The following is a 55558-nucleotide window of genomic DNA, read 5'->3' as shown; positions in this document are numbered from 1 at the left end:
GGCGCTCGTCCTGCTCCTCCGCAACCGCCGGACCGACTGATCCACCCGGCGGCCCGGCGTCCCGACGTCCGGCCGTCACCTCTGAGGGGCCCCGGTCACCACGGTGACCGGGGCCCCGTCACATCCCGTCCGGGGCGCCCAACGCCCCGTCTCAGGCCCCCGGCTGCGCGATCCGGACCGTACGGGACTCGGCCGCCGACCGCTTCGCCGCCTCCAGCACCCGCAGCGCCGCCGCTGCCTCCGCCGCCGTCACCGGCGGGCGGCCTCCCTCGCGCAGCGCCCGCGCCACCGCCGAGTAGTACGCCGGATAGGCACCGGGCAGCGTCGGCACCGGCGTACCGCCGCCGGTCACCGGGGACTCCCCGGCGCCCAGACGGCCCCACGCGGACTCCGGCTCCACGCCCCAGGACGCGTCCGCCGCGCCGGGCCGGTCGCCCGCGCGCAGCGCCGCCTCCTGCGGGTCGAGGCCGTACTTCACATAACCGGCCGCGCTGCCCAGCACCCGGAAGCGGGGGCCCAGTTGGGCGGCGGCCGCGCCCGCCCACAGATGGGAGCGGACCCCGTTCGCATGGGTGAGCGCGAAGAAGGTGTCGTCGTCGGCCTCCGCGCCGGGCCGCCGGACGTCCGACTCGGCGTAGACCGAGGTGACGGGCCCGAAGAGGGTCAGCGCCTGGTCGACGAGGTGGCTGCCGAGGTCGTAGAGGAGGCCGCCGATCTCCGCCGGGTCGCCGGACTCGCGCCAGCCGCCCTTCGGGAGCGGCCGCCACCGCTCGAAACGCGACTCGAAGCGCCGGACCTCGCCGAACGCCCCCTCGTCCAGCAGCTTGCGTACGGTGCGGAAGTCGTTGTCCCAGCGGCGGTTCTGGAAGACGGAGAGCAGCAGCCCGCGGTCGGCGGCGAGCCGGTCGAGGCGGTCGGCCTCGGCGGCGGTCGCGGCGAGCGGCTTGTCGACCACCACCGGCAGCCCCGCCTCCAGCGCGGCGGTGGCCAGCGCCGCATGCGTTTTGTTGGGCGTCGCCAGGACGATCAGATCCAGCTCAGCGGCGCGCGCGAGGACCTCCTCGGGGCCCGCTACGGTCCGCACCCCGGGATGCTCGGCATGGGCCTGCGCCTGCCGCTCGGCGCTGCGGGTCGCGACGGTGTCCAGCACCAGGTCCGGGGCGGCGGCGATCAGCGGCGCATGGAACACCGAGCCCGCCAGTCCGTAGCCGATCAGCCCGACGCGGAGCGGGGCGCCGTCGCGGGCCGGGGGAGCGGGGGTGCCGGGGAGAGTGCGCATGGAGCCACTTAAGCAACAGCGGGGGCGGCGGAGGCGGGCGGGGTGCGGCCGGGGGCGGCCGACCGGCGCCGGGCCGGTGCGCGGAAAGTCATCTGATCAGGCGGTATCCCGCGGCCGGTCGGGTGCACCGGTGCCCGGCCTCCCGGCGGGGGCCGTCGGCCGTGGCAGGGTCCGGCACGTGCGGTACGCGGTGGGCCGGGGGCCGCGGCGCCGCGCGCCCCGGCCAGCGAGCAGCAAAGGACCGCCATGGCGACGCACCCGCCCCAGCCCCTGACCACGGGGACGCCCCGGCCCCCGGCCCCCGCCGCCGCCCCGGCCCGACCGACCGGGCCCGCGGGGCGGACCGGGCCCGCGGCACTGGCCGCGCCCGCGCTGGCCGGGCCCGGAGACACGGCCGCCGCCACCGCCCGCCCCGCGCTCTCCCGGCTCCCCGGAGGCGGAACGGACGCCGCCCGGTGGACCTCCGGCCCGACCTTCCGCGTGATCTTCGCCGGTTCCCTGCTGGCCTGCGCCTGCGGCGTCGCCCCGGGCGGCGCCACCGCGCACGCGGCCGAGGCGCCACCCGGCGGCGTACCGGCGCACACGGCACCGGCCGACCGGGCTCCCGCCGACCGGCCCCCGGCCGCCGCCCCCGGGGAGCGGGACCCGCACACCGCGCCCCGGACCGTCACCGCCGGGCACCCCGGACCGGCCGGTGCGCAGCGGCCCGCCGCCGGTGCGCCGTCCGCGCCGTCCGCCCCGCCCCGGGCCCGTCCCGCCCGGCCGCAGGCGCTGGCCGACGCCGGGCAGGGGCCGATGCCGACGCTCGCCCTCGCCGCCGTGGTCCTCCTCGTGGGCGGCGCCGGGCTGGTGACCGCGGCCCGGCGGCTGCGCGGCTGAACTGCCGCCCGGACCGGCCGCGTTCGGAACCGACCGGCCCGGGCGGACGGGTCCCGCGCCCCGGTCACCGGCCCCGCCCGCCGTGCCGCGGCCCGCCGCCTCCCCGTGCGAGACTCACGCCGTGAACACCCCCCACGTCCAGCACCCTGGCGCGCCCGTCCGGTCCGGTATCCCCGAGCACGGCCGTATACCGAAGTACTACGCGGCGAAGGTCGACATCGCGGCGCTGCTCGACACGTTGGGGGAGGGGGAGCCGCTGCCCGCCGAGCGGGATCTGGCGCAGCGGTTCGAGGTGTCGCGGGAGACGCTGCGGCAGGCGCTGCGGGAGCTGATCCTGGAGGGACGGCTGCGGCGGCTGGGGCGCGGCACCGTCGTCGCCGGTCCCAAGCTGGCGCAGCCGCTCTCGCTGGCCAGCTACACCGAGGGCGTCCGCGACCAGGGGCGGCGCCCGGGGCGGCAGCTCATCGGGCTGGACCGCTTCCCGTGCCCGCCGGTGCTCGCCGTCGATCTCGGGCTGACCGCCGGGGACCCGGTCTGGCACATGGAGCGGGTGCTCCTCGCCGACGACGAGCGGGTCGGGCTGGAGAGCACCTACGTGGCGGTGGCGCGGGTCCCGGACCTGGACACCGCGTTCGTCCCCGACTCGTCGTTCTACGCCTACCTCCACGACGAGGTGGGCATCGGGTTCGGGGACGCCGACGAGCGGCTGGAGACGGTGCTCGCCACGCCGCGGGAGGCGCTGCTCATCGGGACGCCGGGGGCGCTGCCGATGCTGCTGATCCACCGTTTCTCGCGGGACACCGCGGGCCGCCCCCTGGAGCGGGTGCGCTCCCTCTACCGCGGCGACCGCTTCTCCTTCACCACCCATCTCAACCCCCGCGCGGGTGGCTGACACCCGCCCGCCGCGGCCCGGCTTGCCGGGTTCCGTCCCCCTCGTAGATCACGAGAAGGTAACGGGTCTAGGCCAAGATTGCGGCCTCGTTCACGTAGCCGTCGCCGGAGCGACCGCTCGGGGTCACCCGCCGCCGCGAGCGTCAGCGGCATGCGAGTCATAGTCGTCGGAGCCGGTGTGCTGGGAACCATGCACGCCTGGCACGCAGTCGAACGGGGCCACGAGGTCCTCCACATCGAGCGGGAGGCCGAGGCCCGCGGCGCCTCGGTCCGTAACTTCGGGCAGGTCTGGGTCAGCGGCCGGGCGGGGGGCGAGGAGCTGACCACCGCGCTCCGCGCCCGCGAACTGTGGGAGGAGATCGGCGCCCGCGTCCCCGGCATCGGCTTCCGCGCCACCGGCTCGCTCAGCGTCGTCATGAACGAGGCCGAACGCGCCGTCGCCGAGGCCGCCACCCGCCGCCCGGACGCCGCCGACCGCGGCTACGCCCTCCTCGACGCGGCCGCCGCCCGCGAGATCAACCCCGCCCTGCGCGGCGACTTCCTCGGCGCCCTGTGGTGCGAGCGCGACGCCGCCGTCGAACCCCGCGTCGCCCAACGCGCCCTCAAGGACGCCCTGCTCGCCTCCGGCCGCTACACCTTCCTCGGCGGTCGCGAGGTCCGTGACATCACCGACGGCGGCGCCGTCCGCGACGACCACGGCGACCTCCACCACGGCGACGCCGTCCTCCTCTGCACCGGCGCCTGGCTCGGCGGACTCGTCCGCGAACTCGCCCCCGACCTGCCGGTCCGCCGCGTCCGCCTGCAGATGATGCAGACCGACCCGCTCGGCGAGAAGCTCACCACCTCCGTCGCCGACGCCGACAGCTTCCGCTACTACCCCGCCTACGCGAGCGAGGAGTTGGACGCGCTCGCCGCCGTCCAGCGGCAGCCGCCGACCGCCGCCGCGCACAAGATGCAGCTGCTGATGGTCCAGCGCGCCGACGGCGGACTGACCATCGGCGACACCCACGAGTACGAGACGCCGTTCGGCTTCGACGTCGTCGAGGACCCGTACACGCACCTCACCGGCGTCGTCGAGAAGATCCTCGGCCGCCCGCTGCCGACCGTCCGCCGCCGCTGGGCCGGTGTCTACGCCCAGTGCACCGACACCTCCCGCGTCGTCCACCGACAGCAGGTGCGCGACGGCGTCTGGCTGGTGACCGGGCCGGGCGGGCGCGGCATGACCTGCTCCCCGGCCATCGCCGAGCGGACCGCGAACGAACTGGACTGGTGACCACCATGACCGCCACACCCACCCCGCACGCCACCGAGCTGGTCGTCCTCGACATGGCCGGTACCACCGTCGCCGACGACGGTCTCGTCGAGCGCGCCTTCGACGCCGCCGCCCGCCACCTCGGCGTCGCCCCCGGCAGCGACGAACACGCCGCCATGCTCGACCACGTCCGCGCCACCATGGGCGAGTCGAAGATCTCCGTCTTCCGCCACCTCTTCGGCGACGAGGACGCCGCCCGGCGTGCCAACGCCGCCTTCGAGGGCGCCTACGGCGACCTGGTCGGCGAGGGCCTGATCGCCCCGGTGCCCGGCGCCCGCGAGGCGATCGAGACGTTCACCGCCGCCGGGCTGACCACCGTCCTGACCACCGGCTTCGCCCGCGTCACCCAGGACGCCATCCTCGACGCGCTCGGCTGGCACGACCTCGCCGCCCTCACCCTCTGCCCGGCCGACGCCGGACGCGGGCGCCCCTACCCGGACATGGTCCTCACCGCCCTGCTGCGCACCCGCGCCACCCACGACGTGGCCCGGATCGCGGTCGCCGGGGACACCTCGTACGACATGCTCAGCGGTCGCCGCGCCGGAGCCTCGGTCGTCGCCGGGGTGCTGACCGGCGCCCACGACGCGGCGCGGCTGACTCAGGCGGGCGCCACCCACGTCCTCGGCTCGGTCGCCGAACTGCCCGCGCTCCTCGGGGTGGTGTGACATGACGGCACCGCTGACGGCGCCCCCCTCGGGGATCCGCTTCGACGGCGTACAGGTCGCGTACGGCGACACCGTCGTCCTCGACGGTCTCGACCTGACCGTCGAGCCGGGTGAGTTCATGGCGCTGCTCGGGCCCTCCGGCTCCGGCAAGACCACCGCGCTGCGCGCCGTCGGCGGTTTCGTCACCCCGCGGCGCGGCCGGATCCTGATCGGCGGCCGCGACGTCACCGACCTGCCGCCGTACCGGCGCGGCATCGGCACCGTCGTCCAGAACTACGCGCTCTTCCCGCACATGAAGGTCGCCGACAACGTCGCCTTCGGCCTCAAGGCGCAGAAGGCGCCGCGCGAGGAGATCGCACCCCGGGTGCGCGAGGCGCTGGAGATGACCGGCATGGCCGGGTACGCCGACCGCCACCCCCGCGAACTCTCCGGCGGCCAGCAGCAGCGCGTCGCCCTCGCCCGCGCCCTCGCCATCCGCCCCGGCGTCCTCCTCCTCGACGAGCCGCTCTCCGCCCTCGACGCCACCCTCCGCTCCGACATGATGGGCGAACTGGCCCGCCTCCACCGCGAACTGCCGGACGTCACGATCCTCTACGTCACCCACGACCAGGTCGAGGCGCTGACGCTGGCCGACCGGATCGCCGTGATGGACGCCGCCCGGCTCCAGGACTGCGGCACCCCGCAGGAGCTGTACCGCCGCCCGCGCACCGCGTTCACCGCGTCGTTCGTCGGCACCGCCAACCTGCTGCCGGTCACCGTCGCCGACGGCGGCGTCGACCTCGCCGGACAGCGGCTCACCGTCCCCACGGGCGACGCGGTCCCCGGCGCCACCGCCACCCTCTGCGTCCGCCCGCACCTCGTCGGCGTCGGCGCGGTCCCGGCGGCGGACGGCAACACCCTGCGCGGCACCCTCACCGGCATCCAGTGGCGCGGCGCCACCCACCGCCTCACCGCCGAGATCTCCGGCCACCGCGTCCTCGCCGACGTCCGCGAACTGCGCGAACCCCCGGCCCTCGGCGCCGGTATCGACCTGCACTTCGCCCCCGGCGACGCGGTCCTCGTCCCGGCGCAGCTCGCCGGAGGCGCCGATGTCTAGCGCCACCACCACCCGCCCGGCGACGGCGGCGCCGCACCCCGAGGCGGTCCGCGCCCCCGGGAAGCGCCCGGCCCGCCGCCCCGGCGCCGCACTCTGGGCGCTGCCGCCGGTCGCCGCCCTCGCGCTGGTCTTCCTCTACCCGCTGGCCCTGGTGGTGTGGCAGTCCTTCTCACCGGAGGACGGCGGCCACTCCACCGCGCCGTACGCCCAGGTGCTGGCGGAGACGTCGTTCCGCGACGCGCTGGTGACGACGGTGGGGATCGCGGCGGGCGCCACCGCCGGGGCGGTCGTCCTCGGCTCGCTCCTCGCGCTGATCATCGCGTTCGTGCCGTTCCCCGGCGGCCGGGCCTTCGCCCGCTTCATCGACGTCTTCCTCTCCTTCCCCTCCTTCCTCATCACCCTCGCCCTCCTCTTCCTCTACGGCACCGTCGGCATCGCCAACGGCCTGTGGAGCGACGTCACCGGCGCGGCGAGCGGCCCCTTCGACTTCCTGCACACGCCCTGGGGCGTGCTGCTCGCCGAGGTCACCTACTTCACGCCGTTCGTGATGCGCCCGCTGCTCGCCGCCTTCGCCCAGCTGGAGACCGGCCAGCTGGAGGCGGCCGCCTCCCTCGGCGCCCGCCCGGCGCGGATCGTGCGGACGGTGATCCTCCCGGAGGCGCTGCCGCAGCTCGCCGCGGGCGGCGCGCTGGTCCTGGTGATGTGCCTCAACGAGTTCGGCATCGTCCTCTTCACCGGCGCCAAGGGCGTCGTCACCCTGCCGGTCCTCGTCTACACCAAGGCGATCCTCGACGGCGACTACACCGGCGCCTGCGTCGTCGCCGTCGTCAACATCGCCCTCTCCGTCGCCCTGTACGCCCTCTACCGGTACGTCATGGCGCGTACCGCAGCCGGAGGTCACCGCCGTGCTGCTGCATAGCAAGGCCGCCCGCCGGAGCGCGCACGCCGTGTTCTGGCTGCTCTTCCTGCCGCTGTTCGCCCTGCCGCTGCTGGTCATCGTCGCCGCGTCGTTCGCCACCGGCTGGAGCGGCGCCCTGCCCTCCGGCGTCACCCTGGCCCACTACCGCGACGCGGTCCACGGCGACTCCCTGGACGCGCTGCTGACCAGCGCCGCCACCGCGCTCGCCGCGAGCGTGCTGGCGCTGACCGCCGGTACCTGGGCCGCGCTCGCCGCCCAGAAGCTGCCCCGGCGCGCCCGCCGCGTCCTCGACGGACTCTTCCTGCTGCCCCTCGCGGTGCCGTCCGTCGTCGTCGGGCTCTCCCTGCTGGTCGCCTTCTCGCAGCCCCCGCTGCTCCTCAACGGCACCCCGCAGATCGTGATCATCGCCCACACGGTGCTGGTCACCGCCTTCGCCCACCAGTCCGTCGGCGCCGCCCTCACCCGCCTCGACCCGGCGTACGAACAGAGCGCCGCCGGTCTCGGCGCCCGCCCCGCGTACGTCCTGTGGCGGGTCAAGCTGCCGCTGCTGCTGCCGTCGCTGAGCGCCGCCGCCGGGCTCTGCATCGCCCTGTCCATGGGCGAGCTGAGCGCCACGATGATGCTCTACCCGCCCGACTGGATGCCGCTGCCGGTCCAGATCTTCGCCACCACCGACCGCGGCTCCCTCTTCGCCGGTGCCGCCCTCGCCGTCGTCCTGATGGCCGCCACCTTGCTCGCCCTGCTCGCCGTCTCCCGCCTCCGCACCCGCGCCGCCTACCGCTGACCGGCCCGGACCCGTCCCCCTCCTGGAGATCCGCCATGCGCCACCGCCCCCGCCGCACCGCGCTCGCCGCCTGCGCCGCCGCCCTCGTCCTGCCCGCCGCCCTCACCGCCTGCGGCACCTCCGCCGACCCGGACGCCAAGGAGATCACCGTCTACAGCGCCGACGGACTCCGCGGCGAGAAGGGCGACGGCTTCTACGACAAGGTCTTCAAGGACTTCGAGAAGCAGACCGGCATCAAGGTCAACTACGTCGAGAGCGGCTCCGGCGCCGCCGTCCAGCGCCTCGCCCGCGAGCGCTCCCACACCCAGGCGGACGTCGTCGTCACCCTCCCGCCCTTCATCCAGCAGGCCGACGGCAAGGGGCTGCTCGCCACCTACCGCCCCAAGGGATCCGACCGGGTCGCCGCCGGGGACAAGGACCCGGGCGGCCGGTGGACCGCCGTCGTCAACAACTACTTCTGCCTCATCCACAACACCAAGGACCTGCCGAAGCCCCCGAAGACCTGGCAGGACCTGCTCGACCCGGAGCTCAAGGGCAAGCTCCAGTACTCCACCCCGGGCGTCGCCGGTGACGGCACCGCCGTCCTCGTCAAGGCGCTCCACGACTTCGGCTCCACCGACGCGGCCATGAAGTACTTCGCCAAGCTCCAGACCAACAACGTCGGCCCGTCCTCCTCCACCGGCCAGCTCGCGCCCAAGACCGACAAGGGCGAACTCCTCGTCGCCAACGGCGATGTGCAGATGAACTACGCCAACACGGAGTCCATGCCGCACCAGGGCATCTTCTTCCCGGCGGCGAAGCCCGGCGCCAAGCCCTCCACCTTCGCACTGCCCTACGCCGCGGGCCTGGTCAAGAACGCCCCGCACACCGCCAACGCCGAGAAGTTCCTCGACTACCTGCTCTCCGAGCCCGTCCAGCGCGAGGTCTCCGCGGTCGGCGGCGGCTTCGCCGCCCGCCAGGACGTCAAGGCCACCGACGCCCACGCCACCGAACTGGCCGCCCTCATGAAGGGCGTCGACGTCTTCGAGCCCGACTGGAAGGACATCGACAAGAACCTCCCCGGCTACCTCGACGCCTGGCGCTCGGCCACCGGCAGCTGAGCCACCGCCCGGGACGGGGCGCCCGCCGCCCCGTCCGGGCCGCCCGTAGGCTGGGCGTACAGGTCCCGCCGGGGTTACCGTCGGCGGCCTCTCAACACCTACGGAGGAGTCCGGCAGTGGCAGAGCGCAAGCCGATCGAGTCATGGCTCACCGACATGGACGGCGTCCTGATGCACGAGGGCATCCCCGTCCCCGGTGCGGACGCCTTCATCAAGCGGCTGCGCGAATCGGGCCGCCCCTTCCTCGTCCTGACCAACAACTCCATCTACACCCCGCGCGATCTGCACGCCCGGCTCAGCCGCATCGGCCTCGACGTCCCCTGGCAGTCGATCTGGACCTCCGCGCTGGCCACCGCGCAGTTCCTCGACGACCAGCGCCCCGGCGGCACCGCCTACGTCATCGGCGAGGCGGGCCTGACCACCGCCCTCCACGACATCGGCTACGTCCTCACCGACCACGCACCCGATTACGTCGTGCTCGGCGAGACCCGGACCTACTCCTTCGAGGCGCTCACCAAGGCGATCCGGCTGATCAACAACGGCGCCCGCTTCATCGCCACCAACCCGGACGAGACCGGTCCGTCCGCCGAGGGCGCGCTGCCCGCCACCGGTTCGGTCGCCGCGCTCATCACCAAGGCGACCGGCGTCGAGCCGTACTTCGTCGGCAAGCCCAACCCGCTGATGATGCGGCACGGTCTCAACGCCATCGGCGCCCACTCCGAGAGTTCCGCGATGATCGGCGACCGGATGGACACCGACATGCTCGCCGGTCTGGAGGCGGGCATGGAGACCTTCCTCGTCCTCACCGGCCTCACCCGCCCCGAAGAGGTCGAACGCCACCCCTTCCGCCCCTCCCGCGTCGTCGACTCCATCGCGGACCTCGTCGATCTGATCTGACCGGTCCGACGCGGTACGGCGCCGGTGCCCCGCTCACCTGAACGGGGCACCGGCGCCGCGCCCCGGATGCGGGCGCCCGCGCCCGGGCGGACCTTCGGAACATGCGGAGGTTCACCATGCGCTCGCCACTGCTCACACTCTGTGCCCTGCTCGCGGTCCACGTCGCGGGCGGCGCCGCGCTGGCCCCGCCCGCCCGCGCCGCCGCGCCCCGCACCACCGCGAGCGGTACCGCCGCCGAGATGAGCGGCGCCCAGGCGGTCGGGCTGGTCCTGGCCGGCGGCGCGATACTGATCATCGCCGGGCAGCTGCTCCGGCTCCGGCTCCGCATCCGCCGCGAGCGTCAGGGCGGCGGCACCGATGACCACTGAGCTGCACCCCGTCCGCCCCCTCACCCGCCCCGCCGACCCACCGCACCGCGCACCCCGCCCGGAGCCCGCGCCCGGCCACGGCCGCTGGTACACCGGCACCGCCTGGGCGGTGCTGCTGCTCGGCCTCTGGCTCTGGGGCGGTGACGCCGCCCGCAGCGCCGCCGTCGCCCAGCTCACCACCACCGGCGACATCGCCGCCGTCGGCCGCCCGCCCGGCCCGGCCGCACCCCGCGCCCACCCGCCGCTGCCCGCCACCACCGCCGGAGCCCCGCGCGCCCTCACCGTCCCCGCCCTCGGCCTGCGCACCCCGCTCACCCCCGGCCCACCGGACGCCGCCGCCGTCCCCGCCGCCCGGGCGGACGGCCCCGCCGGGTGGTACGCCTACGGGCCGCAGCCCGGCACCCCGGGCGCCGCGGTCCTCCTCGGCCGGGGCCCCACCGCAGGTGCCCCGGCCCGCCTCACCCCCGGCGCCCGGCTGGACCTGCACCGCGCCGACGGGAGCACCGCCCGCTTCACCGTGGCGGACGTCCGGCTCTACCCGCCCGGCCGGGCGCTGCCCGCCACGGCCACCGCCGCCCGCGACCCGCACCGCGCCGAACTCCGCCTGATCACCCGCCGCCCCACCGCCCCGACCGTGGTCGTCTCGGCCTTTCTGAGCAGCTACGGAACCGGCCACGGCGGGCGCTGAGGCGGCCGGATGCGGACATACGACGAAGGCCCCCACCGAAGTGGGGGCCTTTAGCCTGTCTGTGCGCCGCCAGGGACTCGAACCCCGGACCCGCTGATTAAGAGTCAGCTGCTCTAACCAACTGAGCTAGCGGCGCCTGCTGACCTGAAGAACTTTACACGACCTTCCGGGGCGCCTTCGACCGCCCGGGGCCACCCCGGCCCTTTTCATGCCTCCAGGGCCGGTGAGGTGCGTCACAGGAGCGTACGGGGCCCGGACGGCGGCGGCCCCGGCCGGGCCAAGGTCCCGCGATCTTGGGACCTTCGGCAGGTGGGGCGTCCGCCACGGTCTGTGAGGATCGGGAGCACGGCATTGCGCCATTGGCCGGACCGCCGAGGTGCGGCCCGGGGCGCCCCTTGCGAGGCTGGGACGGGAGCGGGGCCAGGCGCGAGCGGAGGAGGCGACAGCGGTGATGGGGTGTCAACGCACGCTGCGAACAGGCGCGATGAGAGCGCCGGTGCCCGCCGCCGCCCGGCGCCGGACCCGGCCGCCGCACCGCGCCCCCGGCTCCGGACCGACCGCCCGGACGGCCGCCACCAGCCGTTCCGCGCGATGGTCTCCGTCACTCGTCACCTGCATGGTGCAACCCCGCCACGCCACCTCACGTCTGATTGGACGCGCACCCCACCCGGGTCCGCCGGGACCGTCCCTGCCTCGGAAAGGTTGATCGTCATGGTGTCGACAGCCAAGCGCACCCTCGACATGTCCCTGCTGCTCGGCCCGGACGACGAGGTGCCGGTGGCGGGCCGGTTCAGCTACCGCAGCGACCGTCCGTACGAGGTCGAGGTCGCCTTCATCAGCCGCGGTGTGACCGCCGCGACCTGGGTGTTCGCCCGGGAGCTGCTGCTGGGCGGGGTGCACGACGAGGTGGGCGAGGGCGACGTACGGGTGTGGCCGCAGACCGCGGCGGGCGGACGGCGCCGGGTCCACATCGAGCTGTTCAGCGACGACAGCGTCTGCGAACTGTCCGTGCGGGCCCCGGAGCTGACCGCCTGGCTGGAGCAGACGGCGGCCATCGTGCCGCCCGGCGACGAGGACCGGTACCTGGAGCTGGACACCCACCTGGCCCGGCTCCTGGCGGGGAAGTGCTGAGACGGCGATGACTGTGACGACGGTGAGGACGACGATGACGACCGGGACCACGACCGCCGAAGCCCCGGAGACGGCCACCCCTGTGCGGCGCCGCCCGACCGCGCCGCCCGCGCAGCGCACCGGCCGGTCCGCGACCGTCCCCCGGCAGGGCGCCGACCCCGAGCTGCGGGCGGCCACCGGTGCTGTGCCCGGCGACGCCGACACCCGCGGCGACGCCCGTACCCACGACCCGCGGGCGCACGGCTTCCTGCCCGAGCGGCCGCCGGTCCGCAGCATGATCGGGACCTGGACCCTGCTGGACGCGCTGGCACGGACGGCGGCGCTCGCGCCGAGCGCCGCGGACGCCGTCGCCGCGGTCGAACGCTCCGGCCGCGCCGGGGAGCTGACCGCGCTGCGGCAGCGCGTCTCGCGGCTCTCCCCGCGCAACGCCGAGGCCGCCGCGATGCGGATCGCCGTGATCGCGGTGGCCTGCGGCTGGTCCGGCCTCGACCCGCAGGCCCCGGCCGCCCGCCGGTGCGCCGACGGCGGCTTCCTCGACCTGTGGTCCGCCATCGCGCACCGCATCGACCACGACCAGTTCGTCGCGCTGCCCGCGCTCTCGCTCCACAACTGGGCCCCGGAGCGCAAGCCCCGCCGCCATCTGCCGATCGACCAACTCGCCCGCACCGAACAGCTCGTACCGATCGTCCGCTGGGCGCCGGAGGGCGAACCGCTCTGCCGACTCGACCGGTTGATGCTCGCCGTGACCCGGCTGGAGGCGCACGGCATCTGGCTCTTCCGCCTCGCCGAGACCCTCGCCGGTCGCGCCCCCGACGACTCCTCCACCCCGACCGCACTGCGCCGCCTGGTCCGTATCCAGCACGCGCTCCGCGCCCAACTCGTCGAGGAGACCGCCGAGTTGCTGGACGCCCCGGTCACCGCCCGGCAGTCCGAGGTGATCGGCACGCTCGCCGGACAGGGCGCCCTGGAGCCGCCCGTGCTCCAGGCGGCCGACGCGGTCCTCGGCATCGGCGGACGCCGTACGGGGGAGGGCGGCCGTCAGCTGCTCCGTCGTCATCTCCCGGCCCATCACCGCGCCTGGCTCAGCGCCATGGACCGGCACTGCGCCCCGGTCCGCACCCTCGCCCACCGCGGTGGCCCCGACGCCGCCGTCTACCGCGAGGCCCAGGAGTCCCTGATCGCGCTGCGCCGCACCTACACCGCCCTGGTCCAGGCCGCCGCCGGTCCGGCCCCCGCCTTCGCCGCCGCGGCCGCCTGACCGCCGCCGCCCCACCCGCCGTACGACGCCCCCACGGCCGTACGCCACCCCCACCAGGCCGTCCGCCCCGCTCCCGGCACGGGATCCCGTAGGGGCGGCGGCCTTTCGGGTTCTCCGGCCCCCGCCGCGCCCGCCCGCGCCCGGACGACCGCCCAGGTCACACCGGTCCCGCCGCCTCCCGCCCGCTTCCGCCGCGCCGTGCCGCTCCGGCTGCCGCCCGTCCGTCCGGATCGCGGAACCAGGAATCCCGGTTGTTATTGGTCTGGACATGTCGAGCATCCGCTCGTAGCCTCACGTTGGTCTAGACCGCACCGCACATTCCCCCTGTCGTCGGAACTCCCCACGTTCTCCAGGAGCGAACTATGCGCAAGAGGTTCAGTGCCGCCCTGATCGGCCTCGGCGTCGTCGGCGCCTCCCTGCTCTCCACCAGCAGCGCCTCCAGCCACGGCTACAGCGACGCCCCCGTCAGCCGCCAGGCGCTCTGCGCCCAGGGCACCGTCAAGGACTGCGGCGCCATCCAGTACGAGCCGCAGAGCGTCGAGGGGCCCAAGGGCTTCCCGGGCGCCGGTCCCGCCGACGGGAAGATCTGCTCCGGCGGCAAGGACGGCTTCGCCGAGCTGGACGACCCGCGCGGCGGTGGCTGGCCCACCACCAAGCTCACCGGCGGCCAGGGCTACACCTTCCAGTGGCGGCTGACCGCCCGTCACGCCACGACGGACTTCGAGTACTTCATCACCAAGGACGGCTACGACCCGAGTAAGCCGCTCACCCGCGCCGACCTGGAGCCCGAGCCGTTCATGACCGTCCCGATGGGCGGCAAGCAGCCGGACGCCACCTGGCAGCAGCAGGGCACCGTGCCCACCGGCAAGAAGGGCCACCACATCATCCTGGGCGTCTGGAACATCGCCGACACCGGCAACGCCTTCTACTCCTGCTCGGACGTCGACCTCTCCTGACCCGGTGACCGCCGTACGGCGGGCCCGCCGACGAGGCGTCCCCACCGACGGATGCCCGGGTGCCGTCCGCCCCCGGCCCTCCGTCCGCCGCCCGTCCGGCCCGCCGTGCGGCCCCCGGCCCGGCTCGCGCGTCCCCGACCCGTACGGATCCCGTACGGGTGGCGGGCCGGGCACCCCACCGGAAGCCGGACCTCCGCCCGGGAAGACTTCGGGCACGCTCCCCGTACGCCCCCTGTACGCCGGGACGGAACCGGCCACCGTGCACGTGCAGGGGTGCACGCCGGTGCCGGAACGCCGAAAGGGGCGCCTCCGGAAAACCGGAGGCGCCCCTTTCACAGGTGCGCCGCCAGGGACTCGAACCCCGGACCCGCTGATTAAGAGTCAGCTGCTCTAACCAACTGAGCTAGCGGCGCGCGCTGACAAAAGAAATACTACCTGCTTCCGAGGGGTGCTCCCGACCACCCCGCCCGCCGCGCCCCGAGGCGCTCCGCCGCAGGTCAGATCGCGAGCGACAGCAGGACCGGGGTGGCCCGGCGGTTCAGCGCGTCGGCCGCCTGCCGCAGCCGGTGGGCGTTCTCCAGCGGCATCGACAGCGCCAGGCACCCCACCGACGCGCCCGCCGTGATCGGCACCGCGGCACAGACCGTGCCCACCGCGTACTCCTGGATGTCGAGCACCGGGACCGTCGGCGGCTGGCTGTCGAGCTTGTGCAGCAGGATCTTCTCGTTGGTGATCGTCCGCGAGGTGAGCCGGGCGGTCTTGTGCCGGGCCAGATGGTCCTTGCGCCCGTCGTGGTCCAACTGCGCCAGCAGGCACTTGCCGACCGCGCTGGCGTGCGCGGTGCGGTGGAACTCCGCCCACTCGTTGACCTTGGGGGCGAGCGGACCGTCCGCGTAGTGCAGGATCTTGACCTCGCCGTCGATGTACCGGCTGATGTAGACCGCCGCGCCCACCGAGTCCCGCAGGTCGTCGAGGGTGATCTGGAGCTTGTCGCGGAGCGCCTGATCGCGGTCGCCGCCGGTGCCGAGCAGCAGCAGCGATTCGCCGACCACGTACGACCCGTCCGGCAGCTGCTCGACGTACCCCTCGCGCCGCAGCATGGTCAGCATCTGCGCGAGATGGGTGGCGGGCAGATGGGTGTGGCGCGCGATCTCGACATCGGTCACGCCGCCGCTGTGCCGGGACACCGCTTCGAGCACGCGCAGGGCGTGCTGCACCGAAGCGAACGGCGCGGTCGGATCGGGCTTCAGCGCCACGGTGGCCCCCTAGCAGGTCGGTACCGCTTGCGTCGTCTCCGCCGCCGTCGGGCGCGAGCGGCGCGGGCCGCCGGTGGCTCCCGGACGGCGGGACGCCTATCACGATAGCCGCCAACGACCCCCGGTGGAGAGGGGCTTGACCGAAAACCACGCTCCGCGGGCGACCCGTACGTGCGTTCCGTGGGGCGGCATATGCCATGGTCACAGGCGTGCGACGGGCCCGGGCGGGGCGGAGCCCGGCCGCCGGGACGGGGCCGGGCTCCGCTGAGCGGGCACGATCGCGGTCACAGCACCGCGCCGAGGAACTCCCGGGTCCGCTCGTGCTCGGGGTCGGTGAAAATCTTCTCCGGGGGACCGGACTCGATGACCCGGCCCGCGTCGAACATCAGCACGTCGTCGGAGATGTCCCGCGCGAAGGACATCTCGTGGGTCACACAGAGCATGGTGATGTCGGTGGTGCGGGCGATGTCCCGGAGGACGTCGAGCACCCCGGCCACCAGCTCCGGGTCGAGCGCCGAGGTCACCTCGTCGAGCAGCAGCACCTGCGGCCGCATCGCCAGCGCGCGGGCGATGGCCACCCGCTGTTGCTGACCGCCGGAGAGCTGGGTCGGGTACTTGTCGAGGTGCGCGGTCAGCCCCACCAGGTCGAGCAGTCCGCGGGCGCGCTCCTCCGCCTCGTCCTTGCCCAGGCCCAGCACATGGACCGGCGCCTCGGTGATGTTGCGCAGCACCTTCATGTTGGGGAAGAGGTTGAACTGCTGGAACACCATGCCGATGTTCTTGCGGACCTCGCGGATGTGCTTCTCACCGGCGGGTATGAGCCGCCCGCCCTTCTCCTCGTGGGTGAGGTAGGCGTCGCCGACCTTGATGGTGCCCTCGTCCGGCTTCAGCAGCGTCATCAGCAGCCGCAGGATCGTCGTCTTGCCGGAGCCGGACGGGCCGATCAGCGTGACGTGCTTGCCCGCCGAGACCGTGAAGTCCAGCGCGTCCAGGACGGTGTGGGCCCCGAACCGCTTGGTGACGCGGTCGAAGCGGATCAGCTCGGTGCCGCCGGGGGCGGCGTCCTTGGGGAGGTGGGTGTCAGCGGACAAGGCGGCGCTCCAGGGCTCGCAGGAGGAGGGAGGTCGGGTACGAGATCACGATGAACAAGGCGCCGACGACGGTGATCGGCTCCATGTAGTCGAAGGTGGTCGCGCCGATGGTGTTCGCCTGGAAGAGCATGTCGCCCACGGTGATGGCGGCCAGCATCGGAGTGTCCTTGAACATCGCGATGACGTAGTTGCCGAGTGCGGGGACCACCCGGCGCAGCGCCTGCGGCAGGATCACCGCGGTCCAGGTGCGGCGGCGCGGCAGGTTCAGCGCGACGGCCGCCTCCCACTGTCCGGCGGGGACCCCGTCGATCCCGGCGCGGTAGACCTCGGCGGTGTACGTCGAGTAGTGCAGCCCGAGCCCGATGACGCCGGTGACCAGCGGGGAGAAGGTGAGGCCCCAACTCGGCAGCACGAAGAAGAGGAAGAAGAGCTGGACCAGCAGCGGGGTGTTGCGGACGAACTCGACGACCGCGCCGACCGGCCACGTCACCCAGCGGCTCGGCGACCGCAGGGCGAGCGCCCAGACCAGGCCCAGCGCGAACGAGACCAGCGACCCCAGCACCGTCGCCTCGACGGTGACGCCGAGCCCCTTGAGCAGGTCGGGCAGGATGTCGCCGACGTACCCCCATGACCAGGTGTTCACGGCTTGCCACCTCCGGCGGCCGGTGCGGCGGTGCCCGCGGCGGCGGGGGTGCGGGAGAACAGGCCGCCGGAGGGTTCCGGGGCCTTCCCGACGGACGCCTTGGCCCGCCGCTCCACCAGCCGCATGATCCGGGTCACCACGAACGCGATGACGAAGTAGAGGACGAGGATGATCCCGTAGACCTGGGCGCTCTCACCGGTGGAGAGCCGGGCGAGCTTCGCCTCGAAGGTCAGCTCGCCGATGGAGAGCAGCGACGCCAGGGCGGTGCCCTTGAGCAGTTCGACCAGCAGGTTGGTGAAGGGCGGCATCATCTCGGGGAACGCCTGCGGCAGCAGCACCTTCCGCATCCGCTGCCAGGGCGTGAAGCTCAGCGCGACGGCCGCCTCCCGCTGGGCGGGCGCCACCGCGGCCAGTGCGCCGCGCACCACCTCGGAGCCGTACGCGCCGTACGACAGGCCGAGGGCGAGGGTGCCGGCCCAGAGTCCGGCCAGCTGCCAGCCGAGCAGCGGCAGGGCGAAGAACAGCCAGAACATCAAGACCAGCGCCGAGGTGCCGCGGAAGATCTCCACATAGGCACCGGACAGGAAGCGCACCACACGCAGCCGGGAGGTGCGGGCCATACCGACGCCGAACGCGACGGCGGCGGCCAGCGCGGCGCTGTAGACCATCAACTGGACGGTGATCCACACGCCTTTGAAGAAGAGTTCCCACAGTGCTCCGGTCACCGTTTGCACAGCTCCTTCGTCGTGAGATCGGTCATGAAGTCCTGGGTGAATCCGAACGGCCGTACCAGGCGCAGGAGTTCACCGCTCCGCTTCATCGCGTGCAGCTCGCGGTTGAACGCGTCGCGCAGCTGCGTCTCGCCGATCCGGAACCCGTAGCCGCCGCCGTCGCGCTGCGGGACGCCGTTCACCTCGGGGGTGAACGGTTCCGTCATCTCCACCCGCGGGTGGCGCCCGGTCTTCAGCGCCTCGATCATCGCGAGCGCGGTGCCCGCGAAGCAGTCGATGCGCCCCGCCTCCAGCGCCTCCATCCCGGCGATGGTGTCGCCGTAGGTCTGGACGGTGTTCTTGTGCACGCCGTTGCCGACCGCGTAGTCCAGCTCCGCGTAGCCGACGCCGGTGCCCATCCGGAACCCGCCGCGGGCGATGTCCCGATAGGAGTGAATTTTCTTCGGATTCCCCTTCGGGACGAGAAATCCGTCCTTCGACTCGTAATCCGGATTGGAGAAGAGGACGGCCTGGCAGCGGGCCTTGTTGATGAACATTCCGGCGACGATGACGTCGAACTGGAAGGAATGCAGACCGGGTACCAGGGCGCCGAATTCGACCGGTACGGGTTCGAAATTCCGGACACCCAGTTTCCGGAAGACGGTACGGGCGACGGCGGGTGCCTCGCCCGTCAGCTCGCCGTTCCTGTCGATGTACGCGTAGGGCGCCTCACCGGCGATCCCCATGCGTACCGTGCCGCGCTCCCGCAGATCATCGAGGAGATGCCCCCCGTCCGTGGCGCCGGTGACATCGACCCGGGCGCACCCGGTTGCCGCCGTCAACGCGCCCACCGCACCGAAAGCCGCCGCTCCTGTCAACAGCGAGCGGCGGCTCATTCCTCTGACACTGATGCCTGAATCTTTCCCCTGTGGTGGAGCCATGGGCGCCTGGCTACCCGAACTGTTCGAATGTATGCCGATTGTTTCCGGCCCTTGATGGAACTGCCGTCCGTCCGTGGCGTAATTCCCTTATCGGCGCCTACGGTGAGAGTGCCGGATACGCCGTATCGAGAACTGCATGGGTGATTGACGGTCGTGTGCGGCGGTGTGGGCCGGTACGTCGCCGGGCCGGTCGGCGGGGTTTTCCGCGGGCCGGGCGGAATTCACCGATTCGCCCGGCGCCGCCCTCCCGGATTCCGGGCGGTGCGGCCGATAGGCAGGCGGTAGGGCCCGCCGCAGGGCGCATCCGCGCGGCCCCGCGGCGGGCACCCGCGCCGCCCTGCGGACCGCGCCCGGCACCTCACGGACCGAAGGAGGCCCCATGGCCGACCGTTACCTCGACGTCTCGCTGGACAAGCGCGGCGTCCACTGCACTGCCCGGCTGCTCGACGACCGCGCGCCGCTGACCTGCGCCGCCGTCTGGGACGCGCTGCCGCTGGGCGGCGACGCGTACCACGCCAAGTACGCGCGCAACGAGATCTACACGCTCCTCGCGCCGTTCGCCGCGCAGGAACCCCCGCTGGAGAACCCCACGATCACCCCGATCCCCGGCGACCTGTGCTACTTCACCTTCAGCGGCACCGAGTTGGGCACCTCCTCGTACGGCTACGCCGACGATTCCGAGGCGCACGGCCGGCCCACCGTCGTCGATCTCGCGCTCTTCTACGAACGCAACAACCTGCTCATCAACGGTGACGCGGGCTGGGTCCCGGGCATCGTCTGGGGCACCGTCGTCGAGGGGCTCGACCGGATGGCCGACGCCTGCCAGGACCTGTGGCGGGCCGGTGCGGTGGGGGAGAGCCTCAACTTCCGCCGCGCGTAGTCGGGCGGCGCGGAACGGGTGCGCGGGGGCGTGCGGGCACGGTCCGCACGCCCCCGCGCCGTCACCCCCAGGCGGCCGGGATCTTGGCCACCCCCGCCTCGTACAGCGCATGCGCCGCACGGAGCACCAGCGCGTCCTCGTGGCGGGCGGCGACCAGCTGCACCCCGATCGGCAGCCCGTCGCGGTCCATGCCGCAGGGGACCGTCGCGGCGGGCTGCTGCGTCATGTTGAACGGGTAGGTGAACGGCGTCCACCCCGTCCAGCGCTCCAGCCCGGAGCCGGGCGGCACCTCGGCGCCCGCCGCGAACGCCGTGATCGGCTCGGTCGGCGTCACCAGCAGGTCGTACGTGGTGTGGAAGCGGCCCATCGCGGTGCCGAGCGCCATCCGGGTGTCGACGGCGGCGAGGTAGTCCAGCGCGCCGTACCGGGCGCCGAGGGCGCAGATCTCCGCGAGCCCCGGGTCGAGCAGCTCCCGCCCGGCCGGGTCCAGATGCTCCACCACCCGCGCCGCCCCGCTGAACCACAGCACATGGAACGCCTCCACCGGGTCCGCGATCGGCGGATCGACCTCCTCGACGTGCGCCCCCAGCGACTCCAGCGTCCCCACCGCCGAGCGCACCGCCGCCGCCACGTCCGGCGCGACCGGCACATCCCAGCCCAGCGACGGGCTGTACGCCACCCGCAGCCCCGCCACCGGCCGGGCCAGGGCCGCCCGGAACGAGCCGCCGACCGGCTCCAGGTGCGACCAGTCGCGCGGATCGGGCGCGCTGATCACGTCCAGCATCAGCGCCGCGTCCGCCGCGTCCCGCGCCATCGGCCCGACGTGCGAGAGCGTCCCGAACGGGCTCGCCGGATACAGCGGCACCCGCCCGTACGTCCCCTTCAGCGCGAAGACGCCGCAGAACGACGCGGGGATACGGACCGAGCCGCCGCCGTCGGTGCCCAGGCTCAGCGGCCCGGCGCCCAGCGCGAGCGCCGCCGCGCTGCCGCCGCTGGAGCCGCCGCAGGTGCGCTGCGGGTCGTACGGGTTGCCGGTCACGCCGTTGCGCGGGCTGTCGGTGACGCCCTTCCAGCCGAACTCCGGGGTGGCGGTCTTGCCGAGGAACACCGCGCCCGCCTCCCGCAGCCGCGCCACCGACGGCGCGTCCTCGTCCCACGCCGCGCCGTCCGGGGAGAGCGTCAGCGAGCCCCGCAGGGTCGGGCTGCCCCGGGTGAGGAGCAGGTCCTTGACGGTCACCGGGACGCCGTCGACGGGCCCGGCCGGGCGCCCGGCGCGCCAGCGCTCCTCGGCGGCGCGGGCCCCGGCGAGCGCGCCCTCGGCGTCGATCAGGGTGAACGCGTTGGTCCGCTCCTGTGCGGCCCCGGCCCGCTCCAGTGCGGCGGTGACCACCTCCACGGGCGAGAACGTACCGGCGGCGTACCCGTCGGTGAGCTGCCGGGCCGAGAGTGTGGCGAGCCGGTTCGGTGCGGTCATGGGGCGTCCTCCGGTCGGGCGGCCGCCCCGGTGGCGGGGCGGGGGCGGATGGCGACGGGCGCTGCGGCGGGGCCGGGCGCCGGGGAGCGGACGGGCGCCCGGGTCAGCGCACCGGGACGTAGCCGAGCTGCTTGTCGACGACGTTCTCCAGCGGTTCACCGGCCGCCCAGCGGTCGAAGTTGTCCACGAACTGCTCGGCCAGCGCATCGCGCCAGCCCAGGGTGTCGCCGCTCATGTGCGGCGAGACGATCAGCCCCGGCGTCTGCCACAGCGGGCTGTCCGGCGGCAGCGGCTCCTGCCGGAAGACGTCGAGGGCGGCGCCCGCGAGGTGCCCGCCGCGCAGCGCCGCGACGAGCGCGTCCTCGTCGACGAGCGGACCCCGCCCGACGTTGACGAAGTGGGCCCCGGGGCGCATCGCGGCGAACGCCTCCGGGCCGAACAGACCGCGCGTCGCATCGGTGAGCGGCGCCGCGCAGACGACCCAGTCGGCGCCGCCCAGCAGCGGCTGCAGCGCCCCGGACGCCCGCACCGTGCCGAACTGCGGATCGCCGGTGCGCTCCCGGCGGCCCACCAGGTCGACGGTGACGCCGAGCGCCTTGAGGGTGGTGCCGACGGCCCGGCCGATGGGGCCCGAGCCGACCACCACGGCGTGTGTCCCGGCGAGCCGCCGGGTGTCGCGGTGCCGCCAGCGCCGCTGCCGCTGGAGCTCCCAACTCCCGTAGAAATCCTTGGCCATGGCCAGGACGAGCCCGGCGACGTACTCCGCGATCGGCTGCTCGAAGACGCCGCGGGCGTTGGTCACCAGCGTGTCGTCGGCGACCAGCGCCGGGCAGAGCAGCCGGTCCACCCCGGCGCTCGCGGTGTGCACCCAGCCGGGCCGCGGGCCGGTGACCGGCCATGCCCCGCGGATCGCGTCGGAGGTGAAGTCCCAGGCCAGCAGGACATCGGCGGTGCGCAGCCGGTCGGCGAGCGTGGCCGGGTCGGCCGACACCACCCGGGCCCGACCGGTGAGCCGGTCCAGCTTCGGCGGCGGGTCGGAACCCAGGACGAGAACGGTGCTTTCGGTGCTTTCGGACATGGGCCAGAACCGTTCTGAGACGTGTACCGGGCGAGGACGGCGGGGCGGACGGGCCCCACGGGCAGCGTACGGCGGCGAGCGGAGACGGGCCGGGGGAGCGGCGGAACGACAAGAGGCCGAGAAATGTCGGAGATGTGAGGATTGACCACGCTAAGAAGTCGTATCTACCGTGTCAACAACGGCACTGTTCCGACGTCCCGGCTCGTACCCGGCTGCTCCCTTCCTCCTCTGGCCACCGTTTGGCCACTGCCCTTCGTTCTCCTAGGGGCTTACATGGACGTCTCCTTTCTCGGTGGCCCTCAGCCCCAGCTCGGCGTGGGCGTCGTCGCACCGTTCGACTTCGCCCTCGACCGTGAGCTGTGGCGCTGGGTACCGGACGACGTGTCCCTCCACCTCACCCGTACCCCGTTCGTCCCCGTCGAGGTCAGCCTCGATCTGGCCCGTATGGTCAGCGAACACGAAACGCTGCGCGCCGCCGTCGAGGCGCTGAGCGCGGTCTCCCCGCAGGTCATCGCGTATGCCTGTACATCCGGAAGTTTCGTCGGCGGGCTCGCGGGTGAGCGGGCGATGACGGCGGCGATGGTCCAGGCGGGGGCGGTCCCCTCCCTGACCACCTCGGGCGCGCTCATCGAGGCGCTGCGGGAGCTGGACGCCTGGCACGTCGCGGTGGTCACGCCGTACACGCGATCGGTCACCGACTCCCTGGAGGCGTTCCTCGGCGAGGCGGGCATCACGGTCACCGGGCGCGCCTACCTCGGTCTGACCCGGCACATCTGGCAGGTTCCCTACCGTGACGTCGTCGCGATGGCCCGCACCGCCGTGGCCGACGGCACCGACGCTCTCTTCATCAGCTGCACCAACCTCCCGACCTACGACGCCATCCCGCAGCTGGAGGCGGAGTTGCGGATGCCGGTGGTCTCGGCCAACCAGGTCACGCTCTGGGCCGCGCTGCGGGCGATCGGTGTCCGGGCGGTCGGGTCGTACCAGGCGCTGCTGGACCCGGTGGCCCGCGCCGGTCCCGCCGGGATGACGTCCGCCCCGCCCACCTCGTCCGCACCGCCCGCCCCGGAGGTGCCCGGCACCCGGCCGGACGCACCCCCGGAGACCGCCCCCGAGATCCCGCCGGGGCCGGACCCCGCCGCCCCGCCCGACGCCGCCCGCACCGCCCCGCCCGGTGAGCCGCCGGACGCCGACCCCGCCGCGGAGGGCCGCACGCGAAAAGCGCGGGCCCGACGGGGAGGCACCCGCCGCTGACCCCGGAGCGGCCCCCGGGCGCGCAGACCACAGCCCGCGCGCCGTCCGGACCCGCCCATGCGCCGGACCCCGGCGCCACGTCCCCCGCCCCGAGCCCCCAGCCAAGGGAGAACCGCATGACCACGGTCGGCTTCCTCTACCCCGGCCACTCCGCCGAGGACGACTATCCGCGCCTCGCCGCCCTCCTCGGTGAGGGCATCGCGCTGCCGCTGGTCCACACCGACATCGGCGAGGACGCCCACCGGGTGGACGCGCTGCTGGAGATGGGATCGGCGGCGCGGCTCGCCGCCGGCGTCGACCAGCTGCGCGCCCTGGGTGCCGAGGCGGTCGTCTGGGCCTGTACGAGCGCCAGCTTCGTCTTCGGCTGGGAGGGCGCGCAGGAGCAGGCCAGGGAGCTGTCCGTCACCGCCGGGCTCCCGGCGTCCAGCACCTCCTTCGCCTTCACCCACGCGGTCCGGGCGCTCGGGCTGCGCCGTGTCGCGGTCGCCGCGACCTACCCCACCGACGTCGCGGAGCTGTTCCGGGCCTTCCTGAAGGCGTCCGGCACCGAGGTCGTCGCCACCCGGGGCAGCGGCATCGTCACCGCCGCCGAGGTCGGCACCTGGGGCCGTGACGAGGTGCTGGCGATGGCCCGCGCGGGCGACCACCCGGCCGCCGAGGCGGTACTGCTGCCGGACACCGCCCTGCACACCGCGGCGTACCTCCAGGACCTCGAAACCGAGCTGGGCAAGCCGGTCCTCACCGCCAATCAGGTCACGGTCTGGGAGGGCCTGCGGCTGCTGGGCCGCACCGTCGAACGCCCCACCCTGGGCACGCTCTTCACCGCCGCCGCGCACCGGGAGGGCTGAGGCGGCGACCGTTCCCGGTACCGGTGCCCCCGCCCTCGGGCCGGGGGCACCGGCGCGTCTCCCGGGGCGGGTTCACGGGAACGGGTGAACGGGATCCGGGAATAACCGGAGAACATCTCCGGTTATGGTGGCCGCAGACCGGCGAAGCGAGGAGGCCCCGCCCGTGAGCGGCGACAACGACCAGCAGCAGCCCGACGAGATCCGCGGCACCGCCCGGGGTGGTGCGCCCGTCCCGCTGTCCGTGCTCGACCTCGTGACGGTCGGCACCGGCAGCTCCGCGACGGACGCCGTCCGCACCGCCGTCGACCTCGCCCGGATCGCCGAGCGCCGCGGCTTCCACCGCTACTGGGTCGCCGAACACCACTCCATGCCCGGCGTCGCCTCGTCCTCCCCGGCCGTGCTGCTGGCCCATCTCGCCGCGCACACCGACCGCATCCGCCTCGGCTCCGGCGGCGTGATGCTGCCCAACCACGCGCCGCTGGTCATCGCCGAGCAGTTCGGCACCCTGGAGGCGATGGCCCCCGGCCGCGTCGACCTCGGTCTCGGCCGCGCCCCGGGCACCGACGGCGCCACCGCCGCGGCCCTGCGCCGCACCGAGCGGCTGCACGAGGGCGCCGACGAATTTCCGCAGCAGCTCGCGGAGCTGACCCGTTTCCTGGACGACACCTTCCCGGACGGCCACCCGTACGCCCGGATCCACGCCGTCCCCGGGCCGGTCCAGGCGACCTCGCCCGGTGGTGTGCAGTCCGCGCACCGCCCGCCGCTCTGGCTCCTCGGCTCCTCCGGCTTCAGCGCCCGGCTGGCAGGGTCCCTGGGCCTGCCGTTCGCCTTCGCCCACCACTTCTCGGCCGCCAACACCGTGCCCGCCCTCGACCTCTACCGCGCCTCCTTCCGCCCCTCCGAGGTGCTCGCCGAGCCGTACGCCCTGATCGGCGTCGCCGCGCTCGCCGCCGAGGACGAGCGGGAGGCCCGCCGCCAGGTGATGACCGGCGCGCTCTCCATGCTCCGGCTGCGCACCGGCACCCCCGGCCTGGTCCCGAGCCCCGAGGAGGCCGCCGGACATCCGTACACCTCCCATGAGCGCGCCTTCGTCGACAGCTGGCTCGCCAACATCGTCCACGGCACCCCCGACGCCGTCCGCGAGGGCCTCGACGACCTGGTCGAGCGGACCGGCGCCGACGAGCTGATGCTCACCGCCAACGCCCACGGCGGCGCCACCCGGCTGCGCTCCTACGAGCTGATCGCCGACGCGTACGGCCTGCCGCGCGACTGACCCGGCGCCGTCGGCACACCGCCCGTGCCCCCGCGCCCGCCCGGCGCGGGGGCACGGGCTCAGAAGTCGTCGGTGCGGCCGTCCGCGTCGAGCAGGGCGGTGATCCGCTCCGGGGCCAGCGGCCGGGCGTAGAGCCAGCCCTGGCCGGTGTCGCAGCCGATCCGCCGCAGCCGCGCCGCCTGCTCGGCGCTCTCCACGCACTCCGCGGTGACCGTCAGCCCGAGCCGGTGCGCCAGCGCGACCAGCGCCTCCACGATCGTTTCATCGGCCGGATTCGGGTGCTCCTGTGACCGGAAACCGCTGACGAACGAGCCGTCGAGCTTCAGCACGGAGACCGGCAGCCGACTGAGGTAGGCGAGGTTGGAGTAGCCGGTGCCGAAGTCGTCGATGGCGATCCGGACGCCCATGTCGCTCAGCGCCTGGAGCGCCTGGAGCGGCCGCCCCGCGGACCCCATCACCGCCGACTCGGTCAGCTCCAGCTGCAACAGCTCCGGCGGCAGTTCGGTCTCCGCGAGGATCCCGGCCACGTCCGCGACGAGGTCGGAGTCCCAGACCTGCCGCACGGCCACGTTGACGCTGACGAACAGCGGCCGGGCGGCGGGCCGCTCCAACTGCCAGGCGCGGGCCTGACGGCAGGCGGTCTCCAGCACCCAGCGGCCCAGTTCGACGATGGAGCCGTTCTCCTCGGCCAGGGCGATGAACCGATTCGGCGCCAGCGTGCCGAACTGCGGATGGCGCCAGCGCACCAGCGCCTCCACGCCCTCGGCCCGCCCGTCGCCCAACCCCACCAGCGGCTGGTACTCCAGCGTGAACTCACCGCGGTCCACGGCCGGACGCAGCGTGCTGGACAGCGCCTGACGGGTCATCCGGTGTGCGTTGCGCTCGGGGTCGAAGAGCGTCCAGCGCGCCTTGCCGTCCTCCTTGGCCCAGTACAGCGTGGTGTCCGCCGCCTGCATCAGACCGGTGGCCGTGGTGCCCGCCGCGGTCCGCTCGACCACGCCGATGCTGGCCGACACCGACAGCCGCTGTCCGGCCAGGTCGAACGGTTGCTGGAGGGCGTCCAGCGCGCACTGCGCCAACTCCGCCACCTGGTCGGTGCCGGTGGAGTTCTCCACCAGCAGCGCGAACTCGTCACCGCCGAGCCGGGCCACCAGATGGCCGCGGGAGGCGTCGTCGCCCCGGGCGCCGGTCCGCTCCGCGCAGCGGCTCAGACGCTGCGCCACCGCGCTCAGCAGCCGGTCGCCGACGCGGTGCCCGAGCGTGTCGTTGACGGCCTTGAAACCGTCGAGGTCGAGGTAGCACAGGCCGATCCGGCCGGTCCCCGACGGCTCGAACGACGCCGCCTCCAGCGCCGACGACAGCCGCTCGAAGAAGAGCGCGCGGTTGGGCAGCCGGGTCACCGGGTCGTGCATCTGGAGGTGGCGCACCCGGGCGAGCAGATCGTGCCGGTCGCTGCTGTCGGCGACGGTCAGCAGGAACCGTTCGCCGTCCGGCAGCGGTTCCACGCCGACCTCCACCCAGAGCGTCTGGCCCGCCGGGTGCTTGAGGCGGCGGGTGCAGCGCAGCCGGTCGCTGCGGCCGCACAGCACCTCGCGGTAGGCGGTCCACAGTCGCGGGTCGGAGCCGAGGTCGGCGAGGTCCGCGGCGGCGGCCGAGGTGAGCCGCGCCGGGTCGGTGCCGAGCAGTTCGCCGAAGGCCGGGTTGGCCGCGATGATCAGGCCGTCGCCGTCCAAGAGGGCCATCGGCAGCCGGGCGGTGTGGAACGCGGCCCGGTAGTCGCCGAACGCCGTGGCCGGGCCCTCGTGGGCGAGCGCCGGGAGGCGACCCGCGGTGCGCTCGGCCCGTACGCCGGATTCGTTGGTCGTACCCTTACGCTCCGTCACGGAGTCAAGCGTCACTCCGGGCGTGCGGCCCGGCCTGTCGGGGTGTCCGCTCACTGCTCGCTCCCGCATGGCGCTGGTCTCGTGACGGAGGGGGGAATCCGCGCTGGAAAGTGTGGCGATCATAGAGGCTGCCGCGGCGGACGAGCCAGCGACAGCGCCGTGATCATCGGCACGGGTGACGGAAGTTCAGCCAATTCTGCCCGGCTGTGTCCGTCGGAGTCCGCCGGAATCACCGCAAGGGACGCGTGTGACGTTCCGTGACGGAGCGGCGGTGGGGCGCCGCTCACTCATCCGGCCGCGGAAACAGGACGAACAGCTTTAAATCGTCACAGGGTGGGAGGGGTGTCCGAATCCCGTCCCCGGAGGTCGATGTGGTGCGCCCCCAGCCGCCCGAGAGGGCCGAACCGCGTCGGCTGCGCCGTGTCGCCGCGGTCGCCACCTCGCTGACCGCGCTCATAGCGACCTCCATCGTCGCCGGTCCCGCCACCGCCTCGGAAGCCACCCTCTCGTGCGCCCTCGGCCGCGCCGACGTCCACCACTCCGAGGGGCTGGACACCTGGAACTCCGCCTACCCCCGCCCGCGCGGCACCCTCGACGCGGTGATGATCTTCCTCTCGTTCCCCGACTCCACCCCGGTCGCCGGGGCGGGCGAACTGGCCCGGAACTACTTCCCGGCCACCTCCCGCTTCTTCGACCGCGCCTCGTACGGAAAGTTCCGGCTCCGCCCGCACATCCACCGGAAGTGGGTACGGATGCCGCACCGCTCCACCGACTACGGGATACGGCGCGACTGGGCGGCCGACAGCCGGGCGGCCTACCTCCGCGACGCGGTCGCCGCCGCCGACCCCACCATCGACTACAGCCGCTACGACATCGTCTACTTCGTCGCCGACCCGGACGCCCCCGGCGTCGACTCGGACGCCACCAAGGTCGTCAACCTCGACCAGCCGATGCACGCCGACCACACCGACCTGCGGCGCTTCGTCACGGTCTTCGAGCAGAACCCGCCGGACCGCAACGTCCTCGCCCACGAGACCAGCCACGTCTTCGACCTCCCGGACCTCTACCACCGCCCCGAGCGCGGCAAGGGCGACTGGGACACCTACGTCGGCGACTGGGACCTCATGGGCAGCCAGTTCGGGCTGGCCCCCGACCCGTTCGGCTGGCACCGGTGGAAGCTCGGCTGGCTGACCGACAACCAGGTCGACTGCGCCGGACTCACCGGCACCGGCTGGCACACCCTGCGCCCGCTGTCCGCCCCCATGGAGCCCGGCGACGAACGCCGCTCCCGGCTGCTGGTGGTCCGCACCGGACGGGACACCGCCCTCGCCGTCGAGGCGCGCGACGCGAGCGGCAACGACCGGACGCTCTGCCGCGAGGGTGTCCTCGTCTACCGCGTCCGCTCCGCCGTCGCCTCCGGCTCCGGCCCCGTCCAGGTCCTCGACGGCCACCCGGCCACCTCCGCCTGCGCCGGGACCTCCGTCCATCCGCCGCTCGCCGACGCCCCGCTCGGCGTCGGCGAGAGCCTGCGCGACACCGCCGACGGGGTCCGGGTGGAGGTCGAGGGGCGTACGCCCTCGGGCGACTGGACGGTCCGGGTCACCCGCGCCTGAGCGCCCCGTACACACGACGAAGGCCCCCACCGAAGTGAGGGCCTTGTCTGTCTGTGCGCCGCCAGGGACTCGAACCCCGGACCCGCTGATTAAGAGTCAGCTGCTCTAACCAACTGAGCTAGCGGCGCCTGCTGACGTGGAAGACCTTAGCACCCGGAAGGGGGAGGGCAAAAATCGGCTGCCCGGCGCCCGGACGCTCAGCGGGAGGTCAGCGCGGTGGCGGCCCGCTCCGGGGCCCCGCCGACGGTGGCGCGGAGCGGATGCTCGGGGGCCGCGGCGTACCCGGCGCCGGTCTCCGCGCGGGCGGCGCGCACACAGGCCCACAGCAGGACGTCGGGCCCCGGCAGCCAGGGGGAGCGGACGTCGGGGGCGACCAGCCACCGGGTGGCGGGCGGTGCGGCGCCGCCCGCCGGGTCGGCGCCCGGGTGCAGCGGCGGGACGGTCACCGCGTCCCCGCTGCCGTGGCAGAGCAGCGGCGGCACGGCGGCGGCCCACTCCTCCCACTCCAGCAGGGCGGGCAGCCGCTGCGCGGTGCCCGGGGCGGCGAAGAGCAGGATCCGGCCCTGGTGGGCGGCGACGGGGCCGGAGCCGGGGCCGTCCGACCAGAGCCGGTCGACCATCCGGCGGCCGAAGAGCGCGGGCGCGTTGATCACGTCGAAGGCGGTGCCGCATGGCAGCACGCTCGGCGCGGTGGGCCGCTGCGCCCACAGGGTGCGTACGGCCCCCGGACGCGTGCTGGCGGAGGCCAGCCAGTCGGCGCCGGCCAGGGTGACGTACGAGGCGGTGGGGAAACCCGGGGACGCCGGGGCGGAGGAGGTGTCGGACTGCCAGTCGCTCATGGGGACAGGTCTACCGACGCGCAGGGGTCTCCGCGGTGGATTTCCGAAACCGGGACACTACGGGTCGGTAGGGAGTATCTTCCCCTCGCGCATATGCCGTGGGCTCATGGTGGACCCCGCCGGACGGGGTCCCGGGACGTCCCCGGAGCCGCGTGGACGGGCCCTGACGGAGCGGTCGCCCGGGGCGCGTCGGCCCGGGCCCGGCACCGGTCCGCCCGGTGGGCCCGGTCCCTGACGTGCCGGTCAGTCGCCGCCGTCGGGGCGGGCGGCGCCGTCGCGCATCAGGCTCCGGCCGAACTCCACCATCTTGCGGGCGTAGTCCTCCGTCCACTCCGCGCGCTCGGCGAGCGCCGCCAGTGACAGACGGTCGAAGCGCTTGGGGTCGGCGAGCTGCGCGGCGGCCAGCGCCTGGAACTCCGTCGCCCGGTCGGCGGCGGCGCGGAAGGCGAGCGCCAGCTCCGTGGAGCGGCCCAGCAGCTCGTGCGGATCCGCTATCGACTCCAGGTCGAAGAAGTGCTCGGGGTCCGCCGTGGCCTCGGGCGGTTCGAAGAGCAGCGGCGCGGGCCGCAGGCGCCGGGGCGCCGCGCCGCGCGGGTCGGGAGCCGGTCGCGGCTCGGACATGAACGTACCTCCAGGATCGAGTGCCGCATTCCATTCTCCCGCGCCGCGCAAGGGGGCGCGGCCACCGCGCACGGCGCCGTCACGGCCGCCACCCCACCCGGTGCTCCGCGAGCCGGGCGAGCACGGCGTGGTGGGCCTCCCAGCCGTCCGGGAACTTCACCGTCACGCCGAGCTGTACCGGGTCCGTCGACGGGTGCTCGTCCAGCAGCTCGGCGACGCCCGCGCGGCAGACCACGACGCAGGCGTGGCGGTGGCGGGAGGCGAGGACGCAGAGGCGGCCGGTCTCCAGGTGGAAGGCGGTGGCGTCGGGGCGTCCGGAGAGCGGGTGGAGGACCACCGTGACGTCGTACTCGCGGCCCTGGAGGCGGTTGGCGGTGTCGACGACGACGCCGCCCACCCCCAGCTCGGCCAGGGCCGCGCGGACCGCGGCGGCCTGGTCGCGGTGGGCGGTGCCGACCGCGATCCGGGCGGCCGTCACCGGCTCCGGACCGGGACCGCGTTCGCTGGTGGCCACCGTGCCGCGGTCCAGCAGCCGCCGCACCACCAGCGCCACCGCCCGGACCGCCTCCGGGTCGGTGCGCGGGGTGTGCCGGGCGGGCAGCTCCAGCAGGCCCCAGCCGGACGCGGCGGCCTCGTCCAGGACGCGGTCGACGCCCGAGCCGTCGCCCGCCGTGCCGAACGCCAGGCTCCGGTCGCCGGGGCCCGTACCGCTGCGGAAGCGGGTGAACGGGTAGAACGCGTCGGAGACCAGCGGCGCCGCCGACGCGGGCAGCCGCCAGGAGACCGGCAGGCGGTGCTGCGGCAGATCGGGGTTGTGGGCCAGGAGCGTGGCGACGGCGCTGGCCGACGGGTCGTACGCCAGCCCGGCCCACTGCTCGGCGCCGACCACGCTGAACGGGTCGAGCTGCCCCGGGTCGCCGACGAACAGCGCCCGCTCGAAGAGCCCGGCGACGGCCAGCAGCGTGTCCGAGCGCATCTGGTACGCCTCGTCGACGATCGCGTGCCGCCAGCCCTCCTCGACCTTGGTGTGGGCCCACTTCGCGGCGGTGGAGACGACGACGTCCATCCCGGCGAGGTCGCCGATCTTCGCGGAGGCGCGGACCTCGGGGAGCGCGGCGAGCGCCGGGTCGACGGTGCCCGCCTCGCTGCCGTGCAGCCGCCCGACCGGCAGCCCCGGATCCTTCTCGGCCAGCCGCAGCACCAGGTCGTCCACCTGGGCGTTGGTCTGCGCGACGATCATCAGCGGGTGCCCGGCGGCGGCCAGCTCCCGGGCCGCGCGGACCACCAGGGTGGACTTGCCGGCGCCCGGCGGGGAGTCGACGACCACGCCGGGGCGGGTGCCGTGCAGGGTGTCGTGGAGGATCGCGTCCGTCGCGGCGGTGGCCGCCGCGCCCGGGTCGAACGGTTCGGTGCCGCCCGGCCCGGGGGCCGCGGGCGACGTCCACGGGGCGCCGGTCACAGGAAGTCCTCCGGGGTTGTCGGGTCGGGGGTGTCCCCCTCGGGCGCGGAGGCGGGCGGGCCGCCGTGCGTCCACGGGGTGTCCTCGGGCTCCGGCAGCTGCGGGCCGCCGCGCGGCGCGTGCTCGAACAGCGTCCAGCACACCGTCTCACCGGGCTCGGGCACCGAACCGGGCGCGGGCACCTTGCCGCGCCCCATGCCGCCGGTGAGCCGCACCGTCAGGCTGCCCGCGGCCCCCTCCCCGTACGCCACGAACACCGCGCTCTGCGCCTTGCCGTCGGGCAGCGGGCGGTGCAGCCGGGCGCCGTCGGTGAGCAGCGGGGTGTCGGTGGTGCGGAGCGTCACCAGGGGGCGCGGCATCGGGCGCGGGCCGTCGGAGAACGCCTCCTCGACGGCGGTGACCTCCCCGGCGAACGCCTCCCCGGCCAGCCGCCGACCGGCCATCACCAGCGGGTCGTCCAGCGCCTCCTGGGCGTCCAGCTGGGCCTGGGCGGTCTCCCGGGAGGCGAGCTTGCGGGCGGCGGTGACCGCGTCGTCCCGCCTGGGCTGCGGCGGCTCGCCCGCGCGCACCCGGTCCCGGTGGGCGGTGTACGACCAGCGGTCGCGCTTCCAGCGGTCGGCGACGTGGCCGCCGGGCGGCAGGGCGCGCAGCAGGTCGTATCCGCGCCAGACCGCGTCCCAGGTGGGCCGGAGCTGACCGCCGATCAGCTCCCGCAGCTCCTCGGCGGCGCCGGGCACGCCCGCGTCGTACCGGGCCATCGCGGGCGCCAGCAGGGTGTTGTCGAACGCCGGGTCGGTGGCGGGCCCGGCGGGCGGGCAGCGCAGGATGCCGTCCGCGTCGCGCGCCGACTCCGCGTGCTCGGCGGCGGTCCGGCCCGAGTGGCCGTCGGGCGGGTCGATCCAGGCGAGCAGGGCGCCCAGGTGCTGGTCCTCCAGGGCGCTCTGGCCCGTCGCCCAGTGGCGGGTCAGCAGCTCCGTCATGGGGAGCAGCAGGCAGGAGCCGGGCACCCGGGCGCGTTCGCCGAGATGGGTCAGCCAGCGGCCCAGCAGCGGCACCCGGGGCGGCGCGGGGTACGGCGCCTCGGGGTCCTGCTCGGCCGTCCGCCGGAACCGCGTCGAGCGGCCCAGCAGCCGCATGTACGCGGCGCCCGCGGTGGACGGCACGATCAGCTGCGGGGCGTCGGCGCACAGCTCGACCTGGACGGTGACCTTCCTGCCGGTCTCCGGGTCGGTCTCCTTGCGCTCCTCGTGGCCGACGGCGTCGGCGAAGCCGTCCAGATACGGCAGCACCGCGTCGGCCAGCTCGGCGAGGAAGGCGAACCGCAGGTCACGGTCGCGGGGCTGGGCCACCGTCAGCAGCAGCGGGCGCTCGCGGTCCGTACCGACCAGGGCGCCCAGCGGCGCACCGGCCTCACCCGCCGTCGTCAGCGGGACGCACACCAGGGGGCGGTCGGAGAGATGGCGGTGGCGGACGGTGGTGAGCGGGCGGGCCGCACCGGCGGCCGCCGCCTCCATCCGGGCCAGCGTCTCGATCAGCGGCATACCGGATCCTCCGCTCCGGGGGCGGTACGGGGGACGGGCACCGGCGGCGCGGCGGCGGCCAGCGCCTCGGCGCGCAACCGGGCGGCGCGGCGCAGCGCGGCGAGGGCCGGATCGGCGTCGTCGTCGGGGTCGTCGGGGTCCGGGCCCGGGTCCGTGGGGGTGTGCTCCGGGGCGGCCGGTTGCGCGCCGCACCCGGGGGCGTCCGCCGTCGGCGCACCGGCCGCGGCCAGCACCTCCTCGATGGTGCGCAGCGACCCCAGCTCGCCGCGGACGCCGCGGCCCAGGCTCTCCACGGCGCCCTGCTCACGGGAGCGGGCGCGGCAGTGGAACGCCAGCTCACAGGCGGCCAGGCACTCGGGCGCGTATGCCGCGTCGACCGTCTCGACGGCGTCGGCCAACTCGTCCGCGGGGCGGGTCGCGGTCCGGCCGTCGTCGGTGAGGCGCAGGTCGAAGGTGGTGTCCGGGGGCAGCGCGGCGGCGATCTCCTCGACCCGGGTGAGCCGGGCCAGCTGCCGCCGGGTGGTGGCGAGCTGTTTGCGGATGTCGACGGCGGCGGCCGTGGGGAGGTTGGAGAAGTCCTGCGGGCAGACCAGCAGCACCCGCTCGCCGACCCGGGCCGGACCCTCCCCGTGGGCGGTGACCTGCGCGGCGACGCCCTCCAGGGCGTGGACGTAGACCGCCGCCTGCCGGGCCGCCGCGCCCACCTTGGCGGCGTCCGCCGCGCCGTCGATCATCGGGAAGGACTTGATCTCGACGACCGTCCAGACGCCGTCCGGACGGACCACCACCGCGTCCGGCTCCACATAGGCGGGCGAACCGGCGACGTCGACCGCGAGCAGCGGGTGGTCCAGCAGCGTCCAGCCCCCGGCGGCCGTGGCCTCCCGCAGCGCCAGCGCCGTACGGGCCGCCCGGCCCTCGGGACCGGCGGCCGTCAGCTCCGGCGCGGCGACCTCGCCCTCCTCGGGCGCGGGGGTGCCGGACGGCAGCCGGGCGTGCAGCAGCCGCAGCAGTTCGGCGCCGCCGTCCGCCTTGACCCGGGCCTCGAAGCTGTTGCCCCGGGCGAGGGCGAACCGGGACTGGCCGTGGCCCGCGGGGGAGCCGAGGGCCTGGGCCAGGGCGGCCTTGTCGACGCCCGCGCCGTCCAGCAGCGCGCGGCGGCGGCAGCCCGGGTTGGCGGCCAGCGCGGCGAGCGCCCGGGCATCGAGCGCGCGGGGGTGTATGCCCGGCCCGCGCAGCTCAGTGAGGCGCCGCCGCAGGCTCGGGGACGGCGTCGGCCGGGCGCTCGGGACGGCGTCCGCCGCGGGTGGGCTGTCGCGGAAAACGTTCACCCGGCGAAGTCTCGCATCCGGCACCGACAACGCCCCCGGCCGTCCCGCGCCGCCCGGTGGCGCCGCGGCGGTCGCGCACCGCGTCGACGAGCCGGAGCAGCGGGCCGGTGAGCCAGGCGCCCACGCCCATGACGGCGACGCCCGCCACCACGTCCAGCAGGTAGTGGTTGGCGGTGCCCATCACCACCAGGGCGATGGCCACCGGGTAGGCCACGGCGAGCGCCCGCGCCACCCGGGAGGAGGCCAGCCGCCACACCACCACCCCGCACCACAGCGCCCAGCCCACATGGAGGCTCGGCATCGCCGCGTACTGGTTCGTCAGCCCGCCCAGACCGCGCGGGGCGCTCGCCTCGGCGCCCCACCAGCCGTAACCGGCGTAGTGGGCCATGCCGTCCACGAAGCCCTGCCCGGCGTCGAGCAGCCGCGGCGGGGCGGTCGGGAAGAGGGTGAAGCCGATCAGTCCTATGAGGGTGGCGGTCAGCAGTCGGCCGCGGGCGACCCGGTAGTGCGCGGGCCGCCGTCGCCACAGCCACACCAGGACCGCCGGGGTGACGACGTAGTGCAGCGCCGCATAGGCGTACGCGGCGGGGACGCCGACCACCGGGACCCCGGTGAAGAGCCGGTTCAGCGCCGGTTCCGGGGTGAGGTGGAGGGCCCGTTCGACCCGGAGCAGGGCGGTGCCGTGCCCGGTGGCGGCGGACACGTCGCCCCGGGCCAGCAGTCGGCCCGCGGAGTACGCGGCGTACACCGCGGCCAGGAGCGGGAGTTCGGTCCACCACCGGGGGCGGCCGGGCCGGGCCGCCGTGCGGGGCGCTGCGCTCACCATCGCGCACCTTCTTCGTCGTGCTTCTCGGGTGCGGTGGCCACCACCGCGCCGCCCCGCCGGTGGATCCGGCGACCGTCCACCATACGCTGTATGGCTGACTGCTCCGCACCGGTCCCGCCCGGGGCGCCCCGGCCCCGGACGGCCCGGTACGCGATGATGGAATTCCGTGGGGCGCGTGGGCCCGGTGCCGTGCCCGCGCCCGCCCGTACGGCGACGACGCCGCGGCGCACCCCGCGGTGTCCCGCACCACCCGCACCACCTGCACCACCTGCAACGAGCAGCCGAGAGATCGGCGAGAGGTACGGCCCCCATGGCAGCGCGCATCCTCCTGGCCCGGCACGGACAGACCGAGTGGTCCCTGTCCGGCAGGCACACCGGCCGCACCGACATCCCGCTCCTGGCGGAGGGGCGCACGGGCGCGAAGCTCCTGGGCGAGCGGCTGCACCGCGCGCCCTGGGACGGGCTGCCCGGCGTCGAGGTGCGCACCAGCCCGCTGCGGCGCGCCAAGGAGACCTGTGAGCTGGCCGGTTTCGGCGACCGCGCCGAGGAGTGGGACGCCCTCATGGAGGTCGACTACGGCGCGTACGAGGGCCTGACGCCCGCCCAGATCAAGGAGCGGCGGCCCGGCTGGCTCCTGTGGCGCGACGGCGTCCCCGAGGGCGAGACGCTCGCCGAGGTCGCCGCGCGGGCCGACCGCGTCATCGACTGGGCGCGCGCGGCCGACCGCGATGTGCTGGTCTTCGCGCACGGCCACATCCTGCGCTCCCTGGGCGCCCGCTGGCTCGGCCTGGACGTCTCGTTCGCCGCCCGTATCCGCCTCGACCCGACGTCCCTGTCGGTCCTGGGCTGGGCCTACGGCGAGCCCGCCATCGAGCGCTGGAACGACACCGGGCACCTGGGCTGACGGCCCCGGGCGCCCGGCGGGTCAGCGGACCTGACGGGGCGCCGGGAGCGCGGCGTGCCGTTCCAGGAAGGCGGCGACCTCCTTGACGGAGCGGTGCGGCCGCAGCGTGCGGGCGGTGGAGTCGAGCATCGCGCGGATCCGCGACGACTTCACCTGCCCCAGCAGCCGCAGCGCCCGGCTCCCGGTGGCGCCCGCCTCCTCGGGAGCCCCGTCGCCCGCCAGATCGGCCGCCAACTCCGTGGTGAACAGCGCGATGTTCCGGGTGAAGTGCGGCTTCTGGAGCGCCACCGCACGGCGCGCGTGCGTCACCGCGCGCCCCCCGTCGCCCAGTGCCGACCAGCACTGCGCCTCCAGGCCCTCCAGTTCGGCCTCCCCGTAGAAGCTCATCCACTCCGGGTCGTGGTCGCCGGGGCCGCTCCCGAAGAACCGCCGGGCCCGGGAGAGCGCGCGCTCACAGCCGGAGCGGTCGGCGAGCAGCGCCAGCCCGCCCGCCTCCCGCAGCGCCAGCAGCGACTGGAGCCGGGGCGAGGCGAGGCGCCGCGCGGCCCGCTGGGCGGCCTGCGCCGCGCGGACCGCCTCGCGCGGGCGCCCGGCGTCGCGGGCGAGGAAGGCGGCGTTGCAGAACGCGTGCGCCTCCAGCGCCGCGTCGCCGCAGACCCGGGCGGTGGCCAGCGCCTCGGCGTAGTGCGAGCGGGCGTCCTCGAAACGGCCCGAGTCGTGCGCCAGCCAGCCCACGGACAGGGCCAGTTCCCCGGCGCCGCGGTGCAGCCGGTCGGCGACCGCCCGCCGCTCCGCGCCCGCGTCCAGCAGCGCGTAGGCGGAGTGCAGCGGCGCCGTCGCGCGGTGGTAGATCTCGTCCGCGCCGTGCCGGTCGTCGAGCAGACGGATCCGCCGGACCGCGTCCTCCAGGGCGGTGGCCTCGGCTGCGCCGGGACGGCCGCCGGAGGACGGCCGGGGCGCGGGGACGGCGAAGGCGGGTGGGGCGGCGATGCCCAGGGCGGCCGCCGGGCCGCCGGTGATGAACGCGCGACGCAGCACGTCGCTCTCCTCGCAGCTCTGGATACAGGTATCGCGGTGGTCGGGTTCGGGTGCCAGGGGCGGGGCGCTCACCGCCGCCGTACGCGCCCCCCGTCCGCGTACCGCCTCGCGCGCCGCGAACCCCATGTCGGCCGGCGACAGCCCGGGGAACATGTGCCGGAACACGCGCTCGTACGCGTAGTTCGGGCAGCGGATCTCCCCGGACTCGACGCGGCCCACGTAACGGGCGTCGCACGAGACCTGCTCGCCGATCTCACGGGCGGACCGGCGGACCGCCGCCGCGAACTCGCCCGGTGACAGCTTGCCGCGCAGCTGCCGGAAGGCGGTGTTCGGACGGGCGGGGACGGTGCGGGACGACGCGGAACGCGCTGCTGGCGACGTCATGGCGGACCTCTCCGTGCCCTCTCCGTGCCATCTCTGTGGCGAGGCCGCATTCCTGGCGGAGCGGCGGGACGACCGTACCGGCTGTGACGACACCGATACGGAGGGTATGGCTACAAACCGGATATCTCACCCACGATCCGCCATGAACTGCCATCCTTTGCGGCGGTCCGGCGCCGTAGCTGTTGACGGAGGACACCGTTGGACACGGTGTCGATACCCAGCGGTTCAGGAGGAGGGGTTTTCCGTGCGGAAGTCCGGTGTGGGAGAGGGTGGCACGAGGTGCGCCGGGGCGGGGGTGCCACCCGATCGGAGCCCGTTCTGCGACCTCGTCACGGTGCCCGCCCGGCAGGGACTGGAAGCCGTCGACATCCTGCGGCTGGGCGACGGCGTCGGCCCGGTCCTGCACGACGGACCGTGCCACACCCTCGGCTTCCTGGTGCCCGCCGGGACCGCCGAACGCTGGGACCTGCCCGGCAGCGCCTGCACCCGGACGTTCGGCCGTGGCGGCGCCACCGCCGCCGGACGGGGCGCCCCGGAGCCGCCGGTGACCGGGACCGGCTGGCTGGTGCCGCCCGAGGGCGCGTACGGCGACGCCACCGACCCGGCCGTACTGCGCGCCGCCCTGGGCGAGGCGGCCCGCACCATCGAGGCGGTCGACCGGTGCCGCTGACACCCGCTCAGGAAGCGGGAACGCCCCGGCGCCGCCCGGCGTACGGGGGCGGCAACCAGGGCGTGCAGAATCGGTCGTGCGCCGTCAGCCTGCGGGCTGCGCCGCCTCGTCCGCGTACGCCGCACCGCACGGCGTCCGCTCCAGGGGCGGGGCGGCGGGCGCGGTACGGCCCGGCGCCGGACGCGGGATGGCCAGGCTGCCCGGCCCCCGGCCCAGCCGCCGCCGCACCCCGCGCAGCAGCCGCGGCGCGGTGAACGCCGTGCCGTAGACGGAGCGCATCGCCGGGCCGAACGACGCCGCGGCCAGCGGACCGGCGAAGAACAGCCCCGGCCAGGACGATTCGAAGAGCCCGCTCAGCTCGGGCGCCCGGCCGGGCCGTACGGTCCGCAGCCCCTCGCGCATCCGCGGATCGAGCAGCCGCAGCCGCCGCAGGTCCGGGACGAACCCGGTCGCCGCGATCACATGCTCGGTCTCCACCACCGTGGACCGGCCGTCGGCGGCGGCCAGTTCGAGGCGGACCGCGCCGTCCCCGGGGACCGCGGCGCGCACCCGGTGGCCGGTCAGCACCGGGACGGCGGTCTCGAACCGGTCCCGCAGCCACCAGGCGCCGGCCGGACGCGGCGGCTGCGCCGCACCCCGCCCCCGGGCCGCCGTCGGCAGCCACCGCACCGCCCAGGGCACCTCGGCCCGCAGCCAGTGCGTCCACCCGGTGCCCAGCCCGCTGTGCGGGGCGCGCAGCGCGGCCGGGAACGGCCGGTCCAGACGCGGTGGCGCGGCCTCCCAGTGGATCCGCCCGGCCCGCGCCACGATCCGGGCCCGCGCGCCCAGTTCGGCCAAGAGCACCGCGGTCTCCAGCGCCGACTGCCCGCACCCGACGACGGTCACGTCCCGCCCGGCGAACCCGGACAGATCGCGGTGGTCGCTGCTGTGCGAGGCGAGCGCGGCGGGCAGCCCGTACAGCGGCTCCGGGCGGCGCGCGAACGGCACCGCGCCCACCGCCAGTGCGACGGTACGGGCCCGGATCCGCTCCCCGTCCGCGGACTCCACCAGGAAGCCGCCGCCGTCCGGCCGCACCGCGGTGACCGCCCGCTCCTCCACCTCCGACGTCACCGCCCGCTCGCCGAACCACCGGCCGTACGCGGTGAACACGGTGCCCGGCAGCGGCACGCCCTCCCGTACCGGGATGCCCGCCTGCGCGCAGTACGCCGCCAGGGTGTATGTGCCCGCCGGGTCGGACAGGTCCGACGACCAGGGCGCGGAGGTGAGGTACATGCCGCCGGGCATGTGGTCCCGCCACGCCGCCATCGGCCGGCCCAGGACCCGTGGGCGCATTCCGGCCGCCGCCGCGTGCGCGGCGATCGAGAGTCCGTAGGGGCCGGCGCCCACCACCACGAGGTCGTCCATGGAAGATCCCTGCTCCTTCTCGTCGTGCGGTTCTCGTCGTGCGGCGCCGTACGGGCCGCGGGTGCCGGGGTACGCTGCCCGGTGTCAGCCGGTCAGCGACGGGTCCGACGCGGCGGTCTCCGGGGGCGCGGCGGGCTGCGGCACCCCGGCGCCCGCCGCCGGTGGCGGACATCCGGCGGCCCGCTCGTGGAGCGCGGCCAGCGCCCGCGCGGCGCGGTCCGCCCCGTAGCGCGCCACCAGGGGCGGCGGGGGCAGCCGCCGGGGCGCCACCAGCCGCTCCTCGCGCAGGACCGCGGCCAGCAGATGCGACCGCGCACCGGTACGCCGGGCCCCGGGCACCGGCTCCCCGGGCAGCCCGTCGAGGGCCGGGCACCCGGTGTGCACCACCGGCAGCCCCGCGGCCAGCGCCTCCACCACGGCCGTCCCGAACGCCTGCGCGGGCGCCGGTGCGACGAGGACGTCGAGCGCCGAGAAGAGCGCGGGCAGCCCCGGGTCGCCGTCCACGCCACCGCCCCCGTACCAGGCGCCCGGCAGCAGGACCCGGTTGCCCACCCCGAACTGATCGGCGGCCCGCCGCAGCGCCGCCCGCTCCGGCCCGTCCCCGGCCAGCACCAGCCGGGCGTCCGGCACCTGTGCCACCGCGCGGATCAGCACGTCGAAGCGTTTGCCGGGCACCAGCCGCCCGGCGCCCCCGATCACGAACGCGTCGGCCGCGAGCCCCAGCCGGGCGCGGACCGCGGCGCGGGCGGCCGGGTCGTACCGGAAGGCGTCCGCGTCGACCCCCGGGGCCAGCGTCTCGATGCGCTCCCCGGGGACGCCCAGACGGCGCAGCCGGTCGGCGACGGGCTCCGAGACGGCCACCGTCGCCGTACCCAGCCGCTCGGTGCGCCGGTAGCGGGCGCGGGCGCGGCGGGTCAGCGGACGGCCGTCGATCTCCGTGGCGCCCAGGGTGTGGGCGGTGGCGACGACGCCCCGGACACCGGCCAGCCGGGCGGCGATCCGGCCCGTGACACAGGCGCGGTAGCGGTGGGTGTGGACCACGTCGTAGTCGCCGCGCCGGATCAGCCGGACGAGCCGGGGCAGGCCGGGCGGCCCGTCCAGGGCGAGGACGGAGCCGCCGTCGGCGCGGATGCCGTCGCCGACCGGCCCGTCGCCGCTCAGGCTGACGACGTCGCAGCGGTACGGCAGCCGGGGCAGCATCAGCCGCAGCTGCTGCTCGGCGCCGCCCACCTCCAGTCCGGTGACGAGGTGCAGGACTTTCACCGGTTACCTCCTTACGGGCCCCGGGGGCCTCTGGGCGGGTCTCATGGGCGGCGGGCGGCGACCACGGCGCACCGTGCATTTCCGGTGCGCCGGTCGGGGTTTCTTCTCCCCGTTCCCGGTATTCCCCCGGACCGTGCGGAGGGGAATCCGGAGCCATTCGGCGGCGGGTGGCGGACCGTGCCGCCGAATGGCTCCGGCCGTGCGCTTTCCGTGTGGCGGCAGCGGTGGAAAGCGCACCGTTCTCCGGGGAATCGGAAAAGGGCGCGGGACGCCGGACGTACCGGATACGCATCCGGCGCCGCGGTGGGTCCGGCGAGCGGAATTCCGGGGAATCGCGGTGCATACGCCGCCGCGCGGTCTCCCCGGAATTCCCGGGCCCCGCAAAGCGGACTGCGGGGCATCACGTCCTCCTGACCGGCAGCTGCCGAACAGGAATGCACTCTGACAGAGAGTCCCCTGCCGCACCGGGCGGCACGCCGGACGGCGGGCGGGGATACGGCACCGGGGCGATGCCCGCAACCGGAGGGGCGGGGCGCTGTCTTCCATAAGGCTGAACGTTTCTCCCTGACGGCGGAATGCCCGCATCCCCGCGCGATCCCGGTCGTTGGGCGCGTTGTCCCATTCGTCAAAAGGAAAGGAGACGGGCGATGAAGCGGATCGTCACGTCGGCCGCGCTGGCCACCGCCAGCTGTGCACTCGTGATCGGTGGCGCGGGGATTTCCTCCGCCACCGACGGCGGTCACGAAAGCGGCCACGGCGGCGCCACCGCCGTCGGTGCCGCCACGCACTCGCCGGGCGTGCTGAGCGGAGACAACATCCAGATTCCGGTCGACATCCCGGTGAATGTCTGCGGCAACAGCATCGGCCTGGTGTCGCTGCTCAACCCGGCATTCGGGAACGCGTGCGCCAACAAGTGACCCGGCCGCCGGAGCCGTCAGGCGTCCGGCCGGGACCGCGTGGGTGAAGCGGGCCGTCGCGACTCAGGTCGCGGCGGCCCGTTCGCGTATCGGAGGAACGGCCCGGCGCGGATGGCGCGGTGCGCGGGCCGCGCACCGGAGCGGGTGTCAGGGCGGGCGTCAGGGGCGTGCGGAAGGCGGGCGCGCGCCGGGCCGGGGCGCCCGGCCGCCCGTCGCCTCCGGCCGGACCGCACGCCGCACCCGTACGCCCCCGGCGCCCGCGGCCCTCCCGCGCGCCGCCCCGCAGCCGCCCCGGCGCCCGTCCCGTCCTGCCCTGACCTGCGCGGACGCCGTCGTCCCCGGCCGTCACGGACCGGTGGACCGGCCGCCATACTGGGGGCATGGCGAAGAGCAGACGCGGGCGCGGTGGCGCGGAATCCGTGGTGGAGACGGTGGACGGCGGCGTCGCCGAGCTGCGGCCCGACCGCGACCGGCCCCGGGCCCGGACCCTGCTCATCGACGGCGCCCCGCAGTCCTTCGTCGACCTCGACGCCCCGGACCACCTCGACTTCTCCTACCAGCGGCGCCTGGGCCACGCCGCCGACCTGGTGGCGCCCCCGGGCAGGCCGCTGCGCGCCGTCCACCTCGGCGGCGGCGCCCTCACCCTCGCCCGTTACGTCGCGGCGACCCGGCCCCGCTCCACCCAGCAGGTCGTGGAGATCGACGCTCCGCTGGTCCAACTGGTGCGCCGGGAGCTGCCGTTGGAGAGCGGCTGGCGTATCCGGGTGCGCGGCGGCGACGCCCGGGAGCAGCTGGCCAAGGTCCCCGACGGCTGGGCCGACCTGATCATCGCCGACGTCTTCCGCGGCGCCCGTACGCCCGCCCATCTGACCAGCACCGAGTTCGTCACCGAGGTGCGGCGGGCGCTGGCGGACGGCGGCTGGTACGCGGCGAACGTCGCCGACGGCCCGCCGCTGCGCTTCCTGCGCGGTCAGATCGCCACCGCGGGCGCCGTCTTCCCGGAGCTGGCGCTCACCGCCGACCCGGCCGTGCTGCGCGGCAAGCGGTTCGGCAACGCCGTCCTGCTCGCCGCCGCGCACCCGCTGCCGGTCGCCGAGCTGACCCGGCGCGCGGCGAGCGACCCGCAGACCGGCCGCGTCGAACACGGCCGTGCGCTGCGGGACTTCACCGGCGGCGCGACGCCCGTCACCGACGCCACGGCCGTCGCCTCCCCGCAGCCGCCGCCGGACGTGTTCGCCTGAGACCACGGGCCCGGCGGCGGCCCTCATTCGATCCGGCTGCTGCTCCGCCGTCGGCTCTCGCTGATCTGCACCATCGGCGGATGGCCGTCCCAGGTGCACAGGACCGTGGCGTGCCGGTCGCCGCCGCTGCCGGTGAACTCCACCCGGATCAGGGCGTCCTGCTTCCACACCTGCATCTCCCAGCCCGCCTCCGGCGTCGCCGACACCAGCTGCGCCGAGTCGGGCCGCAGATCCAGCACCACCCGGCCGCCGGACGTGGTGAAGCTCTTGACGGTGCCGCCGCTGTCCACCGGTACGGCGGTCCGCTGCGGGGCGGGCCGGTCGCTGGGCGCCGCGTTCCCGGTGGTGGCGGGCGGCGCGGGCGGCGTCGGCGTCGGCGACGGCGAGGCGGTGGTCGCGGTGGGGGAGGGCTTGGGGCGGTGCGTGGAGGACGACTGGGGGGCGGCCGTCTCCGCCGAGGGCGCGGCCGCCGCCGAGAGCGGGACCGCCCGCGGCGGGTCGTACGCCGAACCGGACAGCACCGCGTGCACCCCGAACCACGAGATCGCGACCGCGCCGCCGGTCGCCAGCGTCCACGCCCCCGTATGCATCAGCCCGCGCCGCATCCGGCTCATCCCCGCACCACCGCCCGCCCCGCGCCCGCTCTCGTCCGACCCGGCCCGCGGCGCCACCGGGCAGGCGTCAACTTCGCGCCGGACGATACCCCCGGATGGCGTACGGTGCCGCCCATGGCAAGTGTGCTCGTCGTCGAGGACGACCCGTTCGTCCGCTCGGCCCTCATCCGGCATCTGACCGAGGCGTCCCACACCGTACGGAGCGTGGGCACCGCCCTGGAGGCGCTGCGGGAGGTGGCCCACATCGGCTTCGACGTGGTCGTCCTCGATCTCGGACTGCCCGATCTGGACGGCGCCGAGGCCCTGAAGATGCTGCGCGGCGTCACCGACGTCCCCGTGATCATCGCCACTGCCCGGGACGACGAGGCCGAGATCGTCCGGCTGCTCAACGACGGCGCCGACGACTACCTGACGAAGCCCTTCTCCGTCGAGCACCTCTCGGCCCGGATGGCGGCCGTGCTGCGCCGCTCGCGCGCGGGCGGCACCGCGGAGGCACCGTCGCGGGAGGTGCGGATCGGCGGCCTCCGCGTCGACCCGCTGCGCCGCGAGGCCACGCTCGACGGCGCCGTACTCGACCTGACCCGCCGCGAGTTCGACCTGCTGGCCTTCCTCGCCGAACGCCCCGGCGTCGTCGTCTCGCGCAAGGAACTCCTCGCCGAGGTCTGGCAGCAGTCCTACGGCGACGACCAGACCATCGACGTCCATCTCTCCTGGCTGCGGCGGAAGCTGGGGGAGACCGCTGCCCGCCCCCGCTATCTGCACACGCTGCGCGGGGTGGGCGTGAAGCTGGAGCCGCCGCGGTGAGATGGGCCCTGGTCAAGGTGGCGCTGGCGGTCACCGCGATGGTGGTGGTCGCCTTCGCCGTGCCGCTGGGCCTGGTCGTCAAGGAGATGGCCCGCGACCGGGCGTTCTCCAACGCCGAACGGCAGGCCGCCACCATCGGCCCCGTCCTCGCCATCACCACCGACCGCACCCAGCTCGAACGCGCCCTCGCCAGCGCCGAGACCGGACCCGGCGGCCGGATCGGCGTCCACGTCCCCGGCGACGGCAAGAACGCCCGGCCGGTCGGCATCGGCTTCCGCCGCGCCTCGGACCGCGACGTCGCCTCCGTCGTCGCCCTCGGCCGCGCCTCCATCGCCCCGGTCCGCGGCGGCTCCTCGCTGCTCCAGCCGACGGCGGTGGCGACCGGCGTCGCCGTCGTCGAGGTGTACGTCCCGGACGCCGCGCTCGGCAACGGCGTCGCCACCTCCTGGCTGGTCCTCTCCGGCGTCGGGCTGGCGCTGATCATCGGCTCGGTCGCGGTCGCCGACCGGCTCGGCACCCGGATGGTGCGCGCCGCGAAACGGCTCGCCGGGGCCGCGCACCGGCTGGGCACCGGCGAACTCGGCGTCCGCGTACCGGAGGAGGGCCCCAAGGAGCTGCGGTCGGCCGCCACCGCCTTCAACTCCATGGCCGACCAGGTCGTCCAGCTCCTCGCCAACGAACGCGAACTGGCCGCCGACCTCTCCCACCGGCTGCGCACCCCGCTCACCGTCCTCCGGCTGAACGCCGCCTCGCTCGGCGACGGTCCGGCCGCCGAGCACACCCGGGCCGCCGTCGAGCAGCTGGAGCGCGAGGTCGACCAGATCATCCGCACCGCCCGGGAGCAGAAGTCGCACTCCCAGAAGGCGGTGGCCACCGCCGGGTGCGACGCCGCCGAGGTGATCCGGGAGCGGATGGCGTTCTGGTCGGCGCTGGCCGAGGACGAGGGCCGCACCGTCCGGGTGGCGGGTGCCCACCGCCCGCTGCGCGTCCCGGTGGCCCGCCCCGATCTGGCCGCCGCCCTCGACGCGATGCTCGGCAACGTCTTCCGGCACACCCCCGAGGGCACCGCCTTCGCCGTCGACGTGCACCACGCCGGGCCGGCCGGGAACGCCGTCATCGTGCTGGTCTCGGACGCCGGTCCCGGCATCGACGACCCGGACGCCGCACTGCGCCGCGGCCACTCCGGCGGCGGCGACGGCTCCACCGGCCTGGGCCTGGACATCGTCCGTCGGCTCGCCGAGTCGACCGGTGGCGACATCCGTATCGGCCGCTCCGTCCTGGGCGGCACCGAGATCCGCGTCTGGCTCGCCCTCGACGGCCACGGCCCGCCCGACGCCCCCCACCACGGCGGTGGCCACCGCCTCCGCCGCCGCCTCCCGCTCCGGGGACGCCGCAGGGGCAGGACGGGCTGAGGGACGGCCAGGGGGCGCACCGACCGTGCGCCGGGGAGCGCCCCACACTGCCACCCACGCCCCCTCAACCTCCCCTTCCCCGGCCCGCGCACCGGGCATGACCCCTTCAACTCCCGTACCGTTCCCTTCGTTTGCCCGGTCCGCCCCGACGTTTCGCACCCCACCACCGTCCCCACCCGCGACGACAGGCAGGTGTACGCCATGAGCCCCCCGGTCCCGCGCCGCCGTACGAGCCGCTCGGCCAAGCTGTTCTCGGCCGGTGCCGCCGTCGCGGCCACCGCCGGTGCCGCGTTCGCCGCCGTCGTACCCGCCCCGCCCCACCACGCCCCGCACCCCGCCGCCTCCAGGGCGAGCGGCGAGACCGGCGCCCCCGGGGCGACCGCCGGGGCCGGTGCGCCCGGTGCGCCCGCCACGCCCGGTGCCCCCGCCACGCCCGCGGCCCCCGCCCGCCCGGGCGCCGCCTTCTCCCCGTACCTCGACACCTCGCTCGGCCCCGCCCCCGACCTCCTCGACACGGCGCGCCGGACCGGCGTCGACCACTTCACCCTCGCCTTCCTCACCTCCGACGGCGGCTGCAACCCGGCCTGGGGCGGCGACGGCGAGCTGGCCGACGACCCCGTCGCGCGCCAGATCGACGGGCTGCGGGCGGCCGGTGGCGACGTCCGGGTCTCCTTCGGCGGCGCCGACGGCTCCGAACTCGCCCTGGCCTGCCGCTCGTCCGACGCCCTCGCCGCCGCCTACGCCAAGGCCGTCGACCACTACCGGCTCACCGCCGTCGACCTCGACATCGAGGGCGGCGCCCTGGCCGACACCGCGGCCAACACCCGCCGCGCCCGCGCCCTCGCCCGGCTCCAGCGCAGCCACCCCGGTCTGGACGTCTCCCTCACCCTGCCGGTGATGCCCGACGGCCTCACCGAGGACGGCGTACGCCTCGTCGCGAACGCCCGGCACCACGGCGTCACCGTCTCCACCGTCAACGTCATGGCGATGGACTACGGCGCCTCCTACGACGGCGACATGGGCCGCTACGCGATCCGCGCGGCCACCGCCACCCAGGCCCAGCTGAAGGACGCCCTCGGCCTCGACGACGCGGCCGCCTGGCGGGCCGTCGCGGTCACCCCGATGATCGGCGTCAACGACGTCCGGACCGAGACCTTCACCCCCGGCGACGCCGCCGAGCTGGTGGCCTTCGCCCGCCGCAGACACCTCGGCGGCCTCTCCATGTGGTCCGCCGCCCGCGACCGCCCCTGCCCCGGCGGACCCCGCCGCGCGGCCTCGCCCACCTGTAGCTCCGTCGACCAGCGCCCGCACGACTTCACCAGGGCGTTCGCCACCTACACCGGCTGACCGGCGCCTGCTATCCGGTGACCGCCGCCCCGCCCCGTACCGCCTCCCGGAACGCGGTCGGGGTGGTCCCGGCGTGCCGCTGGAAGAACTTGGTGAAGTTGGCGGCGTCGGCGAAGCCCAGCCGGGCGGCGACGGCGGCGGCCGAGCCGTCGCCGTGCGCCAGCAGCCGCTTCGCCTCCAGCACCACCCGCCGGTCGATGAACTCCTTCGCCCCGATCCCGGCCGTCGCCTCCGTCGCCCGCGACAGCGTCCGCGGCGCGTACCCGAGCGCCCGCGCGTAGTCCGCCACCCGGCGGCTGTACGCGAAATCCCGCTCCACCGCGTCCCGGAACCGCAGGAACGTCGCCCCCGCCGCGCACTCCGCGTCCGCCGCGGGCACCTCCGGATGCGCCACCCGCAGCACCAGGACGGCCAGCAGATGCCGCAGCACGTCCAGATGGGCCGCCCACGGCAGCCCGGCGCGCTCCCCGAACTCCTCGTGCAGCTGGTGCAGCGCCGCCCGCGTCCGCTCCGCCGCCGCGCCCGCGGGGTGCCGGACGGCCGGGCCGTACCAGTCCTCGATCCGCGCCGCGGCCGCCGTCGCCGGATCCAGGAACCCGGGCTCGAACAGCACCAGCAGCCCCTCCGCCCGCGCCAGATCCCCGAAGTGCTGCACCTGCCCGGGCCGCGACCACAGCCAGTCGCCGGGGCCGACGGTGTGCTCCCGGAAGTCGACGGTGTGGTGCAGCCGCCCGCGTTCGACGGCCAGCAGATGGTGGAAGCCGGGCCGGTGCGGGGTGGCCAACCGGCAGGCGTCGGCCCGCTCGCGCAGCTCGGCGAGGGTCAGCACCTCGACCCCGGACGGCCGCCCGGCCGGTGCGGAGAACGCCACCTCCGGAATCTCCCGCCCGGCCGCACCCTGACGATCCTGTCGCATTTTCACCACCACACGTCCCATGTCCACCGCGTTCCACGCACCTGACGGCCCTAGCGTAGAAGACGTCGGCCCCGCCGATGACGGAAAACGTCAAGCCCGCCCGGAGGCGGCAGACCCCAGGAGAGACCATGTCCACGCTCGCGATCTTCGGCGCCAACGGCACCATCGGCAGCCGCATCGTCCAGGAGGCCCTGCGCCGCGGCCACCAGGTCACCGCGGTCGTCCGCGACCCCGCGAAGCTCACCCTCACCGACCCGAACCTCACCGTCACCACCGGCGACGTCCTCGACCCGGCGTCCGTCGCCCAGGTGGCCGCCGGGCAGGACGTGGTGATCAGCGCGGTCGGCGGCGGCGACGGTCCCGGCCACCTCGCCACCATCGAGCCCGCCGCGCAGGCGCTCGTCGCCGGGCTGCGCACCCTCGGCGACACGGCCCCGCGGCTGCTCACCGTCGGCGGCGCCGGATCCCTCCGCAAGCCGGACGGCACCCAGGTCTGGGACGCCGAGGGGCTGCCCGAGTTCCTGCTCCAGATCATGCACGCGCACGGCGACGCGCTGGACTTCTACCGCACCGTCTCCGACGTCCGCTGGACCAACCTCAGCCCCGCCGCCCTCATCGAGCCCGGCGAGCGCACCGGCGGCTACCGCACCGCCACCGACGACCTGGTCGTCGCGGCGGACGGCAGCAGCCGCATCTCCGCCGAGGACTACGCGGTCGCCCTCCTCGACGAGATCGAGCACCCCCGCCACACCGGCGAGCGCTTCACCGTCGGCTACTGACGTACGCGCACACGACGGGAGGGGGAGACCGAAACCCGGTCTCCCCCTCCCGTTCCTCCAGGTCAGCGCAGGCCCATGGCCTCCCGCAGGGTGCTGAACAGATCGGTCTGGTTGGTGACGCCCAGCACCCGGTACGCCTTCGGGCCCTGCGCCGCGATCCGCACCTGGGTGCCGGTGTGCTCCTGGGACTCACCCGGCGGGTTGGTCGAGTAGTTGACCTTCAGCTGCTGGCCCTCGTCGGTGACGAGCGTGGAGGTCAGCCCGGGCGGAGCCGCCTCCAGCGGGACGATCTGGCTGGAGTGGCCGTGGTCGGCGGTGGTCACCACGAGCGTGTCGGGGTGCTTGGCCGCGTAGTCCCGGGCGACCTTGACGGCGCGGTCGAACGCGGCGGTCTCACCGATCTGCCCGCACGGGTCGGCCGCATGGTCCTGCTTGTCGATCGAGGCACCCTCGATCTGCAGGAAGAAGCCCTTCTTGGCGTGCTTCTGCTTCGCCTCCAGAAGCTGGATCGCCTTGCTCGCGGAGTCGGCGAGGCTCGGCGTGGAGCCGGGGCGGTCCGGGTTGGCGGTCACACACCGCTGCGGGTCGGTGCCGCCCTTGGCCGCCGGCTCACCGGTCCACTCGGTGGGCACGTTGCCCGGCGCGAAGAGCCCGAGCACCGGCTTGCCCGGCTTGACCGCCTTCATCGACGCGTCGTCCGTGACGACCCGGTAGCCCAGCTGCTGCGCCTGGTCGGTCACCGTCCGGCCCTTGTACCGGCCGTCGGTCACCTTCTGGTCGAACCGCTGCTTACCGCCGCCGAAGAGCACATCGACCTTGTGGTTGACGGACTGCTCGGCGATCGAACCGGGCCCGCCGCCCGCCACCGTGTCGGTCGGGCACTTGGCCATGTCCGCCGGTCCCTGGCAGGAGCGGTCGGTCACGTGCGAGGCGAGCACCGCGGGCGTGGCGTCGGTGAGTTCGGCGGTGGTGACGCTGCCCGTCGCGTAGCCGCCCTTCTGCGCCAGCTCCAGAATCGTCGGCACCGCCTTGTCGGTGCCCGGCGTCTTGGAGATCCGCCCGTTCACCGTCTTGTGCCCGGTCGCCCACCCCGAACCGCTCGCCGCGGAGTCGGTCACGTAGTCCGGCGTCCCGTCCTTGTGCACGGCGTACGTGGTGTACGCGCCGGTGAGCGGGAAGCGGTCCATGTTCAGGCGGCCGTCCGCGCCGACCGTGTAGTCCCGGGCGAGCGTGATCTCCGAGTCGCCCATACCGTCGCCGATCAGCAGGATGACGTTCTTCGCCTTCCCGCCCTTGATGGCCTGCTGGGCCTGCTGCTTGGTGTCCGAGGCACCGGCGGCGGTGGTGACGGCCACGGTGGCGGTGGTCGCGGCCACCAGGGCGGCACCGATCATGAGGTGGCGACGGGCGGGTCTGGGCATGGCACGGCTCCTTGCGAGCTTCGTGGGGCGGGTGACGACGAGACGTACACCACCAGCCGCCGGTGAAGCTCCGGTGACGCTCCGGCGATCTCGCTGCATCCGGGACATGACACACGGATGCCGGGCCGGGGGAGCGCACTGCGAAGAAGGAAGAAACGGCGAGGGCCCGATCCGCTTTCGCAGACCGGGCCCTCGCCGTACTGGGGTGAGTAACGGGACTCGAACCCGCGACATCCTGGACCACAACCAGGTGCTCTACCAGCTGAGCTATACCCACCATGGCCGGTGCTTGTGTGGTTCCTTTTCCCCACCGGCTGAGAAAAAGTGTACAGGGTCCGAAGGAGTGCTCGCTCCCGGCTTTCCCCCCTGCCGGGAGCGAGCTACGTCACTACGGCGTGGCCGGGGCCACGGGCGGCACCACATGCTTGGCCGCGAGGGCCTTCGCGGTGTCGGAGTCCGGGCCGGGCTGCGGCACGAAGACCGCCTCCCGGTAGTAGCGCAACTCCGCGATGGATTCACGGATGTCGGCCAGCGCCCGGTGGTTGCCGCTCTTGTCCGGACTGTTGAAGTACGCCCGCGGATACCAGCGCCGGGCCAGCTCCTTCACCGACGACACATCGACGATCCGGTAGTGCAGATAGTTCTCCAGCGTCGGCATGTCGCGGTGGAGGAAGCCCCGGTCGGTGCCGACGGAGTTGCCGCACAGCGGCGCCTTGCCGGCCTCCGGCACATGCTGACGGAGGTACGCCAGCACCTGCTCCTGGGCGTCCTCCAGCGTCGTGCCGCCGTCCAGCTCGTCCAGCAGTCCGGAGGCGGTGTGCATCTCGCGCACCACCTCCGGCATGGTGGCCAGCGCCTCGGCGGGCGGCCGGATCACCACATCCACGCCGTCGCCGAGTACGTTCAGCTCCGAGTCGGTGACCAGGGCGGCCACCTCGATGAGCGCGTCGGTCGCCAGCGAGAGACCGGTCATCTCGCAGTCGATCCACACCATGCGATCGTTCATACGGCTCACCCTACGGGGCGCTCACGCTGGCTGGGCAGCACGGGGCGTCCGGCACCCCGCCCGACCGGCGACTCCGGAAGGCGCGCCGCATAGGCGTCCGACTGCGGTTTACCGGCCTCCGGGTCGGCGGTGGCCAGCGCCGTGGCCGGATTGGCCAGCGCCGCGAACCGGTCGCCCACCGCGGCCGCCCGCTCGCTCCGCTCCGCCCGCAGCCCGCCCTCGGGCGCACCACCCTGCGGCCGCCGGGCCCGGTACGCCGCGCGGTACGCCGCGGGCGAGGCACCCAGCTGTCGCCGGAAGTGGCCGCGCAGGGCGACCGGCGAACGGAAACCGCAGCGCCCCGCGACCTCGTCGACCGAGTAGTCGGAGGTCTCCAGCAGCCGCTGGGCCTGGAGGACCCGCTGCGTGATCAGCCACTGGAGAGGGGCGCTCCCGGTCAGGGAGCGGAACCGCCGGTCGAAGGTGCGACGGCTCATATAGGCGCGGGCCGCCAGCGTCTCCACGTCGAACTGCTCGTGGAGATGCTCCAGCGCCCAGGCGACCACCTCGGCGAGCGGGTCCGCACCGATCTCCTCCGGTAAAGACCTGTCCAGGTAGCGCTGGTGCCCGAGGTCGGCCGCGGTGCGGCGGGGCGGTACGACCAGCCGTCGGGCCAGTGCGTTCGCCGCGTCCGCGCCGTGGTCGCTGCGCACGATGTGCAGGCACAGGTCGATACCGGCCGCCGTCCCCGCGGAGGTGAGCACATCGCCGTCGTCGACGAAGAGTTCACGCGGGTCCACATGGACGGACGGGTAACGCTTGGCGAGCGTCGGTGCGTACATCCAGTGGGTGGTGGCCGGGCGGCCGTCGAGCAGTCCGGCCGCGGCGAGGACGAACGCCCCCGTGCACAGCCCGACGATCCGGGCCCCTTCCTCGTGCGCGCGGCGCAGCGCGTCGAGTGCCGCGGGCGGCGGGGCCTGGGTGATGGAGCGCCAGGCCGGTACGACGACCGTCCCGGCCCGGGCGATGGCTTCCAGCCCGTAGGGAGCGGACAGTTCCAGCCCCCCGGTGGTGCGCAAAGGCGCTTCTTCGCCCGCGCACACAAGCAATCGGTATCGGGGAACGCCCGCGTCCTGGCGGTCGATTCCGAAGACCGAGAGCGGTATGGAGCTCTCGAAAATGGGGCCGCCGCTGAAGAGGAGCACCGCGACTATTTCGCGGCGTCGTCGGGCAGCGAGCTTGCGTGCGGGATCTGGTACGGCAGCGGAGTCCTGGCTCATGGCACTTAAGCCCCCCTCGGTCGTCTCGCCCTCTCGGTACTGCACAGCTCCCCCGCCATAACTACCAAGATCGAATCTACTGTGTCCCGTGAGGATGGCGTGCCAAGTTCACCACCCGCTGGTATGTCGATATGGCAACTTGGCGCGAAGCATTCGATCACGAAGCGTTCCACTCGTCGGGCCTCCAGGGAAAGTGCGCGTCTCGGCTCTGCCCGTTCGCAGTAGGGCACAACCATGCCGAGCGGTCCTTTCCGCCCTGCTCACGCCGGGGTTGGGGGGTGGTCGGACCAAGGTGGTGATCCGGACCCCAAGTTGGCTGAAAACGGTTGTGTCAGGGGTTGTGCGCTCCCTCTTCGAGCCCTGCGTACGTGTCGGAACACCCCCTGCTTCCATGCGCCCCCGTCCGCTTACGTCCCGCTCTGTCCTGGTGTGCGGCGGCCGTCACGGCAGCCCCAGGGGTTACGGCCGGGGTGCGGTCCCGGCGCCCGCCGGGCCGGGCGGACCAGGGGGTGTCGCCGGGCGCCCGGCGACGGCGGAGGGACCCGCTCCGGGTGGCGGTCCGGGGGTCCGTGGGCGGTGCGGATGGCCGGAGAACGCCACACGCGTCCCAGGGGGTACGTACGGGGGCAGGCCGGGGCATTGCCAACCGGGCCCGGCTCCGGCATGCTCCGGGGGACCGTTCGAGGGGGAACCCCGCCCCGTACGGGCGCTCTGGTGCCTCCGCGGCCTTCTGGGCAGCGGAGGAGTGGCGCCGTACTCTTGGGGTAAAGCCTTGGGAAGATGATTCCCGGTCGTATCGTTCTTCGTTGAACTAAGACGTCGGCCCCTCGATCGGGTCAGCTCAGTCAACTGCCGGATCAAGTCACACGCCGTCCCCCGTTCGCCCCTCCGCAAGAGGACGTCCTCGCCGAGACATCAATGGCCGGTCACGAATTTCCCGAACCCGCGCACCGCAAGCAGGTGGCCGACCCGCTGGCCGACCTCCGGGCGGCGGAAGAGGCGCACCATCCCTGTGATCCCGCGTTCCGGCACGGCGTCGTCGTCGGCTTCGACGGATCCATGTCGAGCGAACGGGCGTTGGCGTATGCAATCGGTATGGCACGGCGCCTCGGCTCGGGCCTGATCATCGTGCATGTCGCCAACAGACTGCCGACGACCGTGTGGGCGGGGTGCGAACCCCCCGTCTTCGTGGACGTCCCCGACCACCGCACCGAGGTGCTGGGCCTGGAGCTGGCCTGCGCCGACCATCTCTCCGAGGTGCCCTGGATCCTCGTCGAACGCGGCGGGGACATCTGCCACGAACTGGAGGAGGTCGGCCGGGAGTACGAGGCCGACGGCATCGTGGTGGGCTCCACCCACGGGATCGTGGGCCGGATCTTCGGCTCCGTCGCCGGTCGGCTGGCCCGCCGCGCCCAGCGCCCGGTCATCGTCGTCCCCTGAGCGCCGAGGGGCCCGCCCACCGGGCCCCTCCGCGCCGCTCCGGCGCGCCCGTACGGCGTCCGCCGGGCCCGGTGCCGCCCCTGTCGCGTCGGCGCCGCGGTGCGCCCGTGTGCGGCTCCCCGGTACGCGTCCGGATCTCCCTGGAGTGTGCACAGTTGCGGGGGAGACATGGGGATTGCGGGCAGTCGTGAGATCAACTGCCGTACCGAGGTGGATTGTGACGGTGTGACGGGTAGACACCGGTCGGGCGCGACAGCCGTCCGGGCAGGTCCCGGACGTGTCAGGAGCGTGCCGCCGACCGGGAGATGACGGTTGACCGGAGCGGCGGCATCCGCCGGCGTATGGGCGACGCCGGCAGCAGGGGAGGCGGCGGCTCCGTGCGGCGTGGTGGCACGCACGGAGCCGTCGGCCGCCCCGTACGACTACTCCACGGTCACGGACTTGGCGAGGTTGCGCGGCTTGTCGATGTCGCGGCCGAGCGCCAGCGCCGTGTGGTGGGCGAGGAGCTGGAGCGGGATGCCCATCAGGATCGGGTCCAGCTCCGGCTCGTTCTTCGGCACCACGATCGTGTGGTCCGCCTTCTCCTGCTCCTGGTGGGCGACGGCGAGGATACGGCCGCTGCGGGCCTTGATCTCCTCCAGCGCGGCGCGGTTCTTCTCCAGCAGGTCGTCGTCCGGCACGATCGCCACCGTCGGCATCGCCGGTTCGATGAGCGCCAGCGGGCCGTGCTTCAGCTCCGACGCGGGGTAGGCCTCGGCGTGGATGTACGAGACCTCCTTGAGCTTCAGGGACGCCTCGCGGGCCACCGGGTAGCCGCGCACCCGGCCGATGAACATCATCGACTTCGCGTCGGCGTAGAGCGCCGAGAGCTTCTTGATGTCCTCCTCGCCCTTGAGGATCTCGTCGATCTGGCCGGGCAGCTTCCGCAGGCCCTCGATGATCCGCTTGCCGTCCGCGAC

At 74.7% G+C, this 55558-nt stretch carries 53 protein-coding genes and 4 tRNA genes (2 of these 57 only partly in view); 29 read left to right on the top strand and 28 right to left on the bottom strand.

The features are described from left to right. Positions 1–40: the final stretch of a choice-of-anchor A family protein gene (locus tag IF23_RS0113560; RefSeq protein WP_051739553.1), read on the top strand. 1742 nt of this gene lie to the left of the window's left edge; the window shows 40 of its 1782 coding nt (coding positions 1743–1782); the start codon falls outside the window, past its left edge; the stop codon is at positions 38–40. 111 nt (positions 41–151) lie between these two features. On the opposite strand, the gene IF23_RS0113550 is transcribed toward IF23_RS0113560, so the two are convergent. Next, entirely contained in the window at positions 152–1279 is a 1128-nt protein-coding gene (locus IF23_RS0113550; RefSeq protein WP_030283299.1) for a Gfo/Idh/MocA family protein, read from the bottom strand. Positions 1280–1525: 246 nt separating this feature from the next. On the opposite strand from IF23_RS0113550, the gene IF23_RS0113540 reads away from it, so the two are divergent. The 11 genes from IF23_RS0113540 to IF23_RS33525 all read left to right on the top strand — a co-directional run bounded on the left by IF23_RS0113540 (position 1526) and on the right by IF23_RS33525 (position 10877). Next, positions 1526–2158: a hypothetical protein gene (locus IF23_RS0113540; RefSeq protein ID WP_030283297.1), complete on the top strand. Its 633-nt coding sequence runs from the start codon at positions 1526–1528 to the stop codon at positions 2156–2158. A gap of 121 nt (positions 2159–2279) precedes the next feature. Continuing rightward, complete coding sequence (locus tag IF23_RS0113535) at positions 2280–3050, top strand: GntR family transcriptional regulator (RefSeq protein WP_030283296.1); 771 nt, start codon at positions 2280–2282, stop codon at positions 3048–3050. A gap of 150 nt (positions 3051–3200) precedes the next feature. Then, complete coding sequence (locus IF23_RS0113530) at positions 3201–4322, top strand: TIGR03364 family FAD-dependent oxidoreductase (protein WP_030283294.1); 1122 nt, start codon at positions 3201–3203, stop codon at positions 4320–4322. A 5-nt stretch (positions 4323–4327) separates the two neighbouring features. Beyond that, on the top strand, positions 4328–5026 hold the full coding sequence (locus tag IF23_RS0113525; protein WP_030283292.1) for a phosphonatase-like hydrolase: 699 nt from the start codon (positions 4328–4330) through the stop codon (positions 5024–5026). 1 nt (position 5027) lies between these two features. Next, positions 5028–6122 carry an ABC transporter ATP-binding protein gene (locus tag IF23_RS0113520; protein ID WP_030283290.1) on the top strand — a complete coding sequence of 365 codons (1095 nt, stop codon included), beginning with the start codon at positions 5028–5030 and terminating at the stop codon, positions 6120–6122. After that, positions 6115–7041 carry a 2-aminoethylphosphonate ABC transporter permease subunit gene (locus IF23_RS0113515; protein ID WP_037678099.1) on the top strand — a complete coding sequence of 309 codons (927 nt, stop codon included), beginning with the start codon at positions 6115–6117 and terminating at the stop codon, positions 7039–7041. Before IF23_RS0113520 ends, IF23_RS0113515 begins: the two co-directional genes overlap by 8 nt. After that, complete coding sequence (locus IF23_RS0113510; protein ID WP_030283287.1) at positions 7028–7825, top strand: ABC transporter permease; 798 nt, start codon at positions 7028–7030, stop codon at positions 7823–7825. The genes IF23_RS0113515 and IF23_RS0113510 overlap by 14 nt, the downstream gene beginning before the upstream one ends. A gap of 35 nt (positions 7826–7860) precedes the next feature. Further along, positions 7861–8925 carry a 2-aminoethylphosphonate ABC transporter substrate-binding protein gene (locus IF23_RS0113505; RefSeq protein WP_030283285.1) on the top strand — a complete coding sequence of 355 codons (1065 nt, stop codon included), beginning with the start codon at positions 7861–7863 and terminating at the stop codon, positions 8923–8925. Between the two features lie 116 nt (positions 8926–9041). Next, entirely contained in the window at positions 9042–9821 is a 780-nt protein-coding gene (locus IF23_RS0113500) for an HAD-IIA family hydrolase (protein ID WP_030283283.1), read from the top strand. A gap of 101 nt (positions 9822–9922) precedes the next feature. Further along, positions 9923–10189, top strand: coding sequence for a hypothetical protein (locus IF23_RS34025; RefSeq protein ID WP_157848012.1), 267 nt, complete (start codon positions 9923–9925; stop codon positions 10187–10189). Beyond that, positions 10179–10877 carry a class F sortase gene (locus IF23_RS33525; RefSeq protein WP_051739552.1) on the top strand — a complete coding sequence of 233 codons (699 nt, stop codon included), beginning with the start codon at positions 10179–10181 and terminating at the stop codon, positions 10875–10877. The genes IF23_RS34025 and IF23_RS33525 overlap by 11 nt, the downstream gene beginning before the upstream one ends. 62 nt (positions 10878–10939) lie before the next feature. Here IF23_RS33525 and IF23_RS0113485 read toward each other — a convergent pair. After that, positions 10940–11013 (bottom strand) — tRNA-Lys (locus IF23_RS0113485). A 575-nt stretch (positions 11014–11588) separates the two neighbouring features. Here IF23_RS0113485 and IF23_RS0113480 point away from each other — a divergent pair. The 3 genes from IF23_RS0113480 to IF23_RS0113470 all read left to right on the top strand — a co-directional run bounded on the left by IF23_RS0113480 (position 11589) and on the right by IF23_RS0113470 (position 14222). After that, a complete protein-coding gene (locus IF23_RS0113480; protein ID WP_030283277.1) occupies positions 11589–12008 on the top strand; it encodes an SsgA family sporulation/cell division regulator in 420 nt (139 codons plus the stop codon). A gap of 34 nt (positions 12009–12042) precedes the next feature. Further along, positions 12043–13266, top strand: a complete 1224-nt coding sequence (locus IF23_RS0113475; RefSeq protein WP_078653958.1) for a hypothetical protein — start codon at positions 12043–12045, stop codon at positions 13264–13266. Positions 13267–13628: 362 nt separating this feature from the next. Further along, on the top strand, positions 13629–14222 hold the full coding sequence (locus IF23_RS0113470; protein WP_030283273.1) for a lytic polysaccharide monooxygenase auxiliary activity family 9 protein: 594 nt from the start codon (positions 13629–13631) through the stop codon (positions 14220–14222). 339 nt (positions 14223–14561) lie between these two features. On the opposite strand, the gene IF23_RS0113465 is transcribed toward IF23_RS0113470, so the two are convergent. From IF23_RS0113465 to ehuB, 6 genes are all read right to left on the bottom strand, one after another. Then, positions 14562–14635 (bottom strand) — tRNA-Lys (locus tag IF23_RS0113465). 84 nt (positions 14636–14719) lie between these two features. Then, positions 14720–15478, bottom strand: a complete 759-nt coding sequence (locus IF23_RS0113460) for an IclR family transcriptional regulator (protein ID WP_030283272.1) — start codon at positions 15476–15478, stop codon at positions 14720–14722. Between the two features lie 284 nt (positions 15479–15762). Beyond that, positions 15763–16569, bottom strand: a complete 807-nt coding sequence (gene ehuA / locus IF23_RS0113455) for an ectoine/hydroxyectoine ABC transporter ATP-binding protein EhuA (protein WP_030283271.1) — start codon at positions 16567–16569, stop codon at positions 15763–15765. Then, the gene (gene ehuD / locus IF23_RS0113450) at positions 16559–17212 is read right to left on the bottom strand and encodes an ectoine/hydroxyectoine ABC transporter permease subunit EhuD (protein WP_030283270.1); all 654 of its coding nucleotides are present in this window, start codon (positions 17210–17212) and stop codon (positions 16559–16561) included. Before ehuD ends, ehuA begins: the two co-directional genes overlap by 11 nt. Then, positions 17209–17937 (bottom strand): ectoine/hydroxyectoine ABC transporter permease subunit EhuC, encoded by a 729-nt coding sequence (gene ehuC, locus IF23_RS0113445; protein ID WP_030283269.1) that lies wholly within the window; start codon positions 17935–17937, stop codon positions 17209–17211. The genes ehuD and ehuC overlap by 4 nt, the downstream gene beginning before the upstream one ends. Continuing rightward, positions 17934–18818 carry an ectoine/hydroxyectoine ABC transporter substrate-binding protein EhuB gene (gene ehuB / locus IF23_RS0113440; RefSeq protein ID WP_030283268.1) on the bottom strand — a complete coding sequence of 295 codons (885 nt, stop codon included), beginning with the start codon at positions 18816–18818 and terminating at the stop codon, positions 17934–17936. Before ehuB ends, ehuC begins: the two co-directional genes overlap by 4 nt. Before the next feature lie 424 nt (positions 18819–19242). Here ehuB and IF23_RS0113435 point away from each other — a divergent pair, with 424 nt between their 5' ends. Further along, on the top strand, positions 19243–19743 hold the full coding sequence (locus tag IF23_RS0113435) for a DUF3830 family protein (protein WP_030283266.1): 501 nt from the start codon (positions 19243–19245) through the stop codon (positions 19741–19743). Between the two features lie 61 nt (positions 19744–19804). Here IF23_RS0113435 and IF23_RS0113430 read toward each other — a convergent pair whose 3' ends face one another. Continuing rightward, a complete protein-coding gene (locus tag IF23_RS0113430) occupies positions 19805–21217 on the bottom strand; it encodes an amidase (protein WP_030283264.1) in 1413 nt (470 codons plus the stop codon). Positions 21218–21320: 103 nt separating this feature from the next. Beyond that, complete coding sequence (locus IF23_RS0113425; RefSeq protein WP_030283262.1) at positions 21321–22295, bottom strand: D-2-hydroxyacid dehydrogenase; 975 nt, start codon at positions 22293–22295, stop codon at positions 21321–21323. 273 nt (positions 22296–22568) lie between these two features. Here IF23_RS0113425 and IF23_RS0113420 point away from each other — a divergent pair, with 273 nt between their 5' ends. The 3 genes from IF23_RS0113420 to IF23_RS0113410 all read left to right on the top strand — a co-directional run bounded on the left by IF23_RS0113420 (position 22569) and on the right by IF23_RS0113410 (position 25670). Then, a complete protein-coding gene (locus IF23_RS0113420; protein ID WP_078653956.1) occupies positions 22569–23549 on the top strand; it encodes a maleate cis-trans isomerase family protein in 981 nt (326 codons plus the stop codon). A 116-nt stretch (positions 23550–23665) separates the two neighbouring features. Beyond that, positions 23666–24397, top strand: a complete 732-nt coding sequence (locus IF23_RS0113415; RefSeq protein WP_030283258.1) for a maleate cis-trans isomerase family protein — start codon at positions 23666–23668, stop codon at positions 24395–24397. Between the two features lie 163 nt (positions 24398–24560). Beyond that, on the top strand, positions 24561–25670 hold the full coding sequence (locus tag IF23_RS0113410) for an LLM class flavin-dependent oxidoreductase (RefSeq protein WP_030283256.1): 1110 nt from the start codon (positions 24561–24563) through the stop codon (positions 25668–25670). Positions 25671–25729: 59 nt separating this feature from the next. On the opposite strand, the gene IF23_RS0113405 is transcribed toward IF23_RS0113410, so the two are convergent. Further along, entirely contained in the window at positions 25730–27553 is a 1824-nt protein-coding gene (locus tag IF23_RS0113405; RefSeq protein ID WP_030283254.1) for a putative bifunctional diguanylate cyclase/phosphodiesterase, read from the bottom strand. A 371-nt stretch (positions 27554–27924) separates the two neighbouring features. On the opposite strand from IF23_RS0113405, the gene IF23_RS0113400 reads away from it, so the two are divergent. Then, positions 27925–29166, top strand: coding sequence for a M6 family metalloprotease domain-containing protein (locus tag IF23_RS0113400; RefSeq protein WP_030283253.1), 1242 nt, complete (start codon positions 27925–27927; stop codon positions 29164–29166). A gap of 54 nt (positions 29167–29220) precedes the next feature. Here the strand turns inward: IF23_RS0113400 and IF23_RS0113395 are convergent. The 7 genes from IF23_RS0113395 to IF23_RS0113365 form a co-directional block, all read right to left on the bottom strand. Further along, a tRNA-Lys gene (locus IF23_RS0113395) sits at positions 29221–29294 on the bottom strand. Between the two features lie 69 nt (positions 29295–29363). Continuing rightward, on the bottom strand, positions 29364–30005 hold the full coding sequence (locus tag IF23_RS0113390; RefSeq protein ID WP_051739551.1) for a bifunctional DNA primase/polymerase: 642 nt from the start codon (positions 30003–30005) through the stop codon (positions 29364–29366). A gap of 243 nt (positions 30006–30248) precedes the next feature. After that, positions 30249–30626 carry a hypothetical protein gene (locus IF23_RS0113385; RefSeq protein WP_030283249.1) on the bottom strand — a complete coding sequence of 126 codons (378 nt, stop codon included), beginning with the start codon at positions 30624–30626 and terminating at the stop codon, positions 30249–30251. Between the two features lie 79 nt (positions 30627–30705). Then, positions 30706–32085, bottom strand: a complete 1380-nt coding sequence (locus IF23_RS0113380; RefSeq protein WP_030283248.1) for an AAA family ATPase — start codon at positions 32083–32085, stop codon at positions 30706–30708. Then, the gene (locus IF23_RS0113375; protein WP_030283246.1) at positions 32082–33626 is read right to left on the bottom strand and encodes a hypothetical protein; all 1545 of its coding nucleotides are present in this window, start codon (positions 33624–33626) and stop codon (positions 32082–32084) included. Before IF23_RS0113375 ends, IF23_RS0113380 begins: the two co-directional genes overlap by 4 nt. Next, the gene (locus IF23_RS0113370; protein ID WP_078653954.1) at positions 33617–34954 is read right to left on the bottom strand and encodes a hypothetical protein; all 1338 of its coding nucleotides are present in this window, start codon (positions 34952–34954) and stop codon (positions 33617–33619) included. The genes IF23_RS0113375 and IF23_RS0113370 overlap by 10 nt, the downstream gene beginning before the upstream one ends. Continuing rightward, a complete protein-coding gene (locus tag IF23_RS0113365) occupies positions 34863–35780 on the bottom strand; it encodes a phosphatase PAP2 family protein (RefSeq protein ID WP_078653953.1) in 918 nt (305 codons plus the stop codon). Before IF23_RS0113365 ends, IF23_RS0113370 begins: the two co-directional genes overlap by 92 nt. Before the next feature lie 310 nt (positions 35781–36090). On the opposite strand from IF23_RS0113365, the gene IF23_RS0113360 reads away from it, so the two are divergent. Continuing rightward, positions 36091–36684, top strand: a complete 594-nt coding sequence (locus IF23_RS0113360) for a histidine phosphatase family protein (protein WP_030283240.1) — start codon at positions 36091–36093, stop codon at positions 36682–36684. A gap of 21 nt (positions 36685–36705) precedes the next feature. Here IF23_RS0113360 and IF23_RS0113355 read toward each other — a convergent pair whose 3' ends face one another. Continuing rightward, entirely contained in the window at positions 36706–38106 is a 1401-nt protein-coding gene (locus IF23_RS0113355; RefSeq protein WP_030283239.1) for an NsdA family TPR-like regulatory protein, read from the bottom strand. A gap of 259 nt (positions 38107–38365) precedes the next feature. On the opposite strand from IF23_RS0113355, the gene IF23_RS0113350 reads away from it, so the two are divergent. Continuing rightward, the gene (locus tag IF23_RS0113350) at positions 38366–38776 is read left to right on the top strand and encodes a hypothetical protein (protein WP_425423838.1); all 411 of its coding nucleotides are present in this window, start codon (positions 38366–38368) and stop codon (positions 38774–38776) included. Between the two features lie 84 nt (positions 38777–38860). On the opposite strand, the gene IF23_RS0113345 is transcribed toward IF23_RS0113350, so the two are convergent. Both IF23_RS0113345 and IF23_RS0113340 read right to left on the bottom strand, forming a co-directional pair. Continuing rightward, positions 38861–40180, bottom strand: a complete 1320-nt coding sequence (locus IF23_RS0113345) for an NAD(P)-binding domain-containing protein (protein ID WP_030283235.1) — start codon at positions 40178–40180, stop codon at positions 38861–38863. Between the two features lie 84 nt (positions 40181–40264). Next, complete coding sequence (locus tag IF23_RS0113340; protein ID WP_037678094.1) at positions 40265–41443, bottom strand: glycosyltransferase; 1179 nt, start codon at positions 41441–41443, stop codon at positions 40265–40267. Between the two features lie 647 nt (positions 41444–42090). Between IF23_RS0113340 and IF23_RS0113335 the strand changes: the two genes are divergently transcribed. Both IF23_RS0113335 and IF23_RS0113330 read left to right on the top strand, forming a co-directional pair. Then, positions 42091–42360, top strand: a complete 270-nt coding sequence (locus IF23_RS0113335) for a chaplin (RefSeq protein WP_030283231.1) — start codon at positions 42091–42093, stop codon at positions 42358–42360. A 380-nt stretch (positions 42361–42740) separates the two neighbouring features. Beyond that, a complete protein-coding gene (locus IF23_RS0113330; RefSeq protein ID WP_030283229.1) occupies positions 42741–43601 on the top strand; it encodes a spermidine synthase in 861 nt (286 codons plus the stop codon). Positions 43602–43624: 23 nt separating this feature from the next. Here IF23_RS0113330 and IF23_RS0113325 read toward each other — a convergent pair whose 3' ends face one another. Then, entirely contained in the window at positions 43625–44206 is a 582-nt protein-coding gene (locus tag IF23_RS0113325; protein ID WP_030283227.1) for a hypothetical protein, read from the bottom strand. A 123-nt stretch (positions 44207–44329) separates the two neighbouring features. On the opposite strand from IF23_RS0113325, the gene IF23_RS0113320 reads away from it, so the two are divergent. The 3 genes from IF23_RS0113320 to IF23_RS0113310 all read left to right on the top strand — a co-directional run bounded on the left by IF23_RS0113320 (position 44330) and on the right by IF23_RS0113310 (position 47778). Then, on the top strand, positions 44330–45019 hold the full coding sequence (locus tag IF23_RS0113320) for a response regulator transcription factor (protein WP_030283225.1): 690 nt from the start codon (positions 44330–44332) through the stop codon (positions 45017–45019). After that, positions 45016–46431, top strand: a complete 1416-nt coding sequence (locus IF23_RS0113315) for a sensor histidine kinase (RefSeq protein WP_030283223.1) — start codon at positions 45016–45018, stop codon at positions 46429–46431. The genes IF23_RS0113320 and IF23_RS0113315 overlap by 4 nt, the downstream gene beginning before the upstream one ends. A 201-nt stretch (positions 46432–46632) precedes the next feature. Then, positions 46633–47778, top strand: a complete 1146-nt coding sequence (locus IF23_RS0113310) for a chitinase (protein ID WP_030283222.1) — start codon at positions 46633–46635, stop codon at positions 47776–47778. A 10-nt stretch (positions 47779–47788) separates the two neighbouring features. On the opposite strand, the gene IF23_RS0113305 is transcribed toward IF23_RS0113310, so the two are convergent. Beyond that, positions 47789–48694: a helix-turn-helix domain-containing protein gene (locus IF23_RS0113305; RefSeq protein WP_211266158.1), complete on the bottom strand. Its 906-nt coding sequence runs from the start codon at positions 48692–48694 to the stop codon at positions 47789–47791. 128 nt (positions 48695–48822) lie between these two features. Here IF23_RS0113305 and IF23_RS0113300 point away from each other — a divergent pair, with 128 nt between their 5' ends. After that, on the top strand, positions 48823–49473 hold the full coding sequence (locus IF23_RS0113300) for an NAD(P)-dependent oxidoreductase (RefSeq protein ID WP_030283217.1): 651 nt from the start codon (positions 48823–48825) through the stop codon (positions 49471–49473). 62 nt (positions 49474–49535) lie between these two features. Here the strand turns inward: IF23_RS0113300 and IF23_RS0113295 are convergent, their stop codons facing one another. The 4 genes from IF23_RS0113295 to IF23_RS0113280 form a co-directional block, all read right to left on the bottom strand. Continuing rightward, positions 49536–50894: an alkaline phosphatase gene (locus IF23_RS0113295; protein ID WP_030283215.1), complete on the bottom strand. Its 1359-nt coding sequence runs from the start codon at positions 50892–50894 to the stop codon at positions 49536–49538. Between the two features lie 201 nt (positions 50895–51095). Further along, a tRNA-His gene (locus IF23_RS0113290) sits at positions 51096–51171 on the bottom strand. Between the two features lie 111 nt (positions 51172–51282). Beyond that, entirely contained in the window at positions 51283–51900 is a 618-nt protein-coding gene (gene orn / locus IF23_RS0113285; RefSeq protein ID WP_030283214.1) for an oligoribonuclease, read from the bottom strand. Between the two features lie 5 nt (positions 51901–51905). Further along, complete coding sequence (locus IF23_RS0113280; RefSeq protein WP_030283212.1) at positions 51906–53159, bottom strand: GlxA family transcriptional regulator; 1254 nt, start codon at positions 53157–53159, stop codon at positions 51906–51908. Between the two features lie 918 nt (positions 53160–54077). On the opposite strand from IF23_RS0113280, the gene IF23_RS0113275 reads away from it, so the two are divergent. After that, a complete protein-coding gene (locus IF23_RS0113275; RefSeq protein ID WP_030283209.1) occupies positions 54078–54599 on the top strand; it encodes a universal stress protein in 522 nt (173 codons plus the stop codon). Positions 54600–55021: 422 nt separating this feature from the next. Here the strand turns inward: IF23_RS0113275 and glmS are convergent, their stop codons facing one another. Continuing rightward, positions 55022–55558: the 3' portion of a glutamine--fructose-6-phosphate transaminase (isomerizing) gene (gene glmS / locus IF23_RS0113270; protein ID WP_030283207.1), read on the bottom strand. The gene runs 1293 nt beyond the window's last position; only the last 537 of its 1830 coding nucleotides appear in the window; its start codon lies off the right edge, out of view; the stop codon is at positions 55022–55024.

The organism is Streptomyces catenulae (assembly GCF_000718015.1).
Taxonomy (GTDB): Bacteria; Actinomycetota; Actinomycetes; order Streptomycetales; family Streptomycetaceae; genus Streptomyces; species Streptomyces catenulae.
This window is presented reverse-complemented; position numbering and strand designations above follow the sequence as displayed.

Excerpts from the sequence above, each read along its gene's own strand:
- IF23_RS0113550 (WP_030283299.1), bottom strand. The coding sequence starts at position 1,279 with ATGCGCACTCTCCCCGGCACCCCCGCTCCCCCGGCCCGCGACGGCGCC.
- IF23_RS0113540 (WP_030283297.1), top strand. The coding sequence starts at position 1,526 with ATGGCGACGCACCCGCCCCAGCCCCTGACCACGGGGACGCCCCGGCCC.
- IF23_RS0113530 (WP_030283294.1), top strand. The coding sequence starts at position 3,201 with ATGCGAGTCATAGTCGTCGGAGCCGGTGTGCTGGGAACCATGCACGCC.
- IF23_RS0113525 (WP_030283292.1), top strand. The coding sequence starts at position 4,328 with ATGACCGCCACACCCACCCCGCACGCCACCGAGCTGGTCGTCCTCGAC.
- IF23_RS0113520 (WP_030283290.1), top strand. The coding sequence starts at position 5,028 with ATGACGGCACCGCTGACGGCGCCCCCCTCGGGGATCCGCTTCGACGGC.
- IF23_RS0113515 (WP_037678099.1), top strand. The coding sequence starts at position 6,115 with ATGTCTAGCGCCACCACCACCCGCCCGGCGACGGCGGCGCCGCACCCC.
- IF23_RS0113505 (WP_030283285.1), top strand. The coding sequence starts at position 7,861 with ATGCGCCACCGCCCCCGCCGCACCGCGCTCGCCGCCTGCGCCGCCGCC.
- IF23_RS34025 (WP_157848012.1), top strand. The coding sequence starts at position 9,923 with ATGCGGAGGTTCACCATGCGCTCGCCACTGCTCACACTCTGTGCCCTG.
- IF23_RS33525 (WP_051739552.1), top strand. The coding sequence starts at position 10,179 with ATGACCACTGAGCTGCACCCCGTCCGCCCCCTCACCCGCCCCGCCGAC.
- IF23_RS0113480 (WP_030283277.1), top strand. The coding sequence starts at position 11,589 with ATGGTGTCGACAGCCAAGCGCACCCTCGACATGTCCCTGCTGCTCGGC.
- IF23_RS0113475 (WP_078653958.1), top strand. The coding sequence starts at position 12,043 with ATGACGACCGGGACCACGACCGCCGAAGCCCCGGAGACGGCCACCCCT.
- IF23_RS0113470 (WP_030283273.1), top strand. The coding sequence starts at position 13,629 with ATGCGCAAGAGGTTCAGTGCCGCCCTGATCGGCCTCGGCGTCGTCGGC.
- ehuB (WP_030283268.1), bottom strand. The coding sequence starts at position 18,818 with ATGAGCCGCCGCTCGCTGTTGACAGGAGCGGCGGCTTTCGGTGCGGTG.
- IF23_RS0113435 (WP_030283266.1), top strand. The coding sequence starts at position 19,243 with ATGGCCGACCGTTACCTCGACGTCTCGCTGGACAAGCGCGGCGTCCAC.
- IF23_RS0113430 (WP_030283264.1), bottom strand. The coding sequence starts at position 21,217 with ATGACCGCACCGAACCGGCTCGCCACACTCTCGGCCCGGCAGCTCACC.
- IF23_RS0113425 (WP_030283262.1), bottom strand. The coding sequence starts at position 22,295 with ATGTCCGAAAGCACCGAAAGCACCGTTCTCGTCCTGGGTTCCGACCCG.
- IF23_RS0113420 (WP_078653956.1), top strand. The coding sequence starts at position 22,569 with ATGGACGTCTCCTTTCTCGGTGGCCCTCAGCCCCAGCTCGGCGTGGGC.
- IF23_RS0113415 (WP_030283258.1), top strand. The coding sequence starts at position 23,666 with ATGACCACGGTCGGCTTCCTCTACCCCGGCCACTCCGCCGAGGACGAC.
- IF23_RS0113390 (WP_051739551.1), bottom strand. The coding sequence starts at position 30,005 with ATGAGCGACTGGCAGTCCGACACCTCCTCCGCCCCGGCGTCCCCGGGT.
- IF23_RS0113385 (WP_030283249.1), bottom strand. The coding sequence starts at position 30,626 with ATGTCCGAGCCGCGACCGGCTCCCGACCCGCGCGGCGCGGCGCCCCGG.
- IF23_RS0113375 (WP_030283246.1), bottom strand. The coding sequence starts at position 33,626 with ATGCCGCTGATCGAGACGCTGGCCCGGATGGAGGCGGCGGCCGCCGGT.
- IF23_RS0113365 (WP_078653953.1), bottom strand. The coding sequence starts at position 35,780 with ATGGTGAGCGCAGCGCCCCGCACGGCGGCCCGGCCCGGCCGCCCCCGG.
- IF23_RS0113360 (WP_030283240.1), top strand. The coding sequence starts at position 36,091 with ATGGCAGCGCGCATCCTCCTGGCCCGGCACGGACAGACCGAGTGGTCC.
- IF23_RS0113355 (WP_030283239.1), bottom strand. The coding sequence starts at position 38,106 with ATGACGTCGCCAGCAGCGCGTTCCGCGTCGTCCCGCACCGTCCCCGCC.
- IF23_RS0113345 (WP_030283235.1), bottom strand. The coding sequence starts at position 40,180 with ATGGACGACCTCGTGGTGGTGGGCGCCGGCCCCTACGGACTCTCGATC.
- IF23_RS0113335 (WP_030283231.1), top strand. The coding sequence starts at position 42,091 with ATGAAGCGGATCGTCACGTCGGCCGCGCTGGCCACCGCCAGCTGTGCA.
- IF23_RS0113330 (WP_030283229.1), top strand. The coding sequence starts at position 42,741 with ATGGCGAAGAGCAGACGCGGGCGCGGTGGCGCGGAATCCGTGGTGGAG.
- IF23_RS0113325 (WP_030283227.1), bottom strand. The coding sequence starts at position 44,206 with ATGCGGCGCGGGCTGATGCATACGGGGGCGTGGACGCTGGCGACCGGC.
- IF23_RS0113320 (WP_030283225.1), top strand. The coding sequence starts at position 44,330 with ATGGCAAGTGTGCTCGTCGTCGAGGACGACCCGTTCGTCCGCTCGGCC.
- IF23_RS0113310 (WP_030283222.1), top strand. The coding sequence starts at position 46,633 with ATGAGCCCCCCGGTCCCGCGCCGCCGTACGAGCCGCTCGGCCAAGCTG.
- IF23_RS0113305 (WP_211266158.1), bottom strand. The coding sequence starts at position 48,694 with ATGCGACAGGATCGTCAGGGTGCGGCCGGGCGGGAGATTCCGGAGGTG.
- IF23_RS0113300 (WP_030283217.1), top strand. The coding sequence starts at position 48,823 with ATGTCCACGCTCGCGATCTTCGGCGCCAACGGCACCATCGGCAGCCGC.
- IF23_RS0113295 (WP_030283215.1), bottom strand. The coding sequence starts at position 50,894 with ATGCCCAGACCCGCCCGTCGCCACCTCATGATCGGTGCCGCCCTGGTG.
- orn (WP_030283214.1), bottom strand. The coding sequence starts at position 51,900 with ATGAACGATCGCATGGTGTGGATCGACTGCGAGATGACCGGTCTCTCG.
- IF23_RS0113280 (WP_030283212.1), bottom strand. The coding sequence starts at position 53,159 with ATGAGCCAGGACTCCGCTGCCGTACCAGATCCCGCACGCAAGCTCGCT.
- IF23_RS0113275 (WP_030283209.1), top strand. The coding sequence starts at position 54,078 with ATGGCCGGTCACGAATTTCCCGAACCCGCGCACCGCAAGCAGGTGGCC.